This window comes from Pseudonocardia lutea (genome assembly GCF_042658055.1).
Lineage (GTDB): Bacteria > Actinomycetota > Actinomycetes > Mycobacteriales > Pseudonocardiaceae > Pseudonocardia > Pseudonocardia lutea.
The window spans coordinates 56603-114273 of the sequence record NZ_JBHSQK010000011.1 but is presented as its reverse complement, the minus strand read 5'-3'; the positions used below and the strand labels follow the sequence as shown (position 1 = coordinate 114273).

The 57671-nt window shown below is 73.5% G+C and carries 50 protein-coding genes (1 of these 50 cut by a window edge); 29 read left to right on the top strand and 21 right to left on the bottom strand.

The genetic code is table 11. From position 1 onward, the window contains the following. Positions 1-59 precede the first annotated feature (59 nt). The gene (locus ACFQH9_RS06850; RefSeq protein WP_379565049.1) at positions 60-422 is read left to right on the top strand and encodes a cupin domain-containing protein; all 363 of its coding nucleotides are present in this window, start codon (positions 60-62) and stop codon (positions 420-422) included. A gap of 317 nt (positions 423-739) precedes the next feature. On the opposite strand, the gene ACFQH9_RS06845 is transcribed toward ACFQH9_RS06850, so the two are convergent. Continuing rightward, on the bottom strand, positions 740-1489 hold the full coding sequence (locus ACFQH9_RS06845; RefSeq protein ID WP_379565204.1) for an HAD-IIA family hydrolase: 750 nt from the start codon (positions 1487-1489) through the stop codon (positions 740-742). 108 nt (positions 1490-1597) lie between these two features. Between ACFQH9_RS06845 and ACFQH9_RS06840 the strand changes: the two genes are divergently transcribed. After that, entirely contained in the window at positions 1598-2368 is a 771-nt protein-coding gene (locus ACFQH9_RS06840) for a hypothetical protein (RefSeq protein WP_379565048.1), read from the top strand. A gap of 196 nt (positions 2369-2564) precedes the next feature. Then, positions 2565-3602, top strand: coding sequence for a methyltransferase (locus ACFQH9_RS06835; RefSeq protein WP_379565047.1), 1038 nt, complete (start codon positions 2565-2567; stop codon positions 3600-3602). Positions 3603-3633: 31 nt separating this feature from the next. Here the strand turns inward: ACFQH9_RS06835 and ACFQH9_RS06830 are convergent, their stop codons facing one another. Genes ACFQH9_RS06830 through ACFQH9_RS06820 form a run of 3 tightly spaced genes read right to left on the bottom strand, consistent with a single transcriptional unit; the run spans position 3634 to position 5768 of the window. After that, on the bottom strand, positions 3634-4440 hold the full coding sequence (locus ACFQH9_RS06830; RefSeq protein WP_379565046.1) for an Fpg/Nei family DNA glycosylase: 807 nt from the start codon (positions 4438-4440) through the stop codon (positions 3634-3636). A 54-nt stretch (positions 4441-4494) separates the two neighbouring features. Then, positions 4495-5301 (bottom strand): Fpg/Nei family DNA glycosylase, encoded by an 807-nt coding sequence (locus tag ACFQH9_RS06825; protein ID WP_379565045.1) that lies wholly within the window; start codon positions 5299-5301, stop codon positions 4495-4497. After that, entirely contained in the window at positions 5301-5768 is a 468-nt protein-coding gene (locus tag ACFQH9_RS06820) for a ribose-5-phosphate isomerase (RefSeq protein WP_379565044.1), read from the bottom strand. The genes ACFQH9_RS06825 and ACFQH9_RS06820 overlap by 1 nt, the downstream gene beginning before the upstream one ends. Positions 5769-5770: 2 nt before the next feature. Here ACFQH9_RS06820 and ACFQH9_RS06815 point away from each other — a divergent pair, with 2 nt between their 5' ends. Beyond that, on the top strand, positions 5771-6466 hold the full coding sequence (locus ACFQH9_RS06815) for a DUF429 domain-containing protein (protein WP_379565043.1): 696 nt from the start codon (positions 5771-5773) through the stop codon (positions 6464-6466). Positions 6467-6649: 183 nt separating this feature from the next. On the opposite strand, the gene ACFQH9_RS06810 is transcribed toward ACFQH9_RS06815, so the two are convergent. Further along, positions 6650-7006: a nuclear transport factor 2 family protein gene (locus tag ACFQH9_RS06810; protein ID WP_379565042.1), complete on the bottom strand. Its 357-nt coding sequence runs from the start codon at positions 7004-7006 to the stop codon at positions 6650-6652. 143 nt (positions 7007-7149) lie between these two features. Between ACFQH9_RS06810 and ACFQH9_RS06805 the strand changes: the two genes are divergently transcribed. The 5 genes from ACFQH9_RS06805 (at position 7150) to ACFQH9_RS06785 (ending at position 14987) form a co-directional block, all read left to right on the top strand. Further along, positions 7150-7911: an MBL fold metallo-hydrolase gene (locus tag ACFQH9_RS06805; RefSeq protein ID WP_379565041.1), complete on the top strand. Its 762-nt coding sequence runs from the start codon at positions 7150-7152 to the stop codon at positions 7909-7911. 71 nt (positions 7912-7982) lie between these two features. Beyond that, complete coding sequence (locus tag ACFQH9_RS06800) at positions 7983-8624, top strand: TenA family protein (protein ID WP_379565040.1); 642 nt, start codon at positions 7983-7985, stop codon at positions 8622-8624. A gap of 72 nt (positions 8625-8696) precedes the next feature. After that, positions 8697-11267 (top strand): glutamate--cysteine ligase, encoded by a 2571-nt coding sequence (locus ACFQH9_RS06795; RefSeq protein WP_379565039.1) that lies wholly within the window; start codon positions 8697-8699, stop codon positions 11265-11267. A 21-nt stretch (positions 11268-11288) separates the two neighbouring features. Then, entirely contained in the window at positions 11289-13070 is a 1782-nt protein-coding gene (locus ACFQH9_RS06790; RefSeq protein ID WP_379565038.1) for an N-acetylglutaminylglutamine amidotransferase, read from the top strand. Between the two features lie 3 nt (positions 13071-13073). Next, positions 13074-14987 carry a prolyl oligopeptidase family serine peptidase gene (locus ACFQH9_RS06785; protein WP_379565037.1) on the top strand — a complete coding sequence of 638 codons (1914 nt, stop codon included), beginning with the start codon at positions 13074-13076 and terminating at the stop codon, positions 14985-14987. A gap of 189 nt (positions 14988-15176) precedes the next feature. Here ACFQH9_RS06785 and ACFQH9_RS06780 read toward each other — a convergent pair whose 3' ends face one another. Both ACFQH9_RS06780 and ACFQH9_RS06775 read right to left on the bottom strand, forming a co-directional pair. Continuing rightward, positions 15177-16721 carry a serine/threonine-protein kinase gene (locus tag ACFQH9_RS06780; protein ID WP_379565036.1) on the bottom strand — a complete coding sequence of 515 codons (1545 nt, stop codon included), beginning with the start codon at positions 16719-16721 and terminating at the stop codon, positions 15177-15179. 139 nt (positions 16722-16860) lie between these two features. Beyond that, positions 16861-19074, bottom strand: a complete 2214-nt coding sequence (locus tag ACFQH9_RS06775; RefSeq protein ID WP_379565035.1) for an apiosidase-like domain-containing protein — start codon at positions 19072-19074, stop codon at positions 16861-16863. A gap of 172 nt (positions 19075-19246) precedes the next feature. Here ACFQH9_RS06775 and ACFQH9_RS06770 point away from each other — a divergent pair, with 172 nt between their 5' ends. Next, positions 19247-19681, top strand: a complete 435-nt coding sequence (locus ACFQH9_RS06770) for a CBS domain-containing protein (protein WP_379565034.1) — start codon at positions 19247-19249, stop codon at positions 19679-19681. Between the two features lie 72 nt (positions 19682-19753). On the opposite strand, the gene ACFQH9_RS06765 is transcribed toward ACFQH9_RS06770, so the two are convergent. Then, complete coding sequence (locus ACFQH9_RS06765) at positions 19754-20377, bottom strand: mycothiol-dependent nitroreductase Rv2466c family protein (RefSeq protein ID WP_379565033.1); 624 nt, start codon at positions 20375-20377, stop codon at positions 19754-19756. A gap of 169 nt (positions 20378-20546) precedes the next feature. Between ACFQH9_RS06765 and pepN the strand changes: the two genes are divergently transcribed. The 3 genes from pepN to ACFQH9_RS06750 all read left to right on the top strand — a co-directional run bounded on the left by pepN (position 20547) and on the right by ACFQH9_RS06750 (position 24722). Beyond that, positions 20547-23096 carry an aminopeptidase N gene (pepN, locus tag ACFQH9_RS06760; protein WP_379565032.1) on the top strand — a complete coding sequence of 850 codons (2550 nt, stop codon included), beginning with the start codon at positions 20547-20549 and terminating at the stop codon, positions 23094-23096. Between the two features lie 228 nt (positions 23097-23324). Further along, the gene (locus ACFQH9_RS06755) at positions 23325-24029 is read left to right on the top strand and encodes a hypothetical protein (protein WP_379565031.1); all 705 of its coding nucleotides are present in this window, start codon (positions 23325-23327) and stop codon (positions 24027-24029) included. Positions 24030-24050: 21 nt separating this feature from the next. Beyond that, entirely contained in the window at positions 24051-24722 is a 672-nt protein-coding gene (locus ACFQH9_RS06750; RefSeq protein ID WP_379565030.1) for a phosphatase PAP2 family protein, read from the top strand. Between the two features lie 54 nt (positions 24723-24776). Here ACFQH9_RS06750 and ACFQH9_RS06745 read toward each other — a convergent pair whose 3' ends face one another. From ACFQH9_RS06745 to ACFQH9_RS06720, 6 genes are all read right to left on the bottom strand, one after another. After that, positions 24777-25148 (bottom strand): hypothetical protein, encoded by a 372-nt coding sequence (locus tag ACFQH9_RS06745; RefSeq protein WP_379565029.1) that lies wholly within the window; start codon positions 25146-25148, stop codon positions 24777-24779. Positions 25149-25269: 121 nt separating this feature from the next. After that, positions 25270-26844 carry a sensor histidine kinase gene (locus tag ACFQH9_RS06740; protein ID WP_379565028.1) on the bottom strand — a complete coding sequence of 525 codons (1575 nt, stop codon included), beginning with the start codon at positions 26842-26844 and terminating at the stop codon, positions 25270-25272. 110 nt (positions 26845-26954) lie between these two features. Then, a complete protein-coding gene (locus tag ACFQH9_RS06735; protein WP_379565027.1) occupies positions 26955-27659 on the bottom strand; it encodes a LuxR C-terminal-related transcriptional regulator in 705 nt (234 codons plus the stop codon). 227 nt (positions 27660-27886) lie between these two features. After that, complete coding sequence (locus ACFQH9_RS06730; RefSeq protein WP_379565026.1) at positions 27887-28387, bottom strand: DUF5130 family protein; 501 nt, start codon at positions 28385-28387, stop codon at positions 27887-27889. Next, on the bottom strand, positions 28374-28619 hold the full coding sequence (ctaJ, locus tag ACFQH9_RS06725) for an aa3-type cytochrome oxidase subunit CtaJ (RefSeq protein ID WP_379565025.1): 246 nt from the start codon (positions 28617-28619) through the stop codon (positions 28374-28376). Before ctaJ ends, ACFQH9_RS06730 begins: the two co-directional genes overlap by 14 nt. Before the next feature lie 95 nt (positions 28620-28714). After that, positions 28715-30130, bottom strand: coding sequence for a DUF2252 domain-containing protein (locus tag ACFQH9_RS06720; protein ID WP_379565024.1), 1416 nt, complete (start codon positions 30128-30130; stop codon positions 28715-28717). 171 nt (positions 30131-30301) lie between these two features. Here ACFQH9_RS06720 and ACFQH9_RS06715 point away from each other — a divergent pair, with 171 nt between their 5' ends. Then, positions 30302-33139 carry a hypothetical protein gene (locus tag ACFQH9_RS06715; protein ID WP_379565023.1) on the top strand — a complete coding sequence of 946 codons (2838 nt, stop codon included), beginning with the start codon at positions 30302-30304 and terminating at the stop codon, positions 33137-33139. A gap of 309 nt (positions 33140-33448) precedes the next feature. On the opposite strand, the gene ACFQH9_RS06710 is transcribed toward ACFQH9_RS06715, so the two are convergent. Together ACFQH9_RS06710 and rfbB are read right to left on the bottom strand one after the other, a co-directional pair. Beyond that, positions 33449-34015 (bottom strand): dTDP-4-dehydrorhamnose 3,5-epimerase family protein, encoded by a 567-nt coding sequence (locus tag ACFQH9_RS06710; protein ID WP_379565022.1) that lies wholly within the window; start codon positions 34013-34015, stop codon positions 33449-33451. Continuing rightward, positions 34012-34980 carry a dTDP-glucose 4,6-dehydratase gene (gene rfbB / locus ACFQH9_RS06705; RefSeq protein WP_379565021.1) on the bottom strand — a complete coding sequence of 323 codons (969 nt, stop codon included), beginning with the start codon at positions 34978-34980 and terminating at the stop codon, positions 34012-34014. Before rfbB ends, ACFQH9_RS06710 begins: the two co-directional genes overlap by 4 nt. Before the next feature lie 40 nt (positions 34981-35020). On the opposite strand from rfbB, the gene rfbD reads away from it, so the two are divergent. From rfbD to ACFQH9_RS06650, 11 genes are all read left to right on the top strand, one after another. Then, complete coding sequence (gene rfbD / locus ACFQH9_RS06700; protein ID WP_379565020.1) at positions 35021-35869, top strand: dTDP-4-dehydrorhamnose reductase; 849 nt, start codon at positions 35021-35023, stop codon at positions 35867-35869. Next, the gene (gene rfbA / locus ACFQH9_RS06695; RefSeq protein WP_379565019.1) at positions 35866-36759 is read left to right on the top strand and encodes a glucose-1-phosphate thymidylyltransferase RfbA; all 894 of its coding nucleotides are present in this window, start codon (positions 35866-35868) and stop codon (positions 36757-36759) included. The genes rfbD and rfbA overlap by 4 nt, the downstream gene beginning before the upstream one ends. Positions 36760-37046: 287 nt before the next feature. Then, the gene (locus tag ACFQH9_RS06690) at positions 37047-38096 is read left to right on the top strand and encodes an ERCC4 domain-containing protein (protein ID WP_379565018.1); all 1050 of its coding nucleotides are present in this window, start codon (positions 37047-37049) and stop codon (positions 38094-38096) included. 538 nt (positions 38097-38634) lie between these two features. After that, a complete protein-coding gene (locus tag ACFQH9_RS06685) occupies positions 38635-39396 on the top strand; it encodes a hypothetical protein (RefSeq protein ID WP_379565017.1) in 762 nt (253 codons plus the stop codon). 53 nt (positions 39397-39449) lie between these two features. Beyond that, positions 39450-41144 (top strand): phosphoenolpyruvate mutase, encoded by a 1695-nt coding sequence (gene aepX / locus ACFQH9_RS06680; protein ID WP_379565016.1) that lies wholly within the window; start codon positions 39450-39452, stop codon positions 41142-41144. Between the two features lie 25 nt (positions 41145-41169). Further along, complete coding sequence (gene aepY, locus ACFQH9_RS06675; RefSeq protein WP_379565015.1) at positions 41170-42357, top strand: phosphonopyruvate decarboxylase; 1188 nt, start codon at positions 41170-41172, stop codon at positions 42355-42357. After that, positions 42354-43604: an MATE family efflux transporter gene (locus tag ACFQH9_RS06670; RefSeq protein ID WP_379565014.1), complete on the top strand. Its 1251-nt coding sequence runs from the start codon at positions 42354-42356 to the stop codon at positions 43602-43604. The genes aepY and ACFQH9_RS06670 overlap by 4 nt, the downstream gene beginning before the upstream one ends. Further along, positions 43594-44364 (top strand): phosphocholine cytidylyltransferase family protein, encoded by a 771-nt coding sequence (locus ACFQH9_RS06665; RefSeq protein ID WP_379565013.1) that lies wholly within the window; start codon positions 43594-43596, stop codon positions 44362-44364. The genes ACFQH9_RS06670 and ACFQH9_RS06665 overlap by 11 nt, the downstream gene beginning before the upstream one ends. After that, positions 44361-45431 carry a 2-aminoethylphosphonate aminotransferase gene (locus ACFQH9_RS06660; protein ID WP_379565012.1) on the top strand — a complete coding sequence of 357 codons (1071 nt, stop codon included), beginning with the start codon at positions 44361-44363 and terminating at the stop codon, positions 45429-45431. Before ACFQH9_RS06665 ends, ACFQH9_RS06660 begins: the two co-directional genes overlap by 4 nt. Beyond that, positions 45428-46492: a GNAT family N-acetyltransferase gene (locus ACFQH9_RS06655; RefSeq protein WP_379565011.1), complete on the top strand. Its 1065-nt coding sequence runs from the start codon at positions 45428-45430 to the stop codon at positions 46490-46492. The genes ACFQH9_RS06660 and ACFQH9_RS06655 overlap by 4 nt, the downstream gene beginning before the upstream one ends. A 161-nt stretch (positions 46493-46653) precedes the next feature. After that, positions 46654-47379, top strand: a complete 726-nt coding sequence (locus tag ACFQH9_RS06650) for a glycosyltransferase family 2 protein (RefSeq protein WP_379565010.1) — start codon at positions 46654-46656, stop codon at positions 47377-47379. 11 nt (positions 47380-47390) lie between these two features. Here ACFQH9_RS06650 and ACFQH9_RS06645 read toward each other — a convergent pair whose 3' ends face one another. Then, a complete protein-coding gene (locus tag ACFQH9_RS06645; RefSeq protein ID WP_379565009.1) occupies positions 47391-48035 on the bottom strand; it encodes a response regulator in 645 nt (214 codons plus the stop codon). Positions 48036-48169: 134 nt separating this feature from the next. Between ACFQH9_RS06645 and ACFQH9_RS06640 the strand changes: the two genes are divergently transcribed. Beyond that, complete coding sequence (locus tag ACFQH9_RS06640; RefSeq protein WP_379565008.1) at positions 48170-48595, top strand: ester cyclase; 426 nt, start codon at positions 48170-48172, stop codon at positions 48593-48595. A 15-nt stretch (positions 48596-48610) separates the two neighbouring features. Here ACFQH9_RS06640 and ACFQH9_RS06635 read toward each other — a convergent pair whose 3' ends face one another. Further along, positions 48611-49657, bottom strand: coding sequence for an LCP family protein (locus ACFQH9_RS06635; protein WP_379565007.1), 1047 nt, complete (start codon positions 49655-49657; stop codon positions 48611-48613). Positions 49658-50084: 427 nt separating this feature from the next. Between ACFQH9_RS06635 and ACFQH9_RS06630 the strand changes: the two genes are divergently transcribed. Then, complete coding sequence (locus tag ACFQH9_RS06630; protein WP_379565006.1) at positions 50085-51593, top strand: sugar transferase; 1509 nt, start codon at positions 50085-50087, stop codon at positions 51591-51593. Between the two features lie 7 nt (positions 51594-51600). Here the strand turns inward: ACFQH9_RS06630 and ACFQH9_RS06625 are convergent, their stop codons facing one another. Next, positions 51601-52266, bottom strand: a complete 666-nt coding sequence (locus ACFQH9_RS06625; protein WP_379565005.1) for a hypothetical protein — start codon at positions 52264-52266, stop codon at positions 51601-51603. A 109-nt stretch (positions 52267-52375) separates the two neighbouring features. On the opposite strand from ACFQH9_RS06625, the gene ACFQH9_RS06620 reads away from it, so the two are divergent. Both ACFQH9_RS06620 and ACFQH9_RS06615 read left to right on the top strand, forming a co-directional pair. Then, on the top strand, positions 52376-53965 hold the full coding sequence (locus ACFQH9_RS06620; RefSeq protein WP_379565004.1) for a glycosyltransferase family 2 protein: 1590 nt from the start codon (positions 52376-52378) through the stop codon (positions 53963-53965). Continuing rightward, positions 53962-55407 (top strand): polysaccharide deacetylase family protein, encoded by a 1446-nt coding sequence (locus ACFQH9_RS06615; protein WP_379565003.1) that lies wholly within the window; start codon positions 53962-53964, stop codon positions 55405-55407. Before ACFQH9_RS06620 ends, ACFQH9_RS06615 begins: the two co-directional genes overlap by 4 nt. A gap of 214 nt (positions 55408-55621) precedes the next feature. On the opposite strand, the gene ACFQH9_RS06610 is transcribed toward ACFQH9_RS06615, so the two are convergent. Continuing rightward, complete coding sequence (locus ACFQH9_RS06610) at positions 55622-57301, bottom strand: polysaccharide deacetylase family protein (protein WP_379565203.1); 1680 nt, start codon at positions 57299-57301, stop codon at positions 55622-55624. Between the two features lie 121 nt (positions 57302-57422). Then, on the bottom strand, positions 57423-57671 hold the 3' end of the coding sequence (locus ACFQH9_RS06605; RefSeq protein ID WP_379565002.1) for a nucleotide sugar dehydrogenase. It continues 1143 nt past the right edge of the window; the window shows 249 of its 1392 coding nt (coding positions 1144-1392); the start codon falls outside the window, past its right edge — the gene reads right to left on this strand; the stop codon is at positions 57423-57425.

Below are 57671 nucleotides of genomic sequence, written 5' to 3'. Positions count from 1 at the left end.
CTGCGACCCTGCCGATCACGCGACGACGACGTCGTCGCCGAGCAGGAGGGAGCAGGGTCATGGCGGGGATGGACAAGCGGAGCCTGGACGACCCGGACGAGTCCCGGCGACCGGACAAGACCGTGCTCGACGTGGTCTCCCTACCCGGGGCCACGGTCGGGCGGATCGCCCTGCAGCCGGGCTGGCGCTGGTCGGAGTGCATCAAGCCGGTCGTCGGGACGAAGAGCTGCCAGACCGCGCACCTGGGCTACGTGATCGCGGGACGCCTGCACCTGCGCGACGACGAGGGCGGCGAGCTCGACCTCGGGCCGGGCGACGCCTACCAGGTCCCGCCGGGCCACGACGCCTGGGTCGTCGGGGACGACGTCTTCGTGGCGCTCGAGTTCGACAGCAAGACTGCGGAGACCTACGCCAGGGGCTGACCGGCCCGCCCGCTCCGGCCCGCCGCGGGGAGTCCCCGGCGGGCCGGTCCCCGTGCGCTCTCCCCGGGTCGCCCCCACGCTCCGGTGCGTCGGGCCGCTCGCGAACGCCGGTCGTCACCTGCGTGACGTCGCGTAACGCGGCGGATGAACCGGCCGAGTCATCCTGCGGGGCGCGCCGCCGGGTCGATCTTCGGATCGAGCGCCGACGTGCACGCCGACCCCGCGGCCGGGAGAACCCCTCCCTCACCGGTCGCCGGTCCACGCCGGTGGTGCCCGCCGGCGTGGACCACCGGTCCGGCCGTCCGGGCCAGGACCGCTCAGATCTCGTCCACGAGCTCGGCGATGGAGCCCACCACGCGGTGGGGCCGGTAGGGATAGCGGTCGACGGCCTCCGCCCGCATGATCCCGGACAGCACCAGCACCGTCCGCATCCCGGCCTCCATGCCGGCGACGACGTCCGTGTCCATCCGGTCGCCGATCATGACCGTGCTCTCGGAGTGCGCCTCCAGCCGGTTCAGCGCCGCGCGCATCATCAGCGGGTTGGGCTTGCCCACGAAGTAGGGATCGACGCCGGTCGCCCGGGTGATCAGCGCCGCGACCGAGCCCGTGGCGGGCAGGATCCCCTCGTTCGACGGGCCGGTCGGGTCCGGGTTGGTCGCGACGAACCGGGCGCCCCGCTCGACCAGCCGGATCGCCGTCGTCACCGCCTCGAAGCTGTAGGTGCGGGTCTCGCCCAGCACGACGTAGTCCGGGTCCGACTCGGTGAGCACGTACCCGATCTCGTGCAGCGCGGTAGTCAGCCCGGCCTCGCCGACGACGTACGCCGAGCCGCCGGGACGCTGGTTGTCCAGGAACGCCGCGGTGGCGAGCGCGGAGGTCCAGATCGACTCGACCGGGAGCTCGATCCCGCTGTTGCGCAGCCGGAACTGCAGGTCACGGGGCGTGTAGATCGAGTTGTTGGTGAGGACGAGGAACGGGGTGCCCGTCTCGCGGAGACGGTTCACGAACGCGTCCGCACCGGGGATGAGGCTCCCCTCGTGGACGAGCACGCCGTCCATGTCCGTCATCCAGGCCTCGACGGGCTTGCTGTCCGACACGCGTGCAGCCTAGTGGCGGGAACGTTCGTGCCCGTCCGTCCGTTGTCGGTGTGCACAACCCGCCTACAAGGAGAACCCGTGGACCTCGTGACCATCGTCCTGCTGCTCGCCGTGGTGGCGGGTGTCGTGTGGCTGGTCCGCAACCGCAACGCCGGCCAGGCCCGCGAGCTCGAGGACGCCAAGGCCGACGCGCGCCGCTGGGTCGAGCGCCTCGGCGGCCAGGTGCTCAACCTCGTCGGCACCGACGAGGCCGCCAAGCAGGCCCTCGCCGACGCGTCCGAGCGCTACAACGCCGCCGGCTCGCAGCTCGACCAGGCCCGCACGCCGGCCCAGGCCCGGGGCGTCACCGAAACCGCCTACGAGGGTCTCTACTACGTCCGCGCGGCGCGCACCGCCATGGGCATCGACCCCGGCCCCGAGCTGCCGCCGCTGCCCGGCCAGGCCCGCGCGGGCCGCGTGACCGAGGAGCGCGAGGTCGACGTCGAGGGCGAGCGCTACAGCGCGTCGCCGAACCCGTCGGCGCAGAACTCGCACTACTACCCCGGCGGCAACGTCGCCGGCCGGCCGGTGCCCGCCGGCTGGTACAGCCAGCCCTGGTGGAAGCCGGCCCTGGTCGCCGGCGCCTGGGGTGTCGGCTCGGCCCTGCTGTTCAGCGCGATGTTCTCCGGCATGGCCGGCAGCGCCTACGCCGAGGGCTACTCGGACGCGATGGCCGCGGACATGGCCGCGGGCGGCGACGGGGCCGGCGACGCCGGGGACCCCGGGGACATGGGTGGCGACGCCGGCGGGGACTTCGGTGGGGACTTCGGCGACATGGGCGGCGGGGACTTCGGAGGGTTCGACTTCTGAGTGTTTCGACGTCCGGTCCCGGGGGTAACACTCCGTCAACAGAACGTCCGGCCGGCTCGACCGGCCCTGCGCCACTGACCGGCCCGGAGTGCTACGACCCGGGCCGGTCGTGTTCTCCGGTTCGGTTCCGGGACCTTCTCCCGTATCTCCTGCGGCCGTCGGGCCCTCTCCTGCGTGTCGACGACAGGAGGTCCCCATGGTCGCCCCGACGACACGGACCGAGCACTCCGCCCCGCCCACGGTCCCGGTCGACGCCGCCGCGCGGCTGTCCCGGCTCGCCGACGGCTACCTGGTCACCGCGGCGCTGACCGTCGCGGCCGAGCTCGGGGTGGCCGACGTGCTGGCCCGCGGCGCGTGCGACGCCGAGCGGCTCGCCGCGGAGCTCGGGGCCCTGCCCGGCCCGCTGCACCGGGTGCTGCGCGTGCTCGTCGCGGAGGGCGTGCTGGCCGAGTTCCCGGACGGCACGTTCAGCCTCACCCCGAGCGGACGGCTGCTGCGCTCCGACGTCCCGGGCTCGTTGCGGGGGGCGGTCCGCGCCCGCGGCGGGGTGTACGCCACCGCCGCACCCGCCCTGACCGACGCGGTGCGGGAGGGGGGTGTCGCCTTCGAGCGGGCCCGGGGCGAGTCGTTCTTCGAGCACGTCGCCCGGCACCCCGCCGAGCTGGCCGCCTTCCACGCCGCGCAGCAGGACCGTTCGGCACGGGAGGCCGCCGACGTCGTCGCCGCCTACGACTTCGGCCGTTTCCGCAGGCTGGTCGACGTCGGCGGCGGCACCGGGGTGCTGCTGTCCGCGGTCCTCACCGCCACGCCCGGCCTGACCGGCGTGCTGCTCGACCGGGCCGAGGTGGTGGCCGGGGCCCGCGTGCCGGAGGGCACCGAGGTCGTCGCGGGCGACTTCTTCGCCGAGGTGCCGAGCGGCGGCGACGCCTACCTGCTCTCCCGGATCCTCCACGACTGGGACGACGACGAGGCGCGCCGCATCCTCGTCCGCTGCCGTGCGGCGATGGGGCCGGGGGCGACGCTGCTGGTCGTCGACGCGCTGCTCCCGGAGCGGGCCGCGGACGGGCCCGCGGTGATCCGCATGGACGCGACGATGCTGCTGCTCGCCACGGGCTGCGAGCGGACGGCGCGGCAGTTCGGCGAGCTGTTCGCCTCGGCCGGCCTCGCGCTGCGCCGAGTCGTGCCGACGGCTTCGCCGGTCGGTCTCGTCGTGTTGGAGGCGACGCCGGCCTGACCCGCTCCGTGGAGAGCCACGCGCGGAGGCATCAGGCCTGGCAGGTGGGACACCAGAAGAGGTTGCGGGCCAGGTGCGTCGCGCGGGCGATCGGCGTGCCGCACACCAGGCAGGGTCGCCCGGCGCGGCGGTAGACGTAGACCACGCTCGCGCACACCGAGCCCCTGTCCGGCGGCGCGAGCAGCGCCGGGTCGTGCTCGGGGCGGAGGGTCTCGATCCGGCCGCGCCGCTCGCCGTCGCGCAGCATCGCGGTGAGGTCCGCCCACAGCTCCGCCCAGCGCGCCCGGCCCAGCTCGCGGCCGGGGAGCTGCGGCGGGAGGCGGCAGCGGAAGAGCGCCTCGGCTCGGAAGACGTTGCCGACGCCGGCGATCACGCCCTGGTCCATCAGCAGGGTGGCGAGCGGCGCACGCGAGCGGGAGATGCGGGTCCACGCCTCGTCGGGGTCGACGTCCGGGCGCAGTGGGTCGGCGCCGAGCCGGGAGCGCAGCGCCTTGACCTCGACCTCGGTGAGCAGCGCGCAGGCCGACGGGCCGGACAGGTCGGCGTAGTGGGTGCGCCCGACCATCCGCATCCGGATCTGCCCGCGCGGCGGCGGAGCGGGGAGCCGCCGGTTCGGGAAGCGCCCGTAGAGCCCGAGGTGGACGTGCACGACGAGGTCGGGGCCGTAGTACTGGAACAGGTGCTTGCCGTGCGCGTCGGTCCGTTCGAGGACCCGCCCGTCGACCAGCTCCGCGTCGGCGGCGAACCGGCCCTGCGGGCTGCTCACCGCGACCGGCGCGCCGGCGAACCACCGCTGCTGCAGCCGCGCCAGGCGGTGCACGGTGTGGCCTTCGGGCATGTCCCGACCTTGCCCGCTCGGGGCGGTTCCCGCGCGTCGACCGCGGCGGCTGCGTCAGGCCTGGCAGGTGGGGCACCAGAAGAGGTTGCGGGCGGCGTGGGTGGCGGTGCGCACCTCGGTGCCGCAGACCAGGCAGGGCATCCCGGCGCGGCGGTAGACGTAGACCTCGCCGCCGTGCCGGTCCTTGCGCGCCGCCCGCCCCGCGCGGCGCGGGTCGTGCTCGGGGCGGACGGTGTCGATCCGGCCGCGCCGCACGCCGTCCTTCATCAGCGCGACGAGGTCCGGGGCCATCGCGTCCCAGGTGCCGCGGTCGAGCGCCCGCCCGGGGATCTGCGGGTCGAGCCCGTGCCGGAAGAGCAGCTCGGCGCGGTAGACGTTGCCCACGCCGGCGAGCACCTTCTGGTCCATCAGCAGCGTGGCGAGCGGCGAGGCGGACCGCGAGATCCGCTCCCACACCCGCTCGGGGTCGAAGTCGCGGCGCAGCGGGTCGGGACCGAGCCGCGCCCGGATCGCCCGCACCTCGGCGCTCGTCAGCAGCTCGCAGGCGGTCGGTCCGCGCAGGTCGGCGTAGTGCGTCTCGCCGACGAACCGCAGCCGCAGCTGGCCGCGCGGCTCCGGGGCGGGCAGCTCGCCGTCGTCGAACGTCCCGTACAGCCCGAGGTGCACGTGCACCACCAGGTCCGGGCCGAAGCGGTGGAACAGGTGCTTGCCGTGCGCCTCGACGCGGGTCATCACCCGGCCGTCGAGCAGCGCGGCGGAGTCGGCGAACCGGCCCTGCGGACTGCCGACGGCCACCGGCCGCCTCGCGAACAGCGCCTGATGACGCCGCGCCAGCCGGTGCAGCGTGTGCCCTTCGGGCATCAGGCCTGCTCGATGGTGGCGCCCGTCTGCTCGTAGGCGGCGAGCTGGTCGATGCGGCGCTGGTGCCGCTCGCCCTGCGAGAAGGGCGTGGCCAGGAAGGCGTCGACGATCGCGAGCGCCTCCTCCTCGCTGTGCTGGCGAGCGCCGATGCCGATCACCTGGGCGTCGTTGTGCTCCCGGGCGAGCTTCGCGGTCTCGATGCTCCAGCCCAGGGCGGCGCGGATGCCCTTCACCTTGTTCGCCGCGATCTGCTCGCCGTTGCCCGAGCCGCCGATGACGACGCCGAGGCTGCCGGGGTCGCCGGCGACCCGGCGGGCCGTGTCGATGCAGAAGGCGGGGTAGTCGTCGTCCGGGTCGTAGGTCAGGGCGCCGACGTCGACGACGTCGTGGCCCGCACCCTTGAGGTGCTCGGAGAGCCGGGCCTTCAGCTCGAAGCCGGCGTGGTCGCTGCCGAGGTAGACGCGCACGGGTGAGATCCTGCCTCATGCGCGCGATCGCCGGGGTGGACGGGGTGCCCGGGGGCTGGGTGGTGGTGCGGCTGCACGGGCGCGCTCCCCGGTGGACGGTGCACTGGGCCGTGGTACCGAGCGCCGCCGAGGTCGTCGACCTGACGGCGGGCTGCGCGGCCGTGGGCGTGGACATTCCGCTCGGGCTGCCGGTCGACGGCACACCCCGGAGGTGCGACGCGCTGTGCGCGGCCCGGCTCGGTCGCGCCCGGTCGTCGGTGTTCCCGGCGCCGCCGCGCGAGGTCCTGCTCGAGCCGACGCACGAGGCGGCGGTGCGCCGGGCGCGCGAGCTGACCGGGCGCGGGATCAGCATCCAGACCTGGAACATCCGCCGGCAGATCCTGTCCTGGGACGCGGTGCACCCGCTGCCGGACACGGTGGTCGAGGTGCATCCGGAACTGGCGCTGCGCGGGCTCGCGCCGGACCTCGGTTTCGCGTCGAAGAAGACCGCCCGGGGTGCGGGCCAGCGCATCGCGGCGCTGGCCCGCTGGGTCGACCCGGCCCGGGCGCTGGGCGACCTCCCTGGAGGCGCCCGGCTCGACGACTGCCTCGACGCCCTGGCCGCCACCTGGTCCGCAGCCCGCTGGGCCGACGGGACCGCCGACCTCCTGGGCGGGGAGACCGGCGCCCGGGGCCGGGTCATGCGGGTGGCGGTCTGACCCGCGAGTCGGCGGTCTCGAGCGACCGAGTTGCACATGCCGGGTCACCCGGGATGTGGGGTTCGGTCGCCCGAAACTGCCGACTCGCGGTGCCGGAACTCGCGACTCGCGGTGCCGGAACTCGCGACTCGCGGTGCCGGAACTCGCGACTCGCGGAAGCCCCGGCGCGAGTCGTGGGGACGGTCAGCCGGGGACCTTGTCCAGGAAGCCCACGACCAGCGCGATCCGGCCGTCCGGGGCGAGGGTGACGGCGTCGGCTCCGATCACCGGCGGCTCGCCGGCGCCGTCGGGGCCCAGCCCCCACCGGAACCGGACGACGTCGTGGTGGGCGTCGGCCTCCCCCACCGGTCCGAACACGAACCCGGGGAACTGCGCGTGCACCCCGCCGATCAGCGCGGTGATGGCCTCGTGCCCGGTGACGTCGGCGAGCGGGTCGACGTAGCGGGCGTCCTCGGTGAACACCTCGGCGACGGCCTTCGCGCGGGTCTCGTCGTCCGTGGTGTTCCAGGCGGTCAGGTAGCGGTTCACGATCTCGGTCATGGGCACGAGCCTGCTGCCCCGTGGGCTGCCGGTCGACGACCTCGGAGGTAAGGCGGTGCGTGACGGTCGGGTGGTCGCGGTCCCGTCCGGCGGTAGGGTCCGGGCGTGCGCGCGGGGATCGGGCCGGCCGGCGGGGCCGACCGGTGATCTGGGTCGAGGTCGGGGACGGCGTGCTCGCCCGCCGGCACGCCGAGCTCGACCTGACCACCGGGCTGGTGCTCGGCGGCGAGCGGGCGCTGGTGATCGACACGCGCGGGGACCGCGCGCAGGGCGAGGAGCTGGCCGCGGCCGTGCGGGCCGTGACCACGCTGCCCGTCACGGTCGTGCTCACCCACGCCCACTTCGACCACTGCTTCGGCACCGCCGCCTTCCTGCCCGCGCCGGTCCTCGCGCACCCGGGCTGCCGCTCCGCGCTCGAGCGCACCGCCGCCGCGCAGCGCGAGCGCTGGGTCGCGCACTACCGCGACCACGGCGACACGGCGGCGGCCGCGGCGCTGGCGGAGACCGAGCCGGTGCCGCCGGATCCCGCGCCGTCGCCGCTCGACCTCGGCGGGCGGGAGGTCGTGCTGATCGCGCCCGGGCCCGGGCACACCGACCACGACCTCGCGGTGCACGTGCCCGACACCGGGGTGCTGTTCGCCGGCGACCTGCTGGAGAGCGGCGCCCCGCCCGACTACGAGGACGCCCACCCCGAGAGCTGGGCCGACGCCGTGGCCGCGCTGCTCGCGCTCCAGGCACACACCTACGTCCCGGGCCACGGGGACCCGATGACCCCCGCCCGGGCCCAGGCCCAGCACGCCGAGCTGGCGCAGGTCGCGGCCCTCGCCCGCGCCGTCGCCGCCGGGGAGCTGGCCGAGGCCGAGGCGGAGGCCCGCTCGCCGCACCCCGGGGTGCCCTGGCCCTGAGACGCCGTCGAAGGCCCGCGGCCTCCTGCGCGACGGCCCGAGCCCGTCGAGATCCTCCTAGGCTCGGCGCCGTGAGCTTCTCCGAGCAGTTGCGCGAGGCCGGCCGGGACACGTGGGAGGCCGCCGTCGGCCACCGGTTCGTCGAGGAGCTGTGGGCGGGCACCGTCGCGCCGGACGTGCTGCGCCGCTACCTCGTGCAGGACCACCAGTTCTGCGACGCCTTCCTCGCCCTGATGGGCGCGGCCGTCGCGACCTGTGACGATCCCGCCGCCCGGGTGGTGCACGGCCGCCAGGTCGGCCTGGTCGCCGGCGACGAGCACGACTACTTCCACCGCTCCTTCGACCTCCTCGGGGTGCCCGAGGCCGACCGGACCGCCCCGGAGCGCCTCGCACCGACCGAGGGGTTCCTCGCGCTGATGGACGCCGTGCGGGCCGACGCGAGCTACCCCGAGATCGTCACAGTGCTCCTCGTCGCGGAATGGCTCTACCTCGACTGGGCATCCCGGCCGCATGTGCCGCTGCCGACCGACCCGATCGCCCGCGGGTGGATCGACCTGCACCGCGGACCCGAGTTCGAGGCGTGGGTCGCGTTCCTGCGCGCGGAGCTGGACCGGGTCGTGCCGCAGGCCCGGGACCCGCGGCGCGTCGCACGCTGGTTCGCCGAGGCCGTGGACCTCGAGCTCGCCTTCTTCGACGCGGCGTACACCGGCTGAACCGGCCATCCGTGCGGAGGTCCCCGGCGCCAGGCTATCCGTCCGTAACAATCGGCCCCTAGCGTCACCCGCATGAGTGGCGTCGGGAAACCCCTGCTCGGGGTCGAGGAGGAGTTCCACGTCGTCGACCTCGAGACGCGGCGTGCCGCGCCCGAGGTCGACGCCCTCCTCCCCCAGCTCGACGGGGCCGAGTTCGCCCGCGAGCTGCAGCGCTCCCTGGTCGAGACGAACACGCCGGTCGTCGCGACCCTCGACGAGCTGGGCGCGCACCTGCGGCGGCTGCGCCGCAAGCTGGAGAGCGTCGCCGAGCCGCACGGGCTGGGGATCGTCGCGGCGGGCACCGTCCCGCTCGTCGACCTGACCGGCGACGACATCTCCGCCGGGGCGCGCTACGAGAAGATGCAGCACGAGTACCAGATGCTCGTGCGGGAGCAGCACATCTGCGGCGCGCAGGTGCACGTCGACGTGCCGGACCGGGACACCGCGGTGCAGGTCGTCCGGCGGGTGGCCCCCTACCTGCACATCCTGCTCGCGTTGTCCGCCAGCTCCCCGTACTGGCGCGGGCACGACACCGGCTACGCGAGCTACCGCAGCATGGTCTGGTCGCGCTGGCCGACGTCCGGGCCGCCGGCGATGGTCGAGACCGCCGCCGAGTACGACGAGATGGTCCGGCAGCTGATCGCCTCGGGCACGATCAGCGACCCCGGGATGCTCTACTTCGACATCCGGCCGAGCGCGCACGTGCCGACCGTCGAGCTGCGGGTCTGCGACGCCTGCACCGAGGTCGACGACGTCGTCCTCATCGCCGGGCTCTTCCGCGCGCTGGTGTGCAAGGCCCGCGAGGACCTCGACGAGGGCCTGCCGGTGCCGACCAGCCGCCAGGAGCTGCTGCGCTCGGCGGGCTGGCGGGCCGCGCGGTCGGGGCTGGAGGGCGACCTCGTCGACCTGGTCGGACCGTCGCTGGTCTCCCCGCCCCTGCTGATCGGGCAGTTCGTGGACATGCTCCGCCCGCAGCTGGAGGAGCTCGGGGACTGGGAGCAGGTCCTCGAGCTGTCCCAGGCCACACTGGAGCGTGGCAGCGGCGCCGCCCGGCAGCGCCGCATGTACGGCCGCCGCGGCCGGCTGACGGACGTCGTCGACGCCCTGGTCGCGAACACGCAGGGCCGGGTGCTCCCGATCGAGCCCCCGGTCGAGGTGCCGCTCGCCCGGGAGCTGCTCGCCGATTACCGGGCGGGGGGCTTCGACGAGGCCGTCAGCACCGCGGGCACCGTGCTGCCCCAGTACGGGTGGATGTTCCGCGTGCTCGAGCGCCTCGGGCCGCGCGGGATGGCCGCCGCGGAGTCCGCGCTGGAGACCGAGCAGCGGGCCCGCGGGGTGACGTTCGGCCCGGAGGACGGCTCGGAGGAGCCCCGGCTCTTCCCGCTGGACCTGGTGCCGCGGATCGTGAGCGCCGAGGACTGGCACGTGCTCGGCGCGGGCCTGGCGCAGCGGGTCCGGGCGTTGGAGCTGTTCGTCCGGGACGTGTACGGCGAGCGCAGGATCGTGCACGACGGCGTCGTCCCGGCCGCCGTGGTCGACGGGGCGCCCGGCCGCAACCGCGGGGGCGAGAGCGTGCCCGCCGACGTCGTCCGGATCGCCGTGGCCGGGATCGACCTGGTCCGCGACGCCCCCGACCACTGGCTCGTGCTCGAGGACAACCTGCGCGTCCCGTCCGGCATCGGCTACTCGATCATGAGCAGGCGGCTGGTCCGGAGCGTGATGAGCGACCTGGAGCCGCCCACGGGCGTCGTCGGGCTGGAGGACGTGCCGGGACGGCTGCGGGCCGCGCTGCTCTCCGCCACCGACTCGGGCACCCCGGGGGCGGACGAGGTCGCGCTGCTGTCGTCCGGCCCGTCGGACTCGGCCTTCTTCGAGCACAAGCTGCTCGCCGACCGGATGGGCGTGCCCGTGGTGACGCCGCGGGACCTGCAGGTCACCGACGAGGGCGTCTACCTCGTCTCCACCGGCGGGAAGCGGCGGCTCTCGGCGCTCTACCGTCGGATGGACGAGAAGGACCTGATGACCTCGCGGGGCGCCGACATGCGCCCGATCGGGCGGGCGCTGGCGAGCGCGGTGTCCCGGGGCCGGGTCGCCCTGCTCAACGCGCTGGGCAACGGCGTGGCCGACGACAAGCTCGTCTACGCCTACGTCCCCGACATGATCACCTACTACCTGGACGAGCCCCCGCTGCTCGACGCCGTGCCCACCTACCCGTGCGTCGACGACGAGCGCCGCGAGGAGGTGCTCGACCGGCTCGACCAGCTCGTCCTCAAGCCCGTCGACGGCTACGGCGGCAGCGGGATCGTGATCGGCCCGCACGCCGAGCGCTCCGAGCTCACCGAGGTCGAGAAGCAGATCCGCGCCGAGCCGGCCCGGTGGGTGGCGCAGGACATGGTGTCGCTGTCCACCCATCCGACCTTCTCCGGGCGGCGGCTCGAACCGCGGGCGGTCGACCTGCGGGCCTTCGTCCTGCAGAGCCAGTACGGCGGCCGGGCGCACCTCGACGTCGTCCCCGCCGCCCTCTCCAGGGTTGCGCCGCCCGGCAGCCTCATCGTCAACTCGTCGCGGGGCGGCGGCGCCAAGGACACCTGGATCCTCCGTTAGTCGGAAGTGGGGAGCAGCCACATGTGCGGTATCGCCGGTGAGATGCGGTTCGACGGCGGCTCGGCCGACCCGGCCGTCGTCGCCCGGATCGTCAAGGCGATGGAGCGGCGCGGCCCGGACGGCACCGGGGTGCACGCGGCCGGACCGGTCGCGCTGGGCCACCGACGCCTGAAGATCATCGACCTGTCCGAGCGGGGCGCCCAGCCGATGGTCGACTCCGCGCTCGGGCTCGCCGTCGTGTTCAACGGCTGCATCTACAACTACCGGGACCTGCGCCGCGAGCTCGAGGCCGCCGGCTACGCGTTCTTCTCCGACTCCGACACCGAGACGGTGCTCAAGGCCTACGCGCACTGGGGCCCGGAGTGCGTGGAGCACTTCTACGGGATGTTCGCGTTCGCGGTGGCCGAGCGGGACAGCGGCCGGCTCGTCCTCGGCCGCGACAGGCTCGGCATCAAGCCGCTGTACCTGACCGAGGGGCCGGGTGTCCTGCGGTTCGCCTCGTCGCTGCCCGCGCTGCTGGAGGCGGGCGGCGTCGACACCTCGATCGACCCGGTGGCGCTGCACCACTACATGACCTTCCACTCCGTGGTCCCGGCGCCGCGGACGATCCTCGCGGGCGTCGGCAAGCTGCCGCCGGCCACCGTCCGCACCTACGAGCCGGACGGACGGCACTCGGACCGCGTGTACTGGCGTCCCGAGCACGACCGGCGCCCGGAGCACGCGGACTGGGGCCCGGGCGAGTGGCGCGAGGCGGTGCTCGACGGGCTGCGCACCGCCGTGCGGCGCCGGATGGTCGCCGACGTGCCGGTCGGCGTGCTGCTCTCGGGCGGGCTGGACTCGTCGCTGATCGTGGCCCTGCTGGCGCAGGAGGGGCAGACGGGGCTGAAGACCTTCTCCGTCGGCTTCCACGCCGCCGGCGGCGAGAAGGGCGACGAGTTCGAGTTCTCCGACATCGTGGCCGAGGAGTTCGCGACCGACCACCAGCAGATCCTGGTCGACCCGGCGCGGATGCTGCCGGCCGTCGACGAGGCGGTCACGGCGATGGCCGAGCCGATGGTCAGCCACGACTGCGTGGCCTTCTACCTGCTCTCCGAGCAGGTGTCGAAGTCCGTGACCGTGGTGCAGTCCGGGCAGGGCGCCGACGAGGTGTTCGCCGGCTACGACTGGTACCCGCCGCTGCGCGAGACCCCGCGCGACCGGGCCGTCGAGGCCTACCAGGCGGTGTTCACCGACCGCCCGCACGCCGAGCTGGCCGACATCCTCGAGCCCGAGTGGCTGCTCGACCACGACCCCAGCCGGGAGTTCCTCGCCGAGCACTTCGGAATGGCGGGTGCGCGCGAGACGTTGGACGCGGCGCTGAGGCTGGACAGCACGATCATGCTCGTGGACGATCCGGTCAAGCGCGTCGACAACATGACGATGGCCTGGGGGCTGGAGGCCCGCGTCCCGTTCCTGGACCACGAGCTCGTCGAGCTGGCGGCGGCGTGCCCACCCGAACTGAAGCTCGCGCACGGCGGCAAGGGCGTCCTCAAGGCGGCGGCCCGCGGCGTCGTCCCGGACGACGTGATCGACCGGCCCAAGGGGTATTTCCCGGTGCCCGCGATCCGTCACCTGGAAGGACCGTTCCTGAAGCGGGTGCGCGACGCCGTGACCGACCCGGTCGCCAAGGCGCGGGGCCTTGTCCGGGGCGACTGGCTCGACCGTATGCTCGCGAATCCGAACGCCCAGCGCACCAACCTCGGATCGAACGCGTTGTGGCAGGTGGCACTGCTGGAGATGTGGTTACAGGAGAGGGGGATCTAGCTCATGAACGTCGGTGTCAACGTCGATAGCTTCACCGACCGGCGGCGCGCCCAGCTGGCCGGTGAGCTGGACGAGCACCTCTTCGCCCCCGCCTACCGCTCCGCGCTGCCCTCCCCCGACGGCACGCTGCTGGCCTGGATCTCCGACCGGGACGGCCGTCCCCGCGCCTACGTGGGTCCGATGCCCGCGGGGGAGGCCCCCGTCGAGCAGCCCGCCGCGCCCCTGGACACCGAGGTGGACCCGGCCGTGGCCTGCGACGTCCGCGTCCTGAGCTGGTGCCCGGACGGCTCCTTCGTGGCCTGCGAGATCGCCCCCGGCGGTGGGGAGCGGACCCGGGTCCTGCTGCTCTCCCCGGACGGCACGGAGCGGCGCGAGATCGCCGCCGGCTCCTCCGCCGTCACGCTCGGGGCCTGGTCCCCGACCGGCCGACAGCTCGGCGTCACCGTCTACTCCGACCGCGCCGCGGGCGGCGACGGCTCCGGCACCGCCAGCCTCGTCGACGTCCGGGACGGCTCCTCGATCGTCCTCGGCTCCGGGCCGGCCGCGGTGGTCTGCGCCGTCAGCCGGGACGGGCGCCGCGCCGTCCTGCGCACCGGGCGCCGGGGCGCCCGCACCCTCGAGCTCATCGACCTGTGGACCGGCCGGCGCACGGACCTGCTCCCCGGGCACGACGCCACCGTGGCCGACGGGCGCTTCGGTGTCACCGGCGCGGTGCTCTACCTGCACACGGACGCGGGCCGGGACCGGCCGGCACTGCTCGCCTGCTCCGTCGGTGACGACGCGTCCGGCGGCGAGGTCTCCCTCGCGTGGGAGGTCGCCTGCAGAGGACACGACGACCTCGACCAGGTCGCCCTCGACCCGGCCGGGGCCCGCGCCGCGCTCGTCTGGAACGTCGACGGCCGCTCCGAGCTCGAGCTCGTCGACCTGCGCACCGGGCTCACCGACCCGGTGCCCGACCACCCCGGCGACGTCGTGACGGGGCTGGCGTTCACGCGCGACGGCCAGGCGCTGCTCGTCGGCAGCGAGGGCCCGGCGGTGCCGCCGCACGTCGCCCGGATCGCGCTCGACGTCCCCCTCGCCGAGCCCACCCCGCTCCTCCCGGACACCTTCGAGCCGCTCGAGCAGCTCGTCGACCCCACCCTGCACGAGTTCCGCGCCGAGGACGGGCTGACCCTGACCGGCTGGCTGTTCCGGCCGCGCGGCGGCTTCGGGGCCGCCCCGACCCTGGTCTGGCTGCACGGCGGGCCGGAGGCGCAGGAGCGCCCGGTCTTCCAGCCGCTGTTCCAGGCGCTGGTCGCCGCGGGCGTGCAGGTCTTCGCGCCCAACGTCCGCGGCTCGGCCGGTTTCGGGCGCATGTTCTCCCAGGCGGACGACCTGGACCGGCGCTTCGTCGCGATCACGGACGTGCGGGCGGCGGTCGGCTTCCTCACCTCGTCCGGCCTCGCCGACCCGGACCGCATCGGCGTGTCCGGGCGCTCCTACGGCGGCTACCTGACCCTCGTCGCGCTCGCCTGGTTCCCGGAGCTGTTCGCGGTGGGCGTCGACGTGTGCGGCATGTCCGACCTGCAGACCTTCTACTCCGACACCGAGCCGTGGATCGCCGCGGCCGCCACCACCAAGTACGGCGACCCGGAGCGGGACTCGGAGATGCTGCGCGCGCTCTCCCCCCTCCACCGCGCCGACCGGATCAGCGCGCCGCTGATGGTGGTGCACGGGGCGTACGACACCAACGTGCCGCTGGGCGAGGCCGAGCAGATCGTCGAGGCGCTGCGGGCCCGCGGGGCCGCCCCGAACTTCCTGCTGTTCGACGACGAGGGCCACGAGACCCACGCCGTCGCCAACCGTGCGGAGTTCACCGCCGAGGTGGTGCGGTGGGTGACGGGGCACCTGACGGAGCCCGCCTCCCGGACCGCGTGAGTGCCCGCGCCCGCCCCGCGAGCCTGCTGATCATCGCGAGGGGGACAGGAGCGCTGCCGGACGAGCCGCGGCGTGCCCCTCGAAGGGATCATGGCTGCGCGCAGGCTCTGTTCGAGATCGGTCCGGGCGGGACGGGAGCGCCGGCCCTACGGCCGTCCTGTGACGCTCGGAGTGAGCGTGCGGGACCGGTCAGGCGCGGGAGAAGGACTGGATGAGCTGGTTGCCGTCGCTGCCCGTGCCGACCCGGAAGGTGTAGGGCTCGCTGCTGGTCGAGCCGTCGTCGCGGGTGAAGACGATCGTCCCCGAGACCTGGCCGTCGCCCGTGGACCGGGCGTTCTGGATCTCCACCTCGCGCATCCCGCCGTAGAAGCGGCGGAAGCCGTCGATACCGCCCGAGGCCGCCTGCGCCTGCGAGCCGAGCAGGGCGAAGGCCGCGTCGGGGTTGTCCGGCAGGAGGCTGTAGTAGCGCTGCACGAAGGACACCGCGTCCGTGTCCGAGGCCTGCGAGGTCGAGGGGGTGGTGGTCGGCGTGGTCGTGCGCGGGGTCGTCGTGGTAGGCGCGGCGGTCCGGGTCGCCGACGGCGTGGTCGTGGGCGCGGCCACGGGCGGCGGCGTCGCCCCGCTCTGACCCCCGTCGTCGGCCGCGCGGATCGCGCCGATCGCGACGCCCGTGCCCACGACGAGCAGCACGAGCGCGGCGATGACGAACGGCAGCATCCGCCGCCCGCGCGACTTCCCGCCGGCCGGCGGTCGCTCGGAGCCCGGCGGCACGACGACCGGCGGGGCCGGCATTTCCGTCAGAGTGCGCGGGCCGGGCTTGGGCGCGGCGGGCTGCGACGACGGCATCACCCGGGTGGTGACCGGCGCGGTGACCGTCGGCCCCGACGGCGAGGCGCCACCCGCGATCGCGGCGAGCGCGTCCCGGGCCTGGGCGGCGGTGGGCCGGTCCATGGGTTCGTTGGCCAGCAGACGCATCAGCAGGGCCGTGAGCGGGCCCGCGTGCTCCGGCGGGCGGACGGCGCCGGTGGCGACCTTGTGCAGCAGGGCGTAGGCGTTGTCGTCGAGCCCGAAGGGCGGCTCGCCCTCCACCGCGGCGTAGAGCGTGGCGCCGAGCGCGAAGACGTCCGACGCCGAGCTGGGTTCCTGCCCGCGTGCCACCTCCGGCGCCAGGAAGGCCGGGGTGCCGGCGATCATGCCGGTCCGGGTGAGCTGGACGTCGTCGACCGCGCGGGACACACCGAAGTCCGTGATCTTGGCGCGGCCGTCCTCGGCGATCAGGACGTTGCCTGGCTTGATGTCGCGGTGCACCACGCCCGCCGCGTGCGCGGCCGCGAGCCCGTCGGCGACCTGACGGCCGATCGCCGCGACCTCGCGCGGCTCCATCGGGCCCTTCTCCCCCAGCACCACGGCGAGCGAGCGCGACGGGAGGTACTCCATGACCAGCCAGGGCCGGTCGTCGTGCACGACGACGTCGAACATGCTGATCACGTGCGCGTGCTGCAGCCGCGCACCGATCCGGCCCTCGCGCAGCAGCCGCTGGCGGGACTCCTCGGCCGCGTCGGCCCCGTTCCCGCTGACCGGGGCGGCCGCCGCGATCAGCTCCTTGACCGCGACGGTCCGGTTCAGCAGCTCGTCGGTCCCCCGCCACACCGCACCCATCGCCCCGACACCGATGCGTTCCTCGAGCCGATAGCGGTTCCCGATACGCGGGGCGTCGGGCTCGGGCGGGGTCATGACCGTCAAGGGTAGGCACTCCGCGCGCGCGGGGTGCCGGGAGGTCGGGTCAGCCGGGTCTTCCCCGCCAGGGTGACACGTGACGACGGGTGATCACCCGGCGGGTCGGCGCGGCCGGCGCAGGACCCCGGGTCGCAGATCACCGCGGGAGGCCGAGCTTGCGCGCGCACGCGGGCCAGGAGCCGTACCCGCCGCGCTGGTCCCGGACCTTCTCGGCGATCTCGATCTGCTGCTCCTTGGTCGCCTGGTCGGCGCGCGGGGCGTACTTGGTGCCGCCGAAGTCGGACCAGGTGGCGGAGTCGAACTGAAGACCGCCGTAGTAGCCGTTGCCGGTGTTGACGGCCCAGTTCCCGGAGGACTCGCACTGGGCCAGCCCGTCCCAGGTCGAGGAGCCGCCCCCGGTGGGCTTCGCGGGCTCGGCGCCCTTCTCCGGCTCGGCCGGCTTCTCGGGCGCGGCGGGATGTTCGGGCTTCGGCTTCTCGGGCTCCGCGGGCTTCTCCGGCCCGGCAGGCTTTTCGGGTTCGGCGGGCTTCGCGGAATCGCCGGGCTCCCCGCGCACGACCGGCTCGTCGGGCTTCCCGGACTCGGAGGGCTTCCCGTGCCCGGACGACCCACGGGGCTTCTCGCGCTCGCCGGACGTGCCTCGCTCGTCGGTGCGCCCACGCTCGTCGGTGCGCCCACGCTCGTCGGTGCGCCCACGCTCGTCGGTCCAGCGCGGACTTCCGGTGTTTCCGCGCTCGTCGGTGTTTCCGCGCTCGTCCGGACCCCGGCGCTCGTCGGCGGACTCGCGCTCGTCGGGGGACTCGGACCGACCGGGCGGTTCGGACCCGTCGGCGGCCTCGTCCTGAGTGGTCCCGGCGAGGGTCGCGGAGCCGGGGTCCTCGAGGACCTCGGTGCCGGGTGCGCCGTAGCCCGCGGCCTCGTCGTCGAGCACGAGGACCCAGTCCCGCTCGTCGCCGGTCCCGGCGGGGGCCTCGAAGGCGGCCACGCCGGTCGCGTCGACGGGCTCCTCGACCTCCAGGACCTCCCCCGTGCGCGGGTCGACCCAGGAGGCGAGGACCCGCTCCGCGGTGAGCATGTCGAGGTCCACGGTGACGTCCTCGCCCTCGGGCGTGTACGCGACCAGGAAGGAGCCGTCCTCGGCGAGGGCGGCGGAGACACGCGCCCCACCCGCGGACCCGGTGCCGGCGAGCGCCTCGTCGGCCGGCTGCAGCAGCCGGTAGGGCCGCGACTCCAGCACCCGCTTCAGCACGCCGAGCTGGGCGCCGCCGTCGGTGTCCACCGCGTCGTCCCAGCCGGGGGCGAAGTCGGAGACGGTGGAGTCGGCGTAGGTCGCCCCGCTCGCCCCGCCGAGCGCCCCGCGCCAGGCCTCCGCCCGGACGTCGTGGGCCGTCGTGGTGCCGCCCGTTCCGCTCGTGCCGGCGCACTCCTCGCCCTCGGCGGGCGGGGTCGCGTCGAGCAGCGGCTTCCCGCTCCCGGCCGCCGCAGCCCGCGCATCGGCCCGCGAGGCGGAGGAGGCGCAGCTGCCGCTCGCCGCGGACGTGACGTCCGGCAAGGCGGATTCGGAGTCCCCCGCGGTGTTCGTGACGTCCTCCGCGGCGTCGGGCGCCTCGTCCACCTCGGCGCCCGCGGCACCCGCGGCGTCGGTCTCCGTATCGGTAGCCACGGAGCCCCCGCCCGACGAGCCACCAGCTGCAGCGGAGCCGGCGTGGCCCGACCGTCCCTCACCTCCCGACCCCCGCGGCAGGTGCGCGACCGGCGCGTCGCTCCCGCCCTCCCGCAACCCCTCGACCAGCTCCGCCCAGATCCCCTCGTGTCCGCCCTCGTCGTCGCCGCCCGTGAGCCAGACGACCGACGCCTCGCCGTACCGCGCGCCGAGGAAGCTCCCGTACTCCCGCGCGTTGCGTTCCGTGACCAGGCTGCCGGCGAGCCCGTCGCTCCACACCGGCGCCAGCGCGAGGGTGATCCCCTCGGCCGCGGCGGACCGGACCAGCCCGTCGACGTGCTCCCAGTAGGCCTCCGTCGGCGCGCCGAGGTGCCCGGCGAAGGCCGCGTTCCCCTCCCGGTCCCGCGTCGCGCCGGGCCGCACCAGCGCCGTGCGCACCACCGTGAAGCCCTGGTCGGCGCGGGTGCCGAGGTAGTCGGCGGCCTCGTCGCCGTCGAGCGCGGTGACGAGCCCCCAGGCCGTGTCGGCGAGCCAGTAGAAGGGGGTGCCGTCGGGCCGGGAGAACCACCGCCCGTCCACCCGGACACCGCCCTCCGGCGCCTCCCGCGCCACGGCCGCGACGAGCACGCCCGCCAGCACGCAGACCACCGCCAGCGCCGCACCCAGCGCCCGTCCGTAACCGCCCACGGGCGGCACGCTCGCAGCGCGACCGGCCCGCCCGGGGCGGAACGGATCAACCGGTCACGATCGTGAACGCGCGGCACCGCCACCCAGGTGATCTCGGGCATCGTTTCATGCCGAAATGGAGGCCGCGGGAGCAGAATGAACGCGTCCGAGGACTGCGGCGGAGGGAACGGCGATGAAGATTGCGGACATCCTCGACGCGAAGGGCCGGACCGTGCACACGATCCTGCCGTGGGCGACGGTCGCGGACGCCGTGGCCCGGCTCGAGCGTCTGGGGGTCGGCGCCCTGGTGGTGTGCGACGGGGACCACCGGATGGTCGGGATCGTGTCCGAGCGGGACCTGATCCGGGAGCTCGCACACCGGGGTCCGGACCTGCTCGACCTGCGGGTCGACGAGGTCATGACCACGAAGGTCGCCACCTCGCGGCTCGAGGAGCCGATCGCGAGCGCCATGGCCCGGATGACCCGCGACCGCTACCGGCACCTGCCCGTGCTCGACGGCGGACGGCTCGTCGGCATGGTCTCGATCGGCGACCTCGTCAAGGCGCGGCTGCGCGACATGGAGCTCGAGACGGGCGTCCTGCGCGACATGTTCATCGCGGCCCACTGATTCTCCGTCGAAATACCCGAACGGCACTTCCGCGCGATCTTCGCGCAGAAGTGCCGTTCGAGCGGAAAGGGATCAGTAGTCGAAGTCGGGGTCCTCGGTGCGGGTCCGCTTCAGCTCGAAGAAGTGCGGCCAGCCGGCCAGCAGCCGGGCGCCGTCGAAGACCTTCCCGGCCTCCTCGCCGTGCGGCACCTTGCTGATCACGGGGCCGAAGAAGGCGACGTCGTTGACGTGGATGACGGGCGTGCCGACATCCATGCCCACCGGGTCCATGCCCGCGTGGTGGCTCGCCTTCAGCTTCTCGTCGTACTCGGTCGAGGAGGCGGCCTCGGCCAGTGAGGCGGGCAGGTCCAGCTCGGCCAGCGCCTCCTTGACGACCACGTCGAAGTCCTTGTTGCCCTGGTCGTGGATGCGCTCGCCCATCGCCGTGTACAGCTGGCGCAGGACCTCGGGGCCCTTCAGCTCGGCCGCGGCGACGCACACGCGCACCGGGCCCCAGCCCTTCTCCATGAGCGACTGGTACTGCTCCGGCAGGTCACGGCCGGAGTTGAGCAGCGACAGGCTCATCACGTGGAAGTTCAGCTCGATGTCGCGGACCTTCTCGACCTCGAGGATCCACCGCGAGGTGAGCCACGCCCACGGACACAGCGGGTCGAACCAGAGATCGACCTTCGTCTTGTCCGTCTCGGTGCTGGTCATGGGCACTCCGTTCGTCCGGGGAGGGACTCTTCCGCTCCGCACAACCCGAAGGGTCAACGCGCTGTTCCCGGTTACCCCGCGGCGAGCGGCGCAATGACGGGGCGACCATCCCGCTCCCGTGATTGGATGCCCCAGAAGCGAACCCCTCCGGAAGGACCGCGCCCAGCTCATGGCCCCGCCCAACCTGACCCGGACCGACGCCGAGCGCCGGGCCGCCCTGCTCGACGTCACCGGCTACGTCGTCGACCTCGACCTCACCGACGGCCGCGGCGGACCGGGCGAGAAGACCTTCGCCACCACGACCACGGTCCGGTTCACCTGCACCGAGCCGGGCGCGGACAGCTGGATCGACTTCGTCGGCGAGTCGGTCGGGTCCGCCACGCTGAACGGCACGCCACTCGACGTCTCCGGCTACCGGGAGGACGACGGTATCGCGCTGCCCGGGCTGGCCGCGGAGAACGAGCTGACCGTGGTGGCCACCGGCGTCTACATGAACACCGGCGAGGGCCTGCACCGTTTCGTCGACCCGGTCGACGGCGGCGTCTACCTCTACTCGCAGTTCGAGACCGCGGACTGCAAGCGCCTCTTCGCCTGCTTCGACCAGCCCGACCTCAAGGCCCGCTACACGCTCACCGTCACGGCGCCGGCGGACTGGAAGGTCGTGTCCAACGCCGTCGCCACCACGGAGGAGGCCGGCCCGGCCACCGTCCACCGTTTCGCCGAGTCCGAGATCATGTCGACCTACCTGGTCGCGCTGATCGCCGGCCCGTACGCGTCCTGGCACGAGGAGCACGACGGGATCCCCCTGGGGATCTACTGCCGCGCGAGCCTGGCCCCGCACATGGACCACGAGCGGATCTTCACCGAGACGAAGCAGGGCTTCGACTTCTACCACCGCAACTTCGGGATCCGGTACCCGTTCGGCAAGTACGACCAGCTCTTCGTCCCGGAGTTCAACGCGGGTGCGATGGAGAACGCCGGCGCGGTCACCTTCCTCGAGGACTACGTTTTCCGGTCCCGGGTCACCCGCAGCCTCTACGAGCGGCGTGCCGAGACGATCCTGCACGAGATGGCGCACATGTGGTTCGGCGACCTCGTGACCATGCGCTGGTGGGACGACCTGTGGCTCAACGAGTCGTTCGCCACCTGGGCCTCGGTGCTCTGCCAGGCCGAGGCCACCGAGTACACCGAGGCCTGGACGACCTTCGCCAACGTCGAGAAGTCCTGGGCGTACCGGCAGGACCAGCTGCCGTCCACGCACCCGATCGCCGCGGACATCCCGGACCTGCAGGCCGTCGAGGTGAACTTCGACGGGATCACCTACGCCAAGGGCGCGTCGGTGCTCAAGCAGCTCGTGGCGTACGTCGGGCTCGAGCCGTTCATGGCCGGCCTGCGCGCGTACTTCGAGGCCCACAAGTGGGGCAACGCCACGTTCGACGACCTGCTGGGCGCGCTGGAGCAGGCCTCCGGCCGGGACCTCTCGGACTGGGGCGCGCAGTGGCTGCGCACCACCGGGCTCAACCTGCTGCGCCCGCAGTTCGACCTCGACGACGAGGGCCGCTTCACCTCCTTCGAGGTCGTGCAGGGCGGTGCCCGGCCGGGTGCCGGCGAGCTGCGGACCCACCGGGTGGCCGTCGGCGTGTACGACGACGACGCCGAGGGCCGGCTGGTGCGGACCCACCGGGTCGAGGTCGACGTCACCGGCGAGCGGACACCCGTCGAGGAGCTGGTCGGTGTGCCGCGCGGGAAGCTGGTGCTGGTCAACGACGACGACCTCACCTACTGCGCGCTGCGGCTCGACCCGGGCTCGCTGACCACGCTGATCGACCGGATCGGCGACATCGCCGAGCCGCTGCCGCGCACGCTGTGCTGGTCGGCGGCCTGGGAGATGACCCGCGAGGCCGAGCTCAAGGCCCGCGACTTCACCACGCTGGTGTCCGGCGGGTTCGCGCACGAGACCGAGATCGGCGTGCTGCAGCGGCTCCTGCTGCAGGTCCAGACCGCCGTGGCGTCGTACGCAGACGAGACCTGGGCCGCCGAGACCGGGTGGCCGATGCTCACCTCGGCCCTGGTCGCCGGGCTCGATGCCGCCGAGGCCGGCTCGGACACCCAGCTCGCCCTGGTGAACTCCCTGAGCGGGTCCGTGCTGCCGGACCCCGTCCTGGACCGCTTCGCGGCCTGGCTCTCGGACCGGGAGGTCCCGGCCGGCCTGAAGGTCGACACGGACCTGCGCTGGCGGCTGCTGCACGCCCTCGTGGCGCACGGCAGGGCCGGCGAGGAGGCGATCGAGGCCGAGCACCGGCGCGACCCCACCGCGGCCGGCGAGCGGCAGGCCGAGCGCGCCCGCGCGCTGGTTCCCACCGCCGAGGCGAAGGCCCGGGCGTGGGACCGCGCCGTGCACGACGACGAGCTGCCCAACGCCGTCAACGAGGCGATCATCGGGGGCTTCTCGCACCCGGCGCAGCGCGGGCTGCTGGCGCCGTACGTGGAGAAGTACTTCGCCGAGGTCGCGGACGTGTGGGCGCGGCGGACGTCGGAGCGGGCGCAGAGCGTGGTGCTCGGGCTGTTCCCCTCCTGGGCGGTGGAGAAGTCCACGGTCGACGCCGCCGACGCCTGGCTGGCCGACGAGAGCCACCCGCCGGCACTGCGCCGGCTGGTCTCCGAGGGCCGGGCCGGGATCGTCCGCGCCCTGGCCGCGCGGGAGTTCGACCGCAGCTGACCCGCACCGTGGATCCCTGACGCGCCCGGGCACCCGCTCCGGGCGCGCAGGGAGCCACCGCGGTCGTGATCTCGCTCCGTCGCAGGGTCGACGACACCGAGCGAGAAGGTTGCTCGGCGTTCGGGTGAATGTCGACTGCTCCTCCTGGCACTGTCATACTCCGCACCTCACCGAGGGTGATCCGCGCTCCCCCGTCTGCGGGCGCCCCCGACCCGCCGGAGTCCGCGCATGCGCCTGCAGTCCGTGCTCTACCCCGTCGTGCTGGCGTTCCTCGTCCTCGTCGCCGCGTGCGGCAACCCGAGCACCGACCGGGCCGCGCTGGTCAGCACCGGTCCGGCGACCGCCGAGCCCGCCCCCGAGCCCGTGGCGATGCCGGTGCCCGGCGCCCCGTCCGTGCTGCAGGCCGCCCTCGACGCCAGCCGCAACCTGCCGGAACCGACGCCCGCCCCGTCGGCCGCGGCCGGTCCCACGCGCGGCGGTGCCGGTGGAAGCGGTGGCGGCGCCACGGGACCCGCGGGTCGTAGCGTGACCACCGAGGTGACCTTCTACGGCGCCTACGACAACGATCCCCCCGGTAGCGCCGCGATCGCCTACCCGGTGAAGCACTCCGAGGCCGGGGGCCGGGGCACCTACGCCGACCCGATCACCTTCGCCGCCGATCCGGACTACATGGCCGTCGGCACCCTCGTCTACTACGCGCCGCTGAGGAAGTACTTCGTCATGGAGGACCTCTGCGCGCCCTGCCGGGACGAGTACCAGGCGAACGGGCACCCGCACATCGACTTCTACACGGGCGGTTTCGACAGCGGCGTGACGGCGTGCCAGTCGGCGCTCACCCCGTCCGGCCAGGTCGCGGTGGAGGTCTCGCCGCCGCCGGGCCGCGCGGTCGACACCACACCGCTCTACTCGAACGGGCGTTGCCTCTCGGGTTGATCACCAGGAACGGTGGGGATCATGACGAGCGCAGGTTCGCCCGCCCCTCCGGCCCTGCCCGAGCACCTGCGCCGGCCCGCCGCCGTCGCGGTCGGCCTCGCCACGGTCGTGTTCGCGCTGCTCGGCACCCGCTACGCCGGGGAGAGCGGTCACGGTCGGTTGGACGGGCACGCCGAGAACCTGGTCGACTCGCTGACCTCCACCCACGTGTGGGTCCTGCAGCGGCTCAGCGAGCTCGGCTCTCCGCCGCTGGTGGTGGTCACGGCCTTCGCGCTCTGCGGGCTCTGCCTGGCGCTGGGCCGCCGCCGGCTCGCCGTCGTCGCGCTCGTGGGGCCGGGACTCACCGGCGTCGCGACGACCTTCCTCAAGCCCGCGATCGGGCGGACGATGGAGTTCGGCGGCTTCGCCTACCCCAGCGGCCACACCGGCGGCGCGACGTCGACCGCCCTGGTCGCCGCGCTGCTGCTGGTCAGCCTGGTCCGGCCCGGTCGGAGCACGGGCATCGCGCTGATCGTGACGATCGCGCTCGTGGTCGGCGGCACGATCGGCACGGCGATGGTGGCGACCGGCGCCCACTACCCGACGGACGCCGTGGGCGGCTTCTGCGCGGCCGTGGCGTTCGTGCTGGGCACGGCCCTGCTGCTGGAGGCCGTCGCCGCGTGGTGGCACGGCCGCACCGGGCCGCGCGGTTGACTCCGGAGACGACGAGGGCCCGCCGGGAAGGCGGGCCCTCGGTGGTTCGTGTCGTCAGCGGCGCCGCAGGCGGCTGAGCAGCCCCTTCTTCTTCCCGCCGCCGTCGGCCGGGGTGTAGTGGCCGCAGACGGCGGCCCCGCAGGCGCCGCAGTCGTCCCCGGGCCGGTAGTGCTCGTGCGCCTCGGCCTCGTGCCCGCAGACGCACACACCCGCCGGCGCGGGGGCCTGCGGCGGCGGCGCGACCGGCGGCGCGGCCGGGGCGCCGGCCTCCGTACCGGTGCGCTGGGCGGGCACCGCGACCGCGGGCGCCGCGGGATCGTCCACCGCCGGCAGCCCCGTGGGCGGGGTCAGCACCGACGAGGAGGATCCCTGCACACCACGCGTCGTGGTCCGGTTGCGCGGACGGGCGTTGTCCGACTCACCCATTCGGGATCCCACCTTTCTTCCGACCGGCCTCGGGGGCCGGATGGGGCACAGTATGCAACCGGGCAACCCCCCAGGGCCATCACCAGGAGAGGTGAGACGCCCGACGGTGTGCGTGGTTGCCCTACCGCGCGACGGGGTCGGTGGCCGGTCGGTTCACGTCGACGGCCGGAAGGACGATGGTCGCGGCGCAGCCGCGCGGGCCGTCCACCGTCCGCAGGGACAGGGACCCTCCCTGACCCTCCACGAGTTCCCTGCTGATGTGGAGCCCCAATCCGGAACCTCCGGCGCGGGCGTCGCGTACACCCCGTCCGAGAACCTCGCGCTCCTTCCCCGGGGGAAGGCCCGGCCCGCGGTCCCTGACCTCGATTACCACCTCGTCGTCCTTGGAAAACGCCGTCACCGACACGGGGGTTCCCGGGGCGTGCCGTTCACAGTTGGCCAACAGGTTCGTGACGATCTGGGCCGCGACGGCCGGGTCGCCCGAGGCAGCCAGCCCCTCGGCCACCTCGAGGCGCACCTCCCGGCCGCGCGCCCGCTGCAACGCCACGAGGCCCGCGAGCATCGGCTCGACCTCGTAGGAGGCGGCCGGGTCGGCCGGCCCGCCGAGGTCCTCCTCCAGCTCCAGCGGGTCCGACGATCGCTCGAGGATCGTGTGCAGGCGGCCGAGCTCGGCGAGCACCGCGCTGCGCAGCCGCTCGTGGTCCGGCCCCTCGCCCTCGGCGGAGAGCAGGTGGGTGATGCCGGCGAGCCCGGCCAGGCCGTTGCGCAGCTCGTGGTTGCGCTCGGCGGTGTGCGCGGCGGCGCGTTCCATGTGCAGCGCGGCGGCGGCGAGCTCCTCCTGCTGCTCGAAGTTCTCCTCCTGCAGCGACCGCAGGCCGCGCTGGACCAGCTGCAGCAGGCCGACCAGCAGCACGGTCATGCCGACGAGCCGCAGCGCCGGGAACACGAGGTCCGGCACGGGCGGGCTCATCGGGCCGGCCAGCCGGTAGAGCTGCGCGCCGGCCAGGATGACCAGGCCGAGCCCGACCCGCAGCCGGGTGGTGCGCTGCCGGCGCACGGCGTCGATCACCGCCAGGACCGCGGCGCCGACCCATCCGATCACGACGACCACCGCGGTGACCGGCCCCGCGACCAGGCGCGTGGCCGGACCGAGGTCGGGCACGACGAACAGCGCCAGCACGGCGAGGACCGCGCCGCCGAGCATGATGACCCAGCCGCCCCAGGTCCCGAGGCGGCGCGGCGAGCGCAGGGCGAAGACCAGCAGCACGAGCGCGGTGGTGTAGGCGAGGAGTCGCGAGACCTGGATCGCCGAGGAGGCCGAGCCCGCCGGCGCCGACACGCCCCACGGCAGCACGACCAGGCAGTACAGGACCAGCGCGGCGGCCAGCCACGCCAACCGGGCCTCGGACAGCAGCCGCGAGGCCACCAGCGCCAGGATCGCGGCCGACGCGCCGATGCCCGCGCAGACCAGGGTGAGGATGTCCGAGGCCGTCTCCCGGTGGAGCCACTCGAGGACCCGCGGGCTGCCGGCCAGCACGACGACCCCGGCGCACAGCGCCAGCAACGCCCCCACGTCGACGGCCAGGCGTGAGGTGAAGCGGGCGCGCCGTAGCCGCCCCACCGCACTCGTGACACCCGTCGCCATGACGCCGAGGACCCCCTCCCCGGGCGCGCCCCGGGCGCGCCGTTCATCCATCTTAGGGATGCGGGGACCCCGGTACGCGGCGGACGATGGACCTCAGCCGAACGGTCGTCAGGCGTTCGCCCGACCCGGCATGCCCGCGCCGACCTGCGACGAGGGGTGGATCAGGACCCGGTCGCCCGCCGGTAGAGGGCCACGGCCTCGAGCTGCGAGCTCACCTCGAGCTTGGTGAGCACCGCGCGGATCTGCGTCCGCACGGTCGCCAGGGACACCACGAAGTGGTCCGCCACGGCCTGGGCACGTTTGCCGCGGGCCAGTTCGGCCAGCACCTCCCGCTCCCGCTGGGTCAGCCGGCCGAGCTTCTCGGCGAGCTCCCGGCGCTCCGACTGTCTGCGGCGGTAGAGGTCGATGAACTTGCGCCGCCGGTCCTCGGACATCACCGGCCGGCCCGCGGCCGCCTCGCGGACCGCCGCGAGCAGGGTGGGGAAGGGCGCGTTCTTCGGCACCCAGGCCAGGGCACCGGCGTCGAGCGCCGAGCCGACGCGGGCCGGGTCGGCGCTCCCGGAGAGGACGAGGACCTGCCAGCCCGCGCCCAGCAGCGGGCCGACCAGCTCCACGCCGTCGATCCGGTTGCCCTCGGCGTCACGGCCCAGGTCGAGGTCGAGCAGCACGAGTCCGGGCCCGATCCTGGCGGCCTCGGCGAGGATCCCGCGCTCGGCCGCCGGTCGGATGCGGGAGGCGTCGATTCCCTCGGAGCGCAGGCTGAGCACGAGCGAGGTCGCGACGAGCTCGTGGTCGTCCACGACCACGACGGGCGTGCCGACATCCGGGGGCCTGCGCCCGGCGTCGTGCCGTGTCGGTTCGCTCATGGAGTACGACGGTGGCCTTCGCTGTGGGTCCGACGGACGGTCCTGGGACTGCACCGGATCGCCCGTCGGGTACCGGTGCCCGACCGGGGCGTGGGTGAATCCGTACGCCTTGCCCACATGATTGCACCATATGGCTGACGAACCCCACCCATCACGCACGATTGCGTGATGGCGGTGTGGCACGGCCCGCTCCCGGGCCGCGCCGCGCGTCCCGCCTCGGGGTCGTCTCAGCGGCGCGGGCCGGCCTGGTCCGCGAGCATGCGCAGCCCGCTGAGCAGTCCACCCAGCAGGTCGCCCTCCTTGAACGAGGCCACCATGCTCATCACGGCGAGCTTGGCGCCGCGGTCCGGCAGGCGCAGCCGCGCCTCGGACCCGGTGATGACCTCGACGACCCGCTGGCCAGGGCTGACCGCGACCAGCACGGACTCCGGGGCCCGCTCGAGCGAGGCGTGCAGCTCGGCCGCGCGGACCTCGGTCTTCTCCCCGAGGTCGCCCAGGTAGATCGCGAACAGCAGGCCGGTCTCGCGGCTGGCGAGGGTCAGCGCCTCGTCGAGCCGGGACAGCTGCGGGGTGGTGAAGGGGACGCCGGCGGAGGGGTCCACCTCGGTGAAGACCTCGGCGGCCGACACCCGGCCGGAGGCGGTGACGACCGTGCCCTCGGGCAGGTCGTCCGGGTCGATCGTGGCGACGGCACCGTGGCCGTGCCCGCCGTGCTCACCAGTGGCCACGGGCACCTCCGGTCGTCGCGGCCCCGTCGGCCGGCTCGATGTGCTCGGTGTGGGCGGGCAGGTGCGCCCCCTCGGGGTTCGCCGTCCACAGCACGGGCTCGTAGGCCCACTTCTCTCCGGTGCGGTACTTCGGCCGCTTCGCGGTCTTCGGGGCGATCGTCAGCAGGGCGACGACCACGTAGATGACCAGAGGCGGAACCACGAAGGCCAGCACCGTCTGCACCACGCTCACGGACGCACAACTTAGTCCATGGGTCGGGGTCCGGGCATGTCAGGAGCGGTGGACCTCCCTCACACCCCGCACCGGGCCCTGCGGTCGCACACGCCTCACACCCCGGGCTCGCAGGGCAGCACGCCCCGCCCGATCGCCCCCGTCAGCTCGTCGAAGTCCCGCTCGGTCTGGTCGGCGTAGGCGCGGGCGAACCGGCGCACGGCCTGCCGCACCTTCCCGCCGCCCCCGATGTAGCCGCTGATCATGCTCGCGCCGCTGGTCCGGGCGTGCCCCTTGGCGAGGAGCCGGCCGCAGACGGCGGCGTAGTCGGCGAGCGTGGCCGCGTCGATGCCGTCGAGGACGATCGCGCCCTTCATGTCCCGGAACTGGCGGACGTAGTACTGCCGCCGGCCCACCGTCGTCCAGCCGAGGAGCGGGTCGGACACGGTCTGCAGGGCCTGCTGGTACTCGACGACGCGCTGGCCCTGGTGGTCGTGCCACGCGTCGTCGCCGTGGACGTAGGGGGCCACGACGGACCGGCGGGCCTGCTTGAGCTGCAGGAACAGCACGTCGTCGGCGCCGGAGCCCTCGCACAGCGCGATGTAGGCGCGCAGCCCGACCGAGCCGACGCCCACGACCTTGTGCGCGATGTCGACCACGCGGTACCCGCCGACGACCCGCGCCCAGTGCGGCGGCAGGGTGCGCAGGTACTCGTCGAGGGCGGCGAGGATCCGTTCGTACTGCGCCGGGTCCGGCCGCGTGATCAACGGCGGCTCGGTGACCAGGCGGCGCTCCGCCCCGTCGCGCTGGGTGAACCGCGGCAGCGCGCGGTCGCTGGTGCGGCGCCGGGCCTTGCGGGCCGCCGACGCGACGGCCTTGCGGCTGCTCTTGCTCGGCGCCCGCTCGTGCAGCTCCTGCGCCCCGATCCGCTCGAAGGACCGGGCGAGCAGCGGCTCCTCGGCCAACCGCTCGAGGTGCCGGCGGTAGGCGTCGACGCACTCCCCCACGGCCGTCGCGCACTGGTCCTCGGTGGCCGAGTTCTCCCGGCCGGCCACCCAGACGCTCGACGCGAGCCGGCGCAGGTCCCACTCCCACGCCCCGGGGTGGGCCTCGTCGAAGTCGTTGAGGTCGAAGACGAGCTCCCGCTCCGGCGACGCGTAGAAGCCGAAGTTGCCGAGGTGGGCGTCGCCGCAGATCACCGGCCGGATGCCGGTGGCGGGCAGGGTCGCGAAGTCCGCGGCGTGCTGGGCCGCGGCGCCGCGCAGGTAGGCGTAGGGGCTCGCGCTCATCCGCCCGATCCGCACGGGGACCAGCCGCGCGACCCGGCCCTCGTTCGTCGCGATCACGGACTCGACGGCGCCGATCCGGCGGTTGTCCGGCGACCAGTCCGCCAGCGAGGACCGCGGCACCTCCCGGCGCAGGCTCCGGCCCAGCGCGTACCGCTCCTCGCGCGGGACGGACGGCGCGGACAGCCGGGCGAAGCCGTCGCGGTCGCGCGGGTGCAGCGAGGCGAGGACGGCGTGCGGGTGCATGGACAGGTGATACCGGACGGGCGGTCGCGCCGCCGGGCCCGACGGCACGGCGTCCGGTTCGTCCGTCCGGCACCGTCACCCGGGAGCGGTTGGTCGCACGAGTACACCCGGTGACCTCTCCGTCACCCGCTCGGGTTGTTCGGCCGTCGCCGCCCCGCGACGATGTGGCGCATGCGTCTCCGGCGGGCGGCCCTGGCCCTGGTCGCGGCGGCGGGCCTCGCCGGGCTCGCGGGCTGTGCGATCTCGGGCCCGACCCCGCTGTGCGACGAGGCGCGCGGGCTCGTGGACCAGGGCCAGCTCGCCCAGGCCGCGGAGTTGTTCGCCCGCGCGCAGGTGCGCAACGAGGGCACGTGCGCGGAGAACGGCCTGGGCGAGGTGGGCGAGCGCTACACGATGGCCTACACGGACGCCGCCCGCGGATCGGCCGCCGAGATCGAGGGCCACACCGACCTCGCCCGGTCCGCCTACGAGTCCGCGCTGCGGCTCGACGCGGGCAACCAGGCGGCGTCCAACGGCCTGGTCCGGCTCGGCCTCCCGCCCGCGGAGCGCAGCAACCCGCTGGCCCTGCCCGCGGTCGCGCCGTACCCGCAGGCCTCGTGGTGGACGGGCTGGCAACTGGCGCTCCCCGCGCTGGCCCTCGCCCTGCTCGCCGTGGCCGGGGTCGCGGCGCTGTGGCGGCGGGGCGGTATCGGTCCGCGGGACCGGGCGCTCGACGACGGGCCGGAGCTCGACGGCGGGTCCCGGCCGTCCGCCTTCCGGGAGTGGCGTGGGCGCGGGTGGCGCCGCCGGCGGTCGGACGAGGAGGCGGCCTTGGAGCCAGGTGCCTCACCGGGCGACTCCGGTCCGGCGGCGGGTCGGCCCGGCGGCCGGGACCTCGGGCGAGGGGGATCGCGGTGGGGCTCGCGCCGCCCGACGCAGAAGGCGGCCGACGACCGGTGGGCACGGGGGCAGACCGAGCCGTCGCCGGAGCGCGAGCCCGCCGACGTGCTTCCCCCGACCTCTCGCCCGATCCCTGCGGCGTCCGGTGCCGCCGCGGCCGCCGGGGTCCTCGCCGCAGGTGAGGTCGCGGCGGAGCGGCAGGAGGCCGAGCCCACCGCGGCACGGCGCGAGGCGGAACCGACCGACCCGGGGCTGGGCGTGCGCAGCAAGGCCCAGGACGGGTCCTCGGGACGCGAGGACGCCGAGCCGTCGGACCGCGGAGACGTGCAGGTCGTGAAGCCGTCGTCACTCGAGCAGCCGGGATCGGGAGGCGAGGCCGGGCCGGGGGTGGCCGAGAGGAACGGCGTCGTGCCGGCCGCGCAGCCCGGGTCGGAGAGCGCCACGCTTCCCTCGGGGGCGGCCGTCGAGTCGAACGAGGAGTCGACGCCGACATCGGGCAAGGCGGGGCCGGCCGAGCCCCGCTCCGCAGTCGATGCCGAGCCCGCCGCCCCGCCTGCTCCCGCCGGCGCTGAAGAACAAGCCGAGCCACCTTCGGAGGGTGATGCTGCCCCTGCCACAGAAGGAGAAGGCGCCCCGAGTACCGAGGCGCCGCGCGGCGAAGGGTCGTCGTCGGACCGTGCGTCCGCCGCGACTTCTGAAGAGGAGCCGCCGACCGCCGCGGCACCGAGGGACCGAGGGGAGGTTCCGACCGACGCTCCGGGGCCGGAGCCGGCGAACCCCTCGGACGAGGAGCTCTTGGAGGAGCGGGCCGCCGCCGAAGCGCCGACCACGCCCGAGGCTCCTTCATCGACTGCCCGCACGGCTCCCACATCAACGGTCGGCACGACGGACGCTCCCGCATCGGCGGCCGGCACGGCCGACGCTCCCGCATCGGCGGCCGGCACCGTTGTCGCCGCCGCTGCTGTAGGAGCGGCCGCCGTCGGCGCCGCGAAGGCTGCTTCCCGAGCCACCACCTCGACGGCCCGCGGAGACGAACCCGCCGGCGGACCGTCCGCCGGAGACGACCCCGCGGCCGGACCGGCCGCCGGAGGCGACGGCCCAGCCGGGCCGACCGCCGACACTTCCACCGCACCCGGGGCAGCCGCCGGTGACGACACGGCTGCGAGGCCGACCGCCGGGGTCGACACCGCGGCCAGGCCGACCGCCGGAGCCGACACCACAGCCGAGCCGACTGCCCGAGACCGCCCAGCCGGGCCGTCCGGCGACGACACCGCTCCCGATGAAACCGGCGGGAACGACAGCGCAGCCGCCCCTGCCACTGGAGAACACGTCGAAACCGCGCCGACCGCCGGGGCCGGCACCGCGGCGACCTCGGCTGCCGAGACCGCTTCCCTGATGGAACCCGCCCCGCCTGCGGGAAGCCCCGACCCGGCCCTCCGCGCTCACCTCGCCGGCCTCGATCTGGAGATCGGTCAGCTCCAGCGCATCCTCAACCGATCGCTGCGCACCGACCGGGACGGCGGCCCGCCCCGCTTCTTCGCCGCCCGCCGGCCCGTCAAGGGCCCGGCCGTCGCCGTCACGCTCGAGATCGTGTCCCTGCAGCTCGCGGGCGGCGAGCACACCGGCAGCACCGTCTGCGTGCGCCGCACCGTGGCCGCGGAGCGGCAGCCGGGGCCGTGGGTGCCGGAGGACCGCGAGAACCGCTGGCAGGACGTCGCCGAGGAGGTCGACCACAGACCGTTCGGCAGCATCCGGGACTCCGACAACCGGATGTGGATCACACCGGGCCGCGAGGAGCTGCGCGAGATCCTGCGCGACCTGAACCGGATCCGTCCGGTGTGGCTCCCCCTCCTCGGCGGCGACTCACCGGGCGCCGCGCTGCCGCTCGCCCCGCCGCCCGCGGATCAGGTCACCGGACTTCGAGCCGCGTTCGACGGCGCGCAGCCACTGGTCAGCCCGCAGCCGCTGCCCTCCGGCGTCCGGCTGCTCGCGATCGTCGACGCTCTGCTCGCCGGACACGATCTCGTCAACGTCCGGGTCGACGCCGTCGCCAACGAGGTCCTCGCCCTCGCCGCCGCCGAGTCCGTGGAACACGAGCTCGACCGCCACCTGCTCCCCCTCGGGCGCTGAGCGCGGCGCCGGCCCGCACGAACCCTCGTCGCACCGCGCAACAGCCAGGACCCCTGTGCGCGGCACCGACGCCGGGTGCGAGCGGCACAAACCCGACCCGTCAGCCGCCCCGCACCCCGTCCATGATCACCAGTGGTGGACCGGCGCGGTCGATTTCCGACCGTCCGCGTGCACACGTGATGATCACCGGTCGGATCCACGTACCCGGAAGCGAGTTGGTCGTCGCCCCCTCCGAGGGGCCGGAACGCTGCATCCAGCCGGTCGGCCCCGGAGAGCCTGATCACCGGTCAGCCCGACAACCCGGCGCGCCTACCGGTACACCGGCAGAACCCCCTGTTCCTTCGCCTGGGCGAGGGTCGGTGCGTCGCGGTCCTTGTCGGACAGGATCAGCTCGAGATCCGCCGGCCACGGCAGGCCCAACGAAGGGTCCAGCGGCGAGACCCCGTGCTCGGCGGACGGGTTGTACGGCGTGGAGCACAGATACGCCATCACCGTCGCCTCCTCCAACGCGACGAACGCGTGCCCCAACCCCTCGGCGATGTACACCGCCCGCATGGATTCGGAGTCCAGCTCCACCGCCTCCCACTTCCCGAAGGTCGGCGACCCCACCCGCACGTCGACGATCACGTCGAGCAGTCGCCCCGACGGGCACGACACGTACTTCGCCTGCCCCGGCGGCACGTCCGCGAAGTGCACCCCGCGCACCACCCCCAGCCGCGACACCGAGTGGTTCGTCTGCCCCACGACCAGGTCGAACCCCAGCGCCTCCCGGAACACCGGCCCCTGGAACGGCGCCACGAACACCCCGCGCCGGTCCGGGAACACCGCCGGCTCGAACACCCACGCCCCCGAGATCCCCAGCTCGCGGTACTTCACGACGCGACCCCACTCTTGAGCGGCTCCCACCAGTCCCGCCGCTCCCGGTACCACGCCACCGTCTCCGCCAGCCCCACCTCGAACGCCACCCGCGGCTCGTACCCCAGCTCCGCGCGGATCTTCGACCAGTCCACCGAGTACCGCCGGTCGTGCCCCTTGCGGTCGGGCACCGGCTCCACCCGCGACCAGTCCGCCCCCACCGCCTCCAGCAGCCGCGCCGTCAGCTCCCGGTTGGTCAGCTCCGTGCCGCCGCCGATGTTGTAGATCTCACCGGCCCGACCCGAGGCCGCGACCAGCGCGATCCCTCGGCAGTGGTCGTCGACGTGCAGCCAGTCCCGCACGTTGAGCCCGTCGCCGTACAACGGCACCGTGCCCCCGTCGAGCAGGTTGGTCACGAACAACGGGACGACCTTCTCCGGGAACTGGTAGGGCCCGTAGTTGTTGCTGCACCGCGTGATCGACACGTCCAGCCCGTGCGTGCGGTGATACGACCGCGCCAGCAGGTCGCTGCCTGCCTTCGACGCCGAGTACGGCGAGTTCGGCTCCAGCACGTGGTCCTCCGACCACGAGCCCGACTCGATCGACCCGTACACCTCGTCCGTGGACACGTGCACGAACTTCGAGACCCCGGCGTCCAGCGCCGCCTGCAGCATCACCTGCGTGCCCACCACGTTCGTCGACACGAAGTCCGCCGCCCCCGCGATCGAGCGGTCCACGTGCGACTCCGCCGCGAAGTGCACCACCACCTCGCAGCCCGCCACCGCCGCCGCGGCCGTCGACGGATCCCGGATGTCGCCGACCACGAGGTCGACGTCGACGGAGGCCAGGTTCTCCCGCCGCCCGGCGTAGGTCAGCAGGTCCAGCACCCGGACCTCACCGGTCAAGGCCGGGTAGGCGCCGGCAACCAGCGACCGCACGAAGTGCGACCCGATGAACCCCGCCCCACCCGTGACCAGAACGCGCACCCCGGGAGAGTAGCGACGGGCCGCTCGGCAGAATGCCCCCGTGCGCGCCCTCGTCCTCGGAGCGGGCGGCCAGCTCGGCAAGGCGCTGGCCGCGGCGCTGCCGACCGCCCGGGCGATGACCCGCGCCGAGCTGGACCTCACCGACCAGGCCGCGCTCGCCGCCGTCGACTGGTCGGCCTTCGACACGATCCTCAACGCCGCCGCCTTCACCCGGGTCGACGCCGCGGAGACGCCCGAGGGCCGTCGGCAGGCCTGGGCCGCCAACGCCTCCGCGCCCGCCGCGCTCGCCCGGATCGCGACCGCGCACGACCTGCGGCTGGTGCACGTCTCCACCGAGTACGTCTTCGACGGCACCCATCCCGGCCCGATCCCGGAGGACGCCGACGTCGCGCCGCTGAGCGCCTACGGTGCCTCGAAGGCCGCCGGCGACGCCGCCGTCGCGACCACCCCGAAGCACTGGATCGTCCGTCCGACCTGGGTGATCGGTGACGGCGCCAACTTCGCCCGCACCATGCGCTCCCTCGCGCAGCGCGGGATCTCCCCCACCGTCGTCGCCGACCAGATGGGCCGCCCCACCCTCGCGAGCGACCTCGCCACCGGGATCCTCCGGCTCCTCGAGGCGGAACCCGGCACCTACCACCTGACCAACGACGGCGAGCCCGCGAGCTGGGCGGACGTCGCCCGGTTCGTCTTCACGGCCTCCGGACGCCGCGCGGACGAGGTCACCGACACCACCACCGCCGCCTACTTCGCCGACAAGCCCGATGCGGCCCGCCGCCCGTTGAACAGCGTCCTCGACCTGACGAAGGCGGCGAAAGCCGGCGTCACGCTCCCCGACTGGCGCGAGAGCCTCGGGACCTATCTCGCCCGGGAGGGGATGGACACGTGAAGGGCATCGTCCTCGCCGGCGGCACCGGCACCCGGCTGCACCCGATCACCAAGGGCGTTTCGAAGCAGCTGCTGCCGGTGTTCGACAAGCCGATGATCTACTACCCGCTCTCCACCCTGATGCTGGCCGGGGTGCGCGAGATCCTGGTCATCACCACTCCCGAGGACGCCCCGAGCTTCCACCGCCTCCTCGGCGACGGCAGCGAGCTCGGTCTCGACCTCACCTACGCCACCCAGGCCGAACCCAACGGCATCGCCGAGGCCTTCCTCATCGGCGAGGACCACGTCGCCGGCGAGAAGGTCGCGCTCGTGCTGGGCGACAACATCTTCCACGGCCCCCGCTTCTCCGGGATGCTCCGCGACGCCCGGGACGGCCTCGGCCCCGAGGGCGACGGCTGCGTGCTGTTCGGCTACCCGGTGAAGGACCCGCAGCGCTACGGCGTCGGTGAGGCCGACGACCAGGGCCGGTTGGTCTCCATCGAGGAGAAGCCCGAGAAGCCCCGCTCCGACCGCGCCATCACCGGCCTCTACCTCTACGACGGTCAGGCGTCGGAGATGGCGAAGCGGCTGCGGCCGTCCGCCCGGGGCGAGCTGGAGATCACCGACCTCAACCGCGCCTACATGGAGCAGGGCCGCGCCCGGCTCGTCGACCTCGGCCGCGGTTTCGCCTGGCTCGACACCGGCACCCACGAGTCGCTGATCGAGGCCGGGCACTACGTGCAGGTCCTCGAGAACCGCCAGGGCATCCGCATCGCCTGCCTGGAGGAGGTCGCGCTGCGGATGGGCTTCATCGACGCCGAGGCCTGCCACGCCCTCGGGGAGAAGCAGGCGAGGAACGGCTACGGCCAGTACGTCATGGACGTCGCGAAGTCCTTCACCGCGACGCGATGAGCGAGCCGGCACTCCGGCGGGCTCGACGCGGAAGGACTCGAGCCTTCTCAGGCGACCGCGACCTCGGAGACCGATCGTGTCGGCCGCGGCCTGCCCCTTCTGCGCCGTCCCCGGCACGCTGTCCAGCGCCGTGATCGTCAGCCGGCTCGTGACCGTCGCGCTCAGCGCGGTCCACCGGAGCCCCGCGGCGCCGGTCGACGGGTCCAGCGCGGTGGTGACCGAGCGACCGTCGTCCGCCGTGAGGCGCACGGCGGAGCAGTGCTTGCCCGGTGCGGGAGACTCGCCGTGTGGAGCTGCTCGTCGCGCGCAACCCCGACCCGGCCAGCTCGCTGCCGTACCTGATCCGCATTCCGCTCGCGGGCGGTCTGGTCTTCCGCGCGAAGGACACCTGGCCGCGCACGAAGGCGATCTACTGCCACCCCGTGCCCGACGACGAGTGGCCGGCCGACGCCGAGATCGTCGAGCGGGTGGCGCTGAAGTCCTGTGTGCGGCGCGGGGCGGCGATCGACGTCGTGGCCGACCGGGGGCGCGAGCAGCGCTCCCAGATCGTGTTCACCCGGGCCCGCGGGCGGGAGATGGTGTTCTGGCAGTCGCCGCGGACCCGGAAGCAGGCCCGGCCCGACGTCCGGCTCCCCACCGCCCGCGCCTCCGGCATCCCCGAGCTGGAGATCGTGGTCGACGCCCACGAGCGCTACCCGTACTCCTTCACCGGTCAGCAGGTGCGGACGACGAAGCGGGGCCTGAGCTGCGGCGACTACGCGGTCCTCGGTCCGGGCGGCTCGGTGGTCGCGGCCGTGGAGCGCAAGGCGCTGGCCGACCTGGTCGGCAGCGTGTCCGACGGCCGCCTGCGCTTCGCCCTCACCGAGCTCGCCACCCTGCCCCGCGCCGCCGTCGTCGTGGAGGAGCGGTACTCGTCGATCTTCAAGCAGGCCTACGTCCGCCCGGCGACCATCGCGGACGGCCTCGCCGAGCTGCAGGTCCGCTGGCCCGCGATCCCGATCGTCTTCTGCGACACCCGCGCGCTCGCCGAGGAGTGGACCTACCGCTTCCTCGCCGCCGCCAGCTCCTGGGCCGAGACCGAGGCCGTCGCCGCCGAGCGCATCGGCGACGACTCCGCACTGGCCGATGCCCCGGCCGCACCCCCGCCGTCGACCGCCGAGGTCCGGCGCTGGGCCCGGGAGAACGGCATCGTCGTGCCGGACAAGGGCCGGCTGCGGCCCGAGGTGCACGAGGCGTGGCGGGCAGCGCATGACCTCGACCGAGTGGCCCCCCGTACAGGCCACTACGACACGGCCGAGCGGAGCAACTTCGCTCGAAGGCCGAATTCGGACGAATGACCCCCTCGGTTCTCCGCGGTAATCGGGTGACTTCGCACCGTCCATCACGGAAGGGTCAGGTGTCCGAAAGGGAGCGGTGACCCGAATACGGAACCGAGCCGCCTCTGTGGACGATGCGACCTTCTCGGGGCGCGGCAGAACTGCCCGCGTAGCCTTTCCGCACGGCTCCACTTCTGCACCCTCCTGACGCCGGCCGGTGCCGCAGATCGCGCCGAAGTCCCTCCGCCCGGCGGCAGCCGAGTTCGATCTTCCGCAGGCCAGGAGGACACGCCGCGCGGCACGCGACGCGACGACCGCCCCTCGGCGATGTACGCAGGCGACCGGCGCCGTGCGTCCGAGAAGGACGGAAACGCTCCCCAGCGCCGCAATTCGGTCGCGTCCGGGAGAATCCGGACCGCTCCGCGAGGGTGCCGGGAACTCGCGCGGCGCCCATTCCGCGGGTGACTTATGCTGGCGGCCGTTTGCTTCCCGTACACCCCCGATTCACCCCCGAGTCACGATCATCTCCGGCCTCCGGCGCCTGTGAGAAGGAGTCACCGTGGTCAACCTGCCCGCACTCCTGGCGCGGGTCGCCGACGAGGTGCGTCGCCAGCTGCGCAACATGAAGCTGGACCGGACCGTGCGCCGGCTACCGGGCAACGAGGTCGTCGCCCTGCGGGACTTCCTCGGCCCGCAGGCCGACCGGATCCTGTCCCGGTTCGGGTTGATCCCCGCGGCGGTGCGTCGCCGCCGGGCCCGTCGATTCGAGGAGGACCTCCGACTGCTCAACGACGTGCTGGCGGGGACCGCCTTCGGCGACCGGTACTGGGTGTGGGGCGGGATGCTCCTGGGCTGGGCGCGGGAGGGCCGCCTCCTGCCGCACGACAGCGGCGACGCGGACTTCTGCTACGACGCGGCCGACGACGAACTCCTCGACCGGGCCGAGCCCGCCCTGCGCGCCGCCGGCTTCCGGCGCTGGTACTCGTTCCGGGACAACACCGGCGTGCGGACCGAGCGCACCTTCATCCGGCACGGCGCCCTGTTCGAGTTCTTTCGGCTCCAGCCCACCGAGCAGGACATGCAGGAGTACCACCTGTACGGCACCGGGCCGACCGGCCTGGTCGAGGCCGTCGGGCTGCTCCCGCGGCTCGATCTCGAACCGTTCGACTTCCTCGGGCGCACGTGGCGCAAGCCCGTCGACCACGAGAAGGTCCTGGAGCTCCACTACGGGGACTGGCGCACGCCCGACCCGACCTGGGGCTACCTGGACGACAACGCCATCGTGCGCACCCGCGAGTGGTGCCCGGTCGGGTCGCGGTGACCCGCCGCACCCGCGTCGCGGACGCCGTCGCCAGGACGAAAGGGGATCCCCCGATGCCCGACCCGCTGCTGCCCACCGACCTGCCCGCCGACCTGCCCGCCGATCTGCCGCGGCCCCGGTCCGACGCCGGCTCCCCCGTCTCCCGGGCGGCCGCCCTGCGGCGGATGGTGTTCTCCGGCGAGCTCGAGTTCCTCATGGAGGCGCACAACGGGCTCTCCGCCCGGATCGTGCGGGAGGCCGGGTTCGGCGGGATCTGGGCGTCCGGCCTGGCCATGTCGGCCCAGCTCGGCGTTCGGGACAACAACGAGGCCAGCTGGACGCAGATCGTCGACGTCGTGGAGTTCATGGCCGACGCCAGCGACCTGCCCATCCTGCTCGACGGCGACACCGGCTTCGGCAACTTCAACAACGTGCGCCGGCTCGTGCGCAAGCTGGAGCAGCGCGGGGTGGCCGGGGTCTGCATCGAGGACAAGCAGTTCCCCAAGACCAACAGCTTCATCGACGGCGACCGGCAGCCGCTGGCCGAGGTGGAGGAGTTCTGCGGGCGGATCAAGGCCGGCAAGGACTCGCAGCTCGACGAGGACTTCGTCCTGGTCGCCCGGGTGGAGGCGATGATCGCGGGCTGGGGCGTCGACGAGGCGTTGCACCGCGCCGCGGCGTACCACGAGGCCGGGGCGGACGCGATCCTGATCCACAGCGCCAAGTCCCGTCCGGACGAGATCCTCGAGTTCGCCGCGCAGTGGCAGAACCGGGCCCCGCTGGTGATCGTGCCGACGAAGTACTACAGCACCCCCACCACCGTCTTCCGCGAGGCCGGGATCAGTGTCGTGATCTGGGCCAACCACCTGCTCCGCGCCGCGACCTCGGCGATGCAGTCGGTGGCCCGCGAGATCCACGACAGCCGCACGCTGGTCGACGTGGAGGACCGCGTCGCGCCCGTCGGGGAGATCTTCCGACTGCAGGGTGCCGACGAGTACGCGGCCGCCGAACGCCGGTACCTCTCGGTCGCGCACCAGGCGCCGGCCGCCGTCGTGCTGGCCGCGACCCGCGGCCGCGGGCTCGAGGCCGTGACCGAGGACCGCCCGAAGGTCATGCTGCCGATCGCCGGCAAGCCGCTGCTGCGCTGGCTCGTCGACACCTTCAAGTCCCAGGGCATGAACGACATCACCGTGGTCGGCGGCTACCGGGCCGACGCGATCGACACCTCCGGGCTGAAGCTGGAGGTCAACGAGCGCCACGAGGAGACCGGCGAGCTCGAGTCGCTGCGGCGGGCCCTGCCCGCGATCACCCGCGACACCGTCGTCTCCTACGGCGACCTGATGCTGCGCGGCTACATCCTGCGGGACCTGCTCGACGTCAAGGCGGACTTCGCCGTGGTGGTCGACTCCTCCGCCGTCACGGACGAGGACGCGGGCCGCACGAACGACTTCGTGCAGTGCTCCGAGCCCGACGACCGGTCCCTCTTCGGCCGCCAGGTGCTGCTGCGCAGGGTGACCAACGAGGCCGCCGGCTCGGACGGCCGCTGGATCGGCATGCTCGCCGTGCGCGGCGAGGGTGTCGCCCGGTTGACGGCGATGATGGAGCGGTTGGTGCAGCGGCCGGACTTCGACCGGCTGGACATGCCGGACCTGCTCAACGCGCTCGTCGACGCCGGTGAGACAGTCGAGGTCCTGTACGTCCACGGCCACTGGCGCGGCATCAACGACCTGTACGACTTCGACCGTGCCGGGGAGTTCGCCCGGCCGTGAGTCCCGACCCCGACGGGAGCATCCTGTGATCGCCGCCGAGACCTTCGTCGACCAGGCGCGGGCGCGCGGGTTCGCCTGGTACACCGGCGTCCCCTGCTCGTACCTCACGCCGTTCATCAACTACGTGCTGCAGGCCGACCACCTGCGGTACCTGTCCGCGGCCAACGAGGGCGACGCCGTCGCGATCTCCGCCGGGGTCACCCTCGGCGGGGGGCGCGCGGTGACGATGCTGCAGAACTCCGGGCTCGGCAACGCCGTCAGCCCGTTGACCTCGCTGACCTGGACCTTCCGGGTGCCGCAGCTGCTGATCGTGACCTGGCGCGGCGAGCCGGGGAACCCCGACGAGCCGCAGCACGAGCTGATGGGGCGGATCACGCCGCAGATGCTCGAGACCATGGAGATCCCGTGGGCGGACTTCCCGTCCGAGGACGCCGCCGTCGGTCCGGCGCTCGACGCCGCGGTGGCGCACATGGACTCCACCGGCCGTCCCTACGCGCTTGTCATGCACAAGGGCACGGTCGCGCCGTACCCGCTGCGCGACGGGGTGCGCCCGCCCGCCGCCCCCGGCGCCGCCGTCGTTCCGCAGCAGGGCCTCGGGCCGGCCGGGGCCCTGCCCACCCGGCGGGAGGCGCTGCAGCGGGTCGTCGAGCGCACGCCCGAGGGGTCGAGCGTCGTGCTCGCCTCGACGGGCTACTGCGGCCGCGAGCTCTACGCGCTCGCCGACCGGCCCAACCAGCTCTACATGGTCGGGTCGATGGGCTGCGTGGCGCTGCTGGCCCTCGGCCTGGCGCTGGCCCGGCCCGACGTGCACGTGGTCGCGCTCGACGGCGACGGCGCCGCCCTCATGCGCATGGGTGCGTTCGCGACGCTCGGCACGTACGGCCCGTCGAACCTCACCCATCTCCTGCTGGACAACGGCGCGCACGAGTCCACGGGCGGCCAGGCCACCGTCTCGCCGAACGTGTCGTTCGCCGGGGTCGCGGCGGCCTGCGGCTACCCCGTGGCCCTGGAGGGCGACGATCCCGGGCTGATCGACGCGCTGCTCGACGCCCCGGCCGTGGAGGGGCCGCGGTTCGCGCGGCTGCGGATCGGCACCGGAACCCCGAAGGACCTGCCGCGGCCGACCGTCACTCCTCCCGAGGTCGCGCGACGGCTGACGACCCACCTCGCCGAGCGGGTCGCCGAGCCGTCCACCCCGGAGCCCCGCCGGTGACGCCGGAGGCGCCCGCTCAACCTCCCCTCTCGCGCCTGCCGGGGCCGATCGCCCGGCTGGCCCGGACCGCCGCGCCCAACCAGGCCGTCGTCGCCCTCACGAGCCTGGCCGTGGTCGTGCTCGCCTCGCGGTCGCTGTCGCCCGCCGCGTTCGGCGTGTTCGCCTCGGCGCAGCTGGCGGTGCTGTTCTGCGTCGGCGTCGCACAGGCCACGGTCCTCACCCCCATCGCCGCCGACCGGACGGTCGACCCGACCCGGCCGGTCGCGGAGGTGCGCCGGCTGGAACTGGCGTTCGGGGTCGCGGCGCTGGTCGTCGCGGTCCTCGGGGCCCTGTTCCTGTCCGGGGAGCTGCGGACCGTCGTGGTGGGCACCGGCCTCGCGCTGCCGGGCTGCTTCTACTGGGACGCGGTCCGGATGCACTACCAGGGGCGCTCCGCCTACCTCGGCCTGCTCCCCGGGGACCTCGTCACGGCGGTGGTGACGATCGGGTGGGTGGCGGTCGCGCTGGCCCTGGGCCTCGGCCCGCTGGTCGCGGTGCTCGGCCTCGGCGCCGGCCCGTGGGTGGGGTGCCTCGTCGTCCTCCCCCCGTGGTCCTCGCGGTGGACGAGCTGGCGCCGCCCGTGGCCGCGCCGGGTCAGCGCCAACCTGGCCGGCGACTACGTGATCTCGACCGGGCTCGACCAGCTGCTCACGCTGCTCACCGCGGTCTTCCTGTCCACGGAGGCGCTCGGCGGGCTGCGGCTCGCGCAGTCGGCCCTCGGCCCGATCAGCACGCTCGCGATCGCCCTGAGCATGACCGTGCTGCCGCAGATGCGGGACCTCGCTCTGCGGCCCGCGGGCAAGGTCTGGTGGGCCGCCCGCCGGTTCGGTGCCGTCGCCGGGCTCGCGATCGCGATCGGGCTGGCGCTGACCTTCGTGCCGGTGTCGGTGGGCCGGTCCCTCGTCGGGGACTCCTGGGCGATCGGCGCGCCGGTCGCGCTGGCGGTCGCGGTGTACGCGGCGGCGTCGGCGCTGGGCCGGGCCGCGACGCTGACCATGCTCACGTCGGGGTCCAGCGGGCTGCTGGTCACGGTCCGCGCGGTGTCCGCCCCGGTCGTCGCCGCCGTGTGCGTGCTCGTGCTCACGCGGCACGATCTGCTCCTCTACGCCTGGACCGCGGCCGGGCTGCTGGTCCTGTCCACCACGCTCCTGTTCGTGATGGCCGTGCGCAGCGGCACCCGTCCCCCTGGAGGTCAGCGTGACGAGTGAGCCCGAGGACGTGAAGCGGGCGGTGATCCTCGCCGCCGGCCGCGGGCGGCGGCTCGAGGTCGCGCAGCGCCCCGGCCCCAAGTGCCTCCTGCGGTTCGGCGGCATGTCGCTGCTCGAACGCCAGCTGCGCGAGCTGCACTCCTGCGGGGTGCCGGAGGTGGTGGTCGCGACCGGGTTCGCGCACGAGGAGATCGAGCGCGAGCTCGACCGGCTCGACCTGCCGCGACCCGCTCTCGTCCGCAACGAGCGGTACGAGCTGGGCAGCATGCTGACCGTCGACGTGGTGGGACCACAGCTCACCGCGGGCGGCTCCGTCCTGCTCATGGACGCCGACGTACTGTGCGACGCGCGCGTGCTCGCGCCGCTCGTCGGTGCGCCGTCGTCGACCGCCCTGCTGGTGGACCGGGACTTCGAGCCCGGCGACGAGCCGGTCAAGGTGCTCCTGCGCGAGGGCACGCCGGTCGACCTGGCCAAGGAGCCCGACCTCGCCCTGCCGCACGACGCCGTCGGCGAGTCGGTCGGCTTCTTCCGGCTCTCCGAGGCCGCGGCGGCGGCGCTGGCCGGGATCGTCCGGGCGAGCGTGCAGTCCGGCGGCGCCGCCCTTCCGCACGAGGACGCCGTCCGCGACCTGCTGCGGACCGGCGAGCACCCGTTCGCGGCGGTCGACGTCACCGGCGCCCCGTGGACCGAGATCGACTTCCCGGACGACGTCGTCCGCGCCCGCACCGTCGTGCTCCCCCGACTGACCCCCGAGGTGTGACCGTGTTCCTGCTCAATCCCGGCCCCGTCACGTTGTCGCCCCGCGTGCGGGAGAGCCTGCTCGGTCCCGATCTGTGCCACCGCGAGCCGGAGTTCTTCGACCTGCAGGACGCGGCACGCGCCGGGCTGCTCTCGGTCTACGACCTCGACCCCGCCCAGTGGGCAGCCGTGCTGCTCACCGGCTCCGGCACGGCGGCGGTCGAGAGCATGGTCGCGTCCGTGGTCCCCGCGGGCGGCCGGCTGCTGGTGCTCGAGAACGGCGTCTACGGCGAGCGGATGACCGCGATCGCGGAGTGTCACGGCATCGCCCACGAGACGCTGAGCGGGGACTGGCTCGACGCGCCGGACCTCGACGCCCTCGACGAGCGGCTGGCGAGCTCGCCGGGGTTCACGCACGTCGCCGTCGTCCACCACGAGACCACGACCGGGCGGCTCACCGACCTCGCCGGGGTCGGGGCGGTGTGCGCGCGGCACGGCGTGCGGCTGCTGGTCGACGGGGTGAGCAGCTTCGGCGGCGAGGAGCTCGACTTCGGGCTGCCGATCGACGCCGTCGCCGGCACCGCCAACAAGTGCCTGCACGGGGTTCCCGGCATCGCGTTCGTCGTGGTGCGCCGCGCGGCGCTCGCCTCCGCGGCGCGGCGGGCCTACTACCTCGACCTGACCCGCCTGGCCGCCCTGCAGGACCAGCGGAACACCCCCTTCACCCCGGCGGTGCAGAGCCTGTACGCCCTGGTCGAGGCGCTCGCGGAGCTGCGGGAGGACGGCGGGTGGCGGGCCCGGCACGAGCGGTACGGCCACTACGCCGAGGCGGTGGGCGAGGGCCTGCGGTCGGTCGGCGTCACGCCGCTGCTCGCCGACGGGACGAGCTCGGTCGTCCTGCGCTCGTACCGGCTGCCCGACACGGTCACCTATGCCGACCTGCACGACGGCCTCAAGGACGAGGGCTTCGTGATCTACGCGGGGCAGGGCGAGCTGGCCAAGTCGATCTTCCGGATCTCGACGATGGGCGACCTGTCCGAGGCGGACGTCGAGCGGCTGGTCGGCGTCCTCGCCGAGGCCTTCTCGTGACCCCTCGGGTCACCTCCCCCGTGCCGACCACGGTGTGGCGGTCGGTGCTGGAGACGGACGAGCGGGCCGTCGTCGGGCAGTCGTTGCCGTGGCGGGAGGCGGTGCTCGCCGACGGGCGGTTCACGGACGCGAGCGTGCACTACGCCTTCCCGTCGGGGCGCGAGGTCGTGCTCCCCCTCGTCCGGCGTCGCCGGTTGCCCGCCGCGGCCACCGTGGTGTCGAGCTGGCCGCAGGTGTGGGGCGCGGGCGGCCCGATCAGCACGGACGGTGAGATCACGGCCGACGAGGCCGCGTTCGTCTGGCGCGACGTCGCACGCCGCGGAACGCTCGTCAGCGAGGTGACGCTGCGCCCGGAGACCGCCCCGGCCTGGCTGTCGGCGGCGTCGGCCGCCGGGTACGACGTCAGCGCGAGCGGGAGCTACCTGTTGGACCTCGCGGGCGGGTTCGACGAGGTCTGGCGGAATCGCTTCCGCGGCACCGCCCGAACGGCGATGCGCAAGGCCGAGAAGCTCGGCGTCGAGGTGGAGGTCGACCGGTCGGGCCGGCTCGCCCACGTCTACGACGAGCTGCACGAGCGCTCGGTCCGCCGCCGGGCGGAGACGGAGGGCGAGCCGGTGTGGCTCAGCCGCTGGCGGATGAGCCGGGTCAGCTCCACCCCGGCACAGGTCGCGCTGGTCGCGGCCGCATTCGGCAAGGACTGCGCGACCTGGGTCGCCCGCCGCGACGGCGAACCCGTCGCGGCGATCATCGTCCTCTCGGCCGGTGGCCACGCGAAGTACTGGCGCGGCGCGATGGACAAGGATCTCGCGACGCCCTTCCGGGCCAACGACCTGCTGCACCGCCTGGCGATCGAGGAGGCCTGCGACCAGGGACGCCGGTGGTACGACATGGGCGGCGCCCACCCCGACTCCGCGCTCGCCGCCTTCAAGACGAAGCTCGGCGCCACCCTGCGCCACACCCATGAGCTGCGTGCCCGCCGGTTGCCCGCGCGTGCCGGTCACGAGGCCCGAATGCGGGCGGAGACGCTGGTCAAGCGGGTGACGGGGCTCAAGGAGATGTGACCGGAGAGGCCGTGGTCCGGTACGCGAGGTTCGTCGGTTTACAGATCGGAAGTATGTGTAACGCGAGGTCGTGAGGCGCCGATAGGCCGACACGGGTCGGTGCGCGGGTCGTCGATCTGAGGCCCGTGGCGGTCGGGCGCGCCGACGTGGGGAGTGGCGACATGCACGATCCGGGTAGTGCGCGGCCGTCGGTCTCGGTGGTCGTGCCGACGCTGAACGAGCGCCGGAACATCGAACGCCTCCTGACCGGGCTGGATCCCGGATACGAGGTCGTGCTGTCCGACGGCGGCTCCGTCGACGGCACGGTCGAGGCGGCCCGCGCTGTGCGGCCGGGCTGCCGGGTCGTGACGCAGGGGTGGAGCCGGGGAACCAGCGCGGTCGCGGGCCTGAACGCGGCGCGCGGCGACGCGCTCGTCCTGCTCGAGGCAGACGGGTCCACCTGCCCGAGCGAGGTTCCGCGAATGGTCATGGCGCTCGACGACGCCGATCTCGTTCGGGGATCCCGCGCGGAGCGGCGCTCCCTCGCCGACACCGCGCTCGCGACCGTCGCCTCCGCCCGCCTCGGCACCCGCGTCACGGATCCCTGGTGCGCCGCGACCGCCTTCCGGCGCTCGGCCCTCCCCCGGCTCGGACTTCCGGACCTCACCCGCCACGCGGCCGCGTTCGAGCTGCTCCTCGCCCTCCGCGCGGCGCACGAGGGGTTGACGGTGTGCGAGGTCCCGGGCATCCGGGCGGCGCCGTGGCACCAACGGTTCCCGAGGACCTCGCTGGCCGAGAGCTCCCGCGCGATCAAGGGGCTCCTCGCCGAGCGCCGGCCGGCTCCCGCGGTTCCCGCACCCCGCCCGGCGGTCGAGGGCGTCGTCCCCAGGCCCTCCGACCGCTTCTGAAACGGCGACGCTCAGCCCCGCACCCGCCGCACCGCGGCCAGCACCATCTGCATCAGCTCCTCCGGCGTGTCCGCCCATCCCTCGGCGCCGTGCCGCACCGCCTCGTCGAAGTGCTCCGGCCGCCCCGACCGGGCGTAGACGACGAACGGGGTGTGCACGCCCGCCGCCCGCAGCTTCTGCAGCAGGTCGTAGCCCGCCTGCGGGTGCTCGAGCCGCTCCATGTCCGAGACGATCACGTCGTAGGCCGGGTTGCGCTGCACGCGTTCCAGGGCGTCCTCGGTCGACGGGCTCAGCTCGACGTCGATGCCCACGGCCTCCATCGCCGTGACCTCGTGCCGGTTGGTGCTCGGGTGGTCGTCGACCCAGAGCACGCGGGCCCGGCCGCCCACCGCGCTCAGCGTCTGCGCGGCGGTGTCGACGTGGTCGAGGGCGGTCTGCTGGTCCATCGGCGGCGCCCCCTTCGCCACCGTGGCCTGCGTGAGCGCGGTCGCCGCCTGCTGTCGGCTCGACGCCGAGATCTCCAGCCCGCCCGGCCCCTTGACCGTCAGCGACCCGGACAGCAGCCGGTTCAGCGGCTTCCGGAACAACACGACCACGAAGACCACGAGTGCCGGCCACACCAGCACCCCGATCAGCCCCGTGACGTCCGCGAGCACGCCGCCCTCCTCTCCGCACCGATGCTCGCGCAGGGTGAGCGCCCCGTTACCGCGGCCGGTACGTACTTCTGCGCAGCGACCCCGCACCCGCCCCGGAGGACCCTGGTCCCCCCAGCACGAGACGAGGTGACGACATGGACGACCTACAGCTGGTGCGCAACGAGCTCGCGGCCTGGAACGAGAAGAACCGCGACACCTGGCTCGAGTTCTACTCGGACAAGTCGACCTTCGACGTCCCCGGCGGGGTGCGCCTGGAGGGCCTCGACGGCGCTCGGATGTTCTGGGGCGGCTACCAAGACGCCTTCCCCGACAACCGGGTCGTCGAGCGGCGCCTCTTCGGCCAGGACGGCCAGGTGCTCGTCGAGGGAGTCTTCGAGGGCACCCACGCCGGTCCCCTCCCGACCCCGGACGGACAGATCATCGAACCGACGGGCCGCCCGGTCCGGATCCCGTTCAGCCTGATCTACCTCGTGGAGACCGGTGTGATCACCGGCCACATCCTCTACTTCGATCAGATGGAGATGCTGACGCAGCTCGGCCTGCTGGACACCGCGTCCTGACGAAGGCCTGCCCGCTCAGTTCGGCGTGCCCGCCAACGCCTCGGTCGGGTGCGCGGCGACGTACTGCGCCATCGTCCCCTCGCGGAACGCGGACCAGAGCTGCACCCCGGCCCGTTCGTCGAGGTAGACGACGGACTGGGTGCCCTCGCGTCCGAGCCCCGCAACCGGGGCGCTGGTGAAGGTCACCCCGCCCGGCCGCAGCCCCTTCATCTCCAACGCCAGGTCCCGCAGGCCGCCGTTGGTCAGGGTGTCGTCGACGCTGACGGTCCGACTGGTCGCGTCGACCAGGTCGTAGAGGCCGACGGGGTCCGACAGGTCGTCGCCGGCCTTGGTCAGCAGCGCCTTGAGCGCGTTCTGCTGGCGCCTGGCGCGGTCGAGGTCGCCGCCGGGCAGGTCGTGGCGCTGGCGGACATAGGCCAGGGCCTGGGCTCCGTCGAGGTGGTTGAGGCCCTCGTGGAAGGCGACACCGGCGTTGCTCGTCGCCGCCGCGACACGCACGTCGATCCCCCCGACCGAGTCGACCATCTCCTGGAAGCCCGCGAAGTCGATGACCCCGAAGTGGTCGACGCGCACGCCGGTCAGGTTCTCGACGGTCCGGATCAGCAGCGGGGCACCTCCGAAGGCGTACGCGGCGTTGATCTTGTTCGTCCCGCGGCCGGGGATGTCGACCCAGCTGTCCCGCGGGATCGAGGTGACCGCGGCGGCGCTTCCGTCAACAGCCACGCGGGCGAGCATGATCACGTCACTGCGCTGGGAGCCGGCGCTCACCCCGGCCGGGGCGTCCCTGCCGGTGGTCGGGTCCGGCGAGCGGGTGTCGGTCCCGATCAACAGGAACGTCCTACCCCCGCTCGCTGCCGGGCGGGAGTCCGCAGGGATGCCTGCGAAGGCGTCGGGCACGCGACCGACGTTGTTGCCCAGCTTCTCGGTCAGCAGGTACACCGCCGCCGCGGCCGCCAGGATCAGCGCGAGGACCGTGACGAGCAGGCCGATCAGGATCCGGCGGCCTTTCCGGCTCCGTCTCCCGACGGCCTCGAGCACCACCGTGGGCTGATCCTCGTGCATCCCTCTCCCGTCTCAGCGATCTCGATCGTCTTGTCCTGGTCGCACCGCGAGGCGTTACACCAGCCAACAGGACAGGCCAGGTGCGGTTCCTAGGACCCGAGCGAAGGTCTGCCAGACAGTGAGGCCGGATGCAGGCTTTCGACCAGGGCGTTCGCGTACTCCGGCCCTGACCCGATCGGCCGAGTCGGCGCCAGTTCGCCAGGTTGCTCCGCCGACGGGATCTACCTCAACTTGATGAAGCTTCACAGACGAAGTGACATTCGGTAACGCGACCACTCGGATGGGCGACAAGCCGGGTGATCGACGTTTGCCGGATCGCTCCCCCTCGGTCCCCGGCCCGTCCCGTCCTCGTGGATGCGCCGTGCCGAGCCGCGACCCCTCGACCGAGATCGACATATCGCCGTGTAGTTGTGGGGGCTTGTAGATCGTGTCGAACCCGCCCGAGGTCGCCGCGCCCGTCGGCGCCCCCGTCGTCCCGGCGCAGCGCAGCAGCTCAGCAGGCCGGCCGGGGCATCCCGTCACCCCTGGGGGCAGCCGAGTCCGCTGGCAGCGTCGCCTGCGCTCGCTGGTGGTCCTGAGCGACGTCGGCATCGTCCTGGTCGCCACGGCCCTGGCCGTCCTCGCCGGCTGGACCAGCATGTACGCCGCCGATCGTGCCCAGCTGATCTGCGGCGCGATCGCCGCCGCCCTGATGCTCGTGGCCATGCCGCTGGCGCGGGCCTGGGACGCCCGGATCCTCGGCGTCGGCAGCACGGAGTTCAAGCGGCTCGGTCGGGCCGTCGCCGGTGCGGCGGTCGCCCTGGGCCTGGGCGGCCTCACCCAGCTGGTCGCCTCGGTCCGGATCTGGGTGTTCCTCTGGGTCCCGCTGATCGGCTGCCTGGTCGCCCTCGGTCGGTTCGCCGTCCGCAAGTGGCTGCACCACCAGCGCCACCACGGTCGCGCCATGCTCTCCGTCCTCGCCGTGGGCGACGAGCACGCGGTCGCCGACATGATCGGCCGCACCCGCCGAGACCCCCACTTCGGCTGGCGCATCGACGGCGTCTGCACCCCGACCGGCCGCGGCCCCGACGGCGCGCCGTCGATCGAGGACGTTCCCGTGGTCGGTGACCTCGACTCGGTCGGCCCGGCCGTGTTCGGCCAGGGCTACCGCGTGGTCTCCGTCTGCCAGGCCCCCGGCTGGGGCCCCCAGCGCCTGCACCGCCTCGCCTGGGAACTCGAGGGCACCGAGACCGAGCTCGCCGTCGCCCCCGGACTCATGGAGATCGCCGGCCCGCGGATGCACATCACCCCGGTCGACGGCCTCCCGCTCCTGCGACTGTCCCAGCCTCGCTTCACAGGCTCGGCCCGCGTCGTGAAAACGGTGGCGGATCGCGCTGCCGCCGGTCTACTACTCCTGCTCGCCGCCCCCGTCTTCCTGGCGATCGCCCTCGCCGTGAAGCTCGACGGCGGCCCCGTCTTCTTCCACCAGGAGCGCGTCGGCACCAACGGCCGCACCTTCCGAATGATCAAATTCCGGTCGATGGTCGTCGACGCCGAGGCGAAAATCGCCGAGCTCCGCGCCGCCAACGAGGCCGCCGGCCCCCTGTTCAAGATGACCCGCGACCCCCGGATCACCAGAGTCGGCGCGGTCCTGCGCAAGTACTCACTCGACGAGCTCCCCCAGCTGCTCAACGTCCTGGGCGGCAGCATGTCCCTCGTCGGCCCCCGCCCGCCCCTGCCCGCCGAGGTGGCCACCTACGAGGACATCGCCCGCCGCCGCCTGCTCGTCCGCCCCGGCATGACCGGCCTCTGGCAGGTCAGCGGCCGCAGCAACCTCTCCTGGGAGGAATCGGTCCGGCTCGACCTGCGCTACGTCGAGAACTGGTCCATGGCCCTCGACCTCACCATCCTGTGGAAGACGATAGGCGCGGTCCTGCGGAGCAGGGGCGCCTACTGAGCGGGGCTCACAGCCGGACCGGACTGGTGGTCACGAGCTTCTTCCACGGTCCGTCCGGCACCCCCTCGTCATCCACGAAGCGCCAGGTGAGGCGGTCGGTGTCGCCGTTGAGCCGGGCGAAGCCGAGACACCCGTTCAGAGCTGGCGACACGTCCATGCCGGCGCCGTTGTAGCGCGCGTTCGCCGGCCGGCCGTCGTCCTCCCCGAAGACGTAGCCGACGTCGTCGTACTCGCCGGGTCCTGCGTCCTGGATCTGGCCGTAGCAGGTCACGCCGGCCCGGGTGAGCTGGACCCACCGGTTCTTCATGTAGCTGAAGGTGCGGTCGTCGGCTCGTCCGGCGTAGCCGGGGTCGTTCGCCCAAGGCACCACCTCGCCCCGCATCCGGAACGCCGACTCGTTGTTGAGGTCGTCGAACGGCAGGTCCAGGTAGAAGGGATTCTCGAGCGGGGTCATGGCGGTCGGGAAGTAGTCGTTCGCCGCCGTGCGCTGCTCCGTCTCGCAGATCCCGTCGGCGACGACCCCATCGCAGCCCCCGTAGCTGGCGAGCCAGTCGGAGTCGTAGGTGGAGATCTCCTGGCTCCCGTCGGAGGCCGTCGCATCGAAGATCTCCCCGACCCAGAAGGTCGTGGCCACGATGTCGGTGTGGACGGGGTAGACACGGCCCGCCGGCACCGGGATCGACTCCGCCTCCGCTCGCGACTCACAGGCGGATACGGAGCCGACCAGAAGGACGAAGAGCACGAGGAGGAGGGAAAGCCAGCGCGGCGTGGGCCGACGAACCATGGTCGGTGAGCGTGCCAGTACCGGCCGTGACGAACAAGGTCACGAACGAAGACGCATCACCCCACGTCGGGGTAACGGCGATCACCGTCTGTCCGAAGTCACCTTTGGGGCCGCGATCAAGCGGACCGCGCCCCGCTTCGACCGACGATCGTCCGTAAGGGAAACGTTGATGCCGACGTGGCTGCTCGTCCTGCTCATCATGGGCGTGAACCTGACACTGTGGGGGACCCTCGGCATCTTCCGCCTCGGCGACGACGCAATCCTGCGGCTGCGTTACGCGCGAGCGGCGCGCCGCCAGGCCGCGGCGCTCCCCGGGCCCCGGCCCTCGCGCCTGCCGGCCCGGGACGGCGGGATCACTGCCGAGGACATCGCCATCCTGGTGCCGGCTCACAACGAGGCGGCGGTGATCGCCGCTGCGCTCGAGTCCCTCCTGAAGCACTTCCCCGCCCGGAACATCCACGTGGTCTCCGACGCATCGACCGACGAGACGGAGCAGATCGCGCGCTCCTACGGAGCATCGGTGGTGCCCACGGGCGCGAGCAAGGGCAAGGCAGGAGCTCTCGACTTCGGCATCCGTCACTTCGGACTGATCGAGCGGTTCGCCGCGGTGATGATCATCGACGCGGACACGCGTCTGACGGAGGGCTATCTCGACGCGGCGCTTCCGCTGCTCGAGGACCCGAAGGTCGCGGTCGTCGCTGGTTGCGCCCAGACCGACTGGGAGACCACCCGGTGGCTCAGCCCCGGCCGCATCGTGGTCGCCCATCGATCGCGGCTGTACGCCGTCGTGCAGCGGTTCGTGAAGTTCGGGCAGGCCGGCCGCTTCGTCAACGCAGTGCAGATCGTCCCGGGCTTCGCCTCCATCTACCGCACCCGAGCCCTGCGGCACATCAAGGTGAACCCACCCGGGGTCGCGATCGAGGACTTCCACATGACCTTCGAGATCTACCGGCAGCGGCTCGGCCGCGTCGGCTTCTCGACCAAGGCAGTCGCACGCACCCAGGACCCGGACTCGCTCCACGACTACGTCAAGCAGACGAAGCGCTGGAGTCTCGGGTTCTGGCAGACCGTCCGCTACTACCGCGGCCGTCCGGACGTCTTCGCCTGGGGCATCGCCCTGCTGATCGTGGAGCTCGTGGTCAGCAGCGTGGTGATGCTGGCGACCGGACTCGGAGCGCTGGTCCTCCTGGCCGCGGAGGCAATGCCCTTCCTCGACGTGTACACGCCGTTCTTCGACGTCCACAGCTGGGTGGTGGCACGCTTCTCGCTGACCGTCTTCTTCTTCGGGATCGTGCTGCCCGACCTCATCATCACGGTGGTCGTGGCTGCGATCGAGCGGCGTGCGGCCTACCTTCTGTACGCGGTCTTCTACCTCCCCATGCGGATGATCGACTCCGCGGTGATTCTCTGGGCCCTCGGGGCCGCCTGGCTCACCTCGTCGTCGGGGGTGTGGAAGAGCCCGACCCGGCGCGCCTCGCCCGCCACCTCGCCCCCGCCCGCCGCACCCGTGGCGTTGCCCCAGGCGCGCCGGCCACCGGTGCCCGCACGACCGCTCGAGGTTGCCGAGGCCGAGAGCAGCCGCAGATGACCCTGGTGCGCCGCAGCGTCCGTCGACGTGTGGCGCGCGTCGTCACACCGGTCGCCGTCATGGGCCTGGTCCTGTTCAGTGCCTGCACCGGGACCGCGCCGGCGCAGGACACGGAGACCGTCGTGTCCCTCTCCTTCGACGACTCCACCAGTGACCAGTTGGCCGCGGCGCAGGTCCTCGATCGGCTCCGGCTCCCCGCAACGTTCTTCGTCATTTCCGGTTACGTCGGCACGGAGGGGTACTTCACCCGCGCAGACGTCGACGCGTTGGCCGAGGCCGGTCACGAGATCGGCGGCCACACAGTGTTGCACCCGCAGCTCGCGCAGGTCTCCGAGGACGAGGCCCGCCGTGAGATCTGTCAGGACCGGCAGAACCTGCTCGAGTGGGGTCACCCACCGCGTCTGCTGGCCTACCCGTTCTCCAGCACGGACGAGTCGGTGGCGGGGGCGGCGCAGTTCTGCGGCTACAACGGGGCCCGCCTCGTCGGGGGCCTCAACATGCTGCGGGACTGCAAGGGCTGCAGCCGCCTGGAGACGATTCCCGCCACGCAGCCGCTGGCGATCCGCACACCGGGCCAGTTCGACCCCACCTGGTCCCTGGACCAGATGAAGCAGCTGGTGCTCGATGCGCGGGCCACCGGCAGGGGCTGGCTCCCGCTCGTCTTCCACCACATCTGCGACGGCTGCACGAACAACGCAGTGTCCCTCGCCACCTTCACCGCCTTCGCGGATTGGCTCGACGAGCAACGCGCGCGGGGTCTCGTCGTCAAGACCATGGGCGACGTCGTCGGCGGACCGATCGGTCCCGTGCCGGACCAGCCCTTCGGAGCTCCGCTCGACGTGCCGGCGAACCGCGACCTCCGGGATCGGCTGCCAGACGGCCGGCCCGTGTGCTGGACGTTCACCCCCAGCGGCGAGAACACCGCCACCATCACGACGGTGCCTGCGCGCGACGGGAGCGTGACGGCGGAACGCATCGACGTGCACGACCACGTCACGGGCGACGCCAAGCTCCTCCCGACCATGGATCTCGGTGAGTGCGCGCCCGTTGCGGCGGCCGACCATCGCTACCGACTCACGACGTGGTACCAGAGCGACGCGGAGGTCCAGTACGCCGTGTACCGGCGCGACCGGACCGGCGGATGGTCCTACTGGACGTCGAGCCCCTTCTTCCAGGCGTCCTCGCAGTGGGCCCAGGCAACCTGGATCACACCGGCGGCGCCTGCCGACACCACCGGGATCTCGTTCGGCCTCTCGCTGTCGACCGACGGCTTCCTGGTCGTCGAGAGCTCCTCGATGACCTCTGCCGTCAACGCGTTCGCCCCGTTCTTCGGCACGCCGCGTCGGCTCGCCTTCAGCGTCGCGACGTCGACGGTCGGCCTCGTGCTCCTGAGCGTCCTGTGGCTGATGTGGCGCCGCCGACAGGCCGAGAGGACCTCCTGACCCGCTCCCCAGCGGGCGGCATTCACAGCTTCACGCTCGGGGCCGGTACCCGTGCCGTCGTCCGTGCGGTCGTCGGCCCGCAGGGAAACCGTGCGGTGGGCGCTGCGCTGCAGCTCTCCTGCGGACGCGACTCCCCCGGGCCTCCCACGACGAAGGCCCGCGAACCCGACGTCGGTGGGGCTCGCGGGCCTCCGGCCTGCGTTCAGCGGGTCACTCAGCCGCTCATCGTCCCCTCACCGAGGAGGATGACCGTGCCGGGCTTGACCTGCGTCGGGCCGGGCACGTAGTTCACGACGGGACCCGTCGGGGCGCGCCGCTGGTCGCGGTCACGGTGCGCCGCCGGTCCGGTCGGCACGTTGCGCGGCTTCCTCGCCTGGGGCGGGACCGGGACGGACGCACCGGGCGGAGCCGCAGCCTGGGCCGCGACCGACGGACCCGGAGCCGGCGTCGGCGTGGTGCCCGACGGCGGGGTCGACGCCGACGGGGCCGCGGCTGCGGCCGCCGAGGGCGCGGCCGTCGTCGGAGCGGCGGTCGTGGTGGGCGCCGCCACCTGCTGCGCCGTGGCCGACGACGTCGACGCAACCGCGGGTGCCCCGTTCGAGTCGTAGGCGGCGTAGTCATCCGTGATGAGCTGGCCGTTGGAGAAGAGGTTGAGCCCGAAGCTCAGCCCCGTCGCCCCGGTCGGCACGGCCGGCGTGGTCCATACAGCCTGAGTGAAGGTGCTGCTGGCTGCGAACCACGGGCTCGACGTCCAGTACACCCACGTCCCGAGACCCGTCCGGTAGTAGACGGCGAACTGGGTCACCGCGGTGGACGTGTACCAGGCGCGCAACGAGTACGTGTGCCCCGCAGTCACGCTCGGTGAGCACCCTCCCAGGTCGAAGGTGGGCAGGAGTTTGGCGTCCCCGTCCTGGTACCCGGCCATGGTGAGCCGCTCGGATTTCGTGCCGGAGTGCGCACCGCTCGTGAGGGTCGCGAAGGTCGGTGTGTTGGTGCCGTACCCACCAGCCATCCAGCAGCTCGGCAGTCCGTTCGTGCCGTTTGTCTCCAGCGACGCGTTCTGCACCGCGTTCACGCCAGGGGCGGGCGGGTTCACGACCGGTCCGTTCACCAGGGGCTTCACCGCGCCGCCGACGGTGTTGCCGACGGTCTGCACCACGGTGTTGTTGGTCGTGGCGCGCGGCTTCAACCAGGTGAGGAACTGGTCGAACACGGACTGCGAGATGCCGAGCGGGTCGCAGCTGTTGGAGGTGCCCGCACAGATGTGGTGGAAGGTGATCTGCACCCAGCCGCCGGTGCGGGTCTCCGCGTTGGTCACGCTCTTCTGAAGGTCAGCCAGGGTCCAGGTGTTGTCGACCTGGTCGAGGGCCTTGGTGTAGTACAGGTCGGGCGGCGGCACGGTCTCCGAGTAGGGGCAACCGGTGCACCCGAACCGGCTCTGGATGTCGCCGAGACCGCGGGCGCTGTTGTAGCCGCAGTTCCTCGCGATCGTCTCGGTCCCGCTGGTCGCCGCGGCGAACGGGTACGCGAAGCTCCTGACCTGGAAGCCCCAGTTCGTCAGGTTCACCCGGTCGTTGCAGATCTGCCGTTGAGCCTCTGCCGTGGGCAGGGTGGTGAGATCGGGGTGGGTCACCGAGTGGCCCCCGATCTCGTGGCCGTCGGCAGCAAGGGACTTCAGGTTGGCGACGGTCATGTAGTTGGGCTGGTCGACGAAGCCGGACGGGATGTAGAAGGTCCCGGCCATACCGTTGGCCTTCATCGACGCCGCCGCGGGCATCTGGTCCGCGTTCCCGTCGTCGAATGTGAGCGACACGATTGTCTTTGGCGTCTGCGCGGACGCCGTCGGGGCCGCGACCAGGGCCAGAGCTGCCGCAGCTGCGAGCGCCCCGATCACCGCCACGAGTACTCGAAGGGACCGGCCGCGACTTCCCGGCGGCCGGAGGGGTCGGCTCTCTCCCACGGTTCTCTCCTACAAGGGTGTGTCATCCCGGCCGTGATCGGTCGGGTCCAACCGGTCAGAGCACGGCGCGGTGCGCCACGCCCCTCGCCCGGTAGGTCGTGTCCAGGACGGACGGGACGGAGTCGAGCCACTCGGGCTCCTCACCACCGTGCAGGGTGTGCACGACCACGAGATCCGGGGCGAACGCCTCGGGATCGCTCTCCGACTTGAGCACGCCGATGCCCTCGACGTACAGCTCGGGGATCAGGGCGTCGTGGTAGCCGACGACGGCGCCGCGCTCGGCGAGCAGGGCCAGGATCTCCAG

What these genes read in the sequence shown, in the direction of transcription:
- ACFQH9_RS06850 (WP_379565049.1), top strand. Translation starts at nt 60, where the DNA reads ATGGCGGGGATGGACAAGCGGAGCCTGGACGACCCGGACGAGTCCCGG.
- ACFQH9_RS06845 (WP_379565204.1), bottom strand. Translation starts at nt 1,489, where the DNA reads ATGACGGACATGGACGGCGTGCTCGTCCACGAGGGGAGCCTCATCCCC.
- ACFQH9_RS06835 (WP_379565047.1), top strand. Translation starts at nt 2,565, where the DNA reads ATGGTCGCCCCGACGACACGGACCGAGCACTCCGCCCCGCCCACGGTC.
- ACFQH9_RS06830 (WP_379565046.1), bottom strand. Translation starts at nt 4,440, where the DNA reads ATGCCCGAAGGCCACACCGTGCACCGCCTGGCGCGGCTGCAGCAGCGG.
- ACFQH9_RS06825 (WP_379565045.1), bottom strand. Translation starts at nt 5,301, where the DNA reads ATGCCCGAAGGGCACACGCTGCACCGGCTGGCGCGGCGTCATCAGGCG.
- ACFQH9_RS06810 (WP_379565042.1), bottom strand. Translation starts at nt 7,006, where the DNA reads ATGACCGAGATCGTGAACCGCTACCTGACCGCCTGGAACACCACGGAC.
- ACFQH9_RS06795 (WP_379565039.1), top strand. Translation starts at nt 8,697, where the DNA reads ATGAGTGGCGTCGGGAAACCCCTGCTCGGGGTCGAGGAGGAGTTCCAC.
- ACFQH9_RS06790 (WP_379565038.1), top strand. Translation starts at nt 11,289, where the DNA reads ATGTGCGGTATCGCCGGTGAGATGCGGTTCGACGGCGGCTCGGCCGAC.
- ACFQH9_RS06785 (WP_379565037.1), top strand. Translation starts at nt 13,074, where the DNA reads ATGAACGTCGGTGTCAACGTCGATAGCTTCACCGACCGGCGGCGCGCC.
- ACFQH9_RS06780 (WP_379565036.1), bottom strand. Translation starts at nt 16,721, where the DNA reads ATGACCCCGCCCGAGCCCGACGCCCCGCGTATCGGGAACCGCTATCGG.
- ACFQH9_RS06770 (WP_379565034.1), top strand. Translation starts at nt 19,247, where the DNA reads ATGAAGATTGCGGACATCCTCGACGCGAAGGGCCGGACCGTGCACACG.
- ACFQH9_RS06765 (WP_379565033.1), bottom strand. Translation starts at nt 20,377, where the DNA reads ATGACCAGCACCGAGACGGACAAGACGAAGGTCGATCTCTGGTTCGAC.
- pepN (WP_379565032.1), top strand. Translation starts at nt 20,547, where the DNA reads ATGGCCCCGCCCAACCTGACCCGGACCGACGCCGAGCGCCGGGCCGCC.
- ACFQH9_RS06755 (WP_379565031.1), top strand. Translation starts at nt 23,325, where the DNA reads ATGCGCCTGCAGTCCGTGCTCTACCCCGTCGTGCTGGCGTTCCTCGTC.
- ACFQH9_RS06750 (WP_379565030.1), top strand. Translation starts at nt 24,051, where the DNA reads ATGACGAGCGCAGGTTCGCCCGCCCCTCCGGCCCTGCCCGAGCACCTG.
- ACFQH9_RS06745 (WP_379565029.1), bottom strand. Translation starts at nt 25,148, where the DNA reads ATGGGTGAGTCGGACAACGCCCGTCCGCGCAACCGGACCACGACGCGT.
- ACFQH9_RS06740 (WP_379565028.1), bottom strand. Translation starts at nt 26,844, where the DNA reads ATGGATGAACGGCGCGCCCGGGGCGCGCCCGGGGAGGGGGTCCTCGGC.
- ACFQH9_RS06735 (WP_379565027.1), bottom strand. Translation starts at nt 27,659, where the DNA reads ATGAGCGAACCGACACGGCACGACGCCGGGCGCAGGCCCCCGGATGTC.
- ACFQH9_RS06720 (WP_379565024.1), bottom strand. Translation starts at nt 30,130, where the DNA reads ATGCACCCGCACGCCGTCCTCGCCTCGCTGCACCCGCGCGACCGCGAC.
- ACFQH9_RS06715 (WP_379565023.1), top strand. Translation starts at nt 30,302, where the DNA reads ATGCGTCTCCGGCGGGCGGCCCTGGCCCTGGTCGCGGCGGCGGGCCTC.
- aepX (WP_379565016.1), top strand. Translation starts at nt 39,450, where the DNA reads ATGCCCGACCCGCTGCTGCCCACCGACCTGCCCGCCGACCTGCCCGCC.
- ACFQH9_RS06650 (WP_379565010.1), top strand. Translation starts at nt 46,654, where the DNA reads ATGCACGATCCGGGTAGTGCGCGGCCGTCGGTCTCGGTGGTCGTGCCG.
- ACFQH9_RS06640 (WP_379565008.1), top strand. Translation starts at nt 48,170, where the DNA reads ATGGACGACCTACAGCTGGTGCGCAACGAGCTCGCGGCCTGGAACGAG.
- ACFQH9_RS06635 (WP_379565007.1), bottom strand. Translation starts at nt 49,657, where the DNA reads ATGCACGAGGATCAGCCCACGGTGGTGCTCGAGGCCGTCGGGAGACGG.
- ACFQH9_RS06620 (WP_379565004.1), top strand. Translation starts at nt 52,376, where the DNA reads ATGGTCGGTGAGCGTGCCAGTACCGGCCGTGACGAACAAGGTCACGAA.
- ACFQH9_RS06615 (WP_379565003.1), top strand. Translation starts at nt 53,962, where the DNA reads ATGACCCTGGTGCGCCGCAGCGTCCGTCGACGTGTGGCGCGCGTCGTC.